56 protein-coding genes, 1 tRNA gene and 1 pseudogene (1 of these 58 running past the window's edge) are annotated in these 54,647 nt (G+C 68.8%); 22 read left to right on the top strand and 36 right to left on the bottom strand.

Going from position 1 to position 54,647, the window contains the following annotated elements:
- From LRP66_RS12020 to LRP66_RS12000, 5 genes are all read left to right on the top strand, one after another.
- Nucleotides 1–652, top strand: partial view of a COQ9 family protein gene (locus tag LRP66_RS12020; RefSeq protein ID WP_230482833.1) — the 3' portion only. Its footprint begins 8 nt before the window's first position; the window shows 652 of its 660 coding nt (coding positions 9–660); its start codon lies beyond the left edge, outside the window; its stop codon occupies nt 650–652.
- Between the two features lie 172 nt (nt 653–824).
- Nucleotides 825–1,076 carry a FeoA family protein gene (locus LRP66_RS12015; protein ID WP_373461701.1) on the top strand — a complete coding sequence of 84 codons (252 nt, stop codon included), beginning with the start codon at nt 825–827 and terminating at the stop codon, nt 1,074–1,076.
- Nucleotides 1,077–1,092: 16 nt separating this feature from the next.
- A complete protein-coding gene (feoB, locus tag LRP66_RS12010) occupies nt 1,093–2,952 on the top strand; it encodes a ferrous iron transporter B (protein WP_230482832.1) in 1,860 nt (619 codons plus the stop codon).
- Between the two features lie 20 nt (nt 2,953–2,972).
- The gene (gene ssb / locus LRP66_RS12005; RefSeq protein WP_230482831.1) at nt 2,973–3,554 is read left to right on the top strand and encodes a single-stranded DNA-binding protein; all 582 of its coding nucleotides are present in this window, start codon (nt 2,973–2,975) and stop codon (nt 3,552–3,554) included.
- Between the two features lie 87 nt (nt 3,555–3,641).
- Entirely contained in the window at nt 3,642–5,186 is a 1,545-nt protein-coding gene (locus tag LRP66_RS12000; RefSeq protein WP_230482830.1) for a sensor histidine kinase, read from the top strand.
- Nucleotides 5,187–5,225: 39 nt separating this feature from the next.
- Here the strand turns inward: LRP66_RS12000 and LRP66_RS11995 are convergent, their stop codons facing one another.
- The 3 genes from LRP66_RS11995 to metX form a co-directional block, all read right to left on the bottom strand.
- Nucleotides 5,226–5,627, bottom strand: coding sequence for a response regulator (locus tag LRP66_RS11995; RefSeq protein WP_230482829.1), 402 nt, complete (start codon nt 5,625–5,627; stop codon nt 5,226–5,228).
- Between the two features lie 67 nt (nt 5,628–5,694).
- Nucleotides 5,695–6,288: a methionine biosynthesis protein MetW gene (metW, locus tag LRP66_RS11990; protein WP_230482828.1), complete on the bottom strand. Its 594-nt coding sequence runs from the start codon at nt 6,286–6,288 to the stop codon at nt 5,695–5,697.
- Nucleotides 6,285–7,445: a homoserine O-acetyltransferase MetX gene (gene metX, locus LRP66_RS11985; RefSeq protein ID WP_230482827.1), complete on the bottom strand. Its 1,161-nt coding sequence runs from the start codon at nt 7,443–7,445 to the stop codon at nt 6,285–6,287. The genes metW and metX overlap by 4 nt, the downstream gene beginning before the upstream one ends.
- Before the next feature lie 64 nt (nt 7,446–7,509).
- On the opposite strand from metX, the gene hisC reads away from it, so the two are divergent.
- Entirely contained in the window at nt 7,510–8,616 is a 1,107-nt protein-coding gene (hisC, locus tag LRP66_RS11980) for a histidinol-phosphate transaminase (protein WP_230482826.1), read from the top strand.
- Nucleotides 8,616–9,527, top strand: coding sequence for a prephenate/arogenate dehydrogenase family protein (locus LRP66_RS11975; protein WP_230482825.1), 912 nt, complete (start codon nt 8,616–8,618; stop codon nt 9,525–9,527). The genes hisC and LRP66_RS11975 overlap by 1 nt, the downstream gene beginning before the upstream one ends.
- Nucleotides 9,528–9,659: 132 nt before the next feature.
- On the opposite strand, the gene LRP66_RS11970 is transcribed toward LRP66_RS11975, so the two are convergent.
- Genes LRP66_RS11970 through ftsE form a run of 4 tightly spaced genes read right to left on the bottom strand, consistent with a single transcriptional unit; the run spans nt 9,660 to nt 12,527 of the window.
- Nucleotides 9,660–10,355 (bottom strand): lysophospholipid acyltransferase family protein, encoded by a 696-nt coding sequence (locus LRP66_RS11970; protein WP_230482824.1) that lies wholly within the window; start codon nt 10,353–10,355, stop codon nt 9,660–9,662.
- Nucleotides 10,352–10,888 carry a YdcF family protein gene (locus LRP66_RS11965; RefSeq protein ID WP_230482863.1) on the bottom strand — a complete coding sequence of 179 codons (537 nt, stop codon included), beginning with the start codon at nt 10,886–10,888 and terminating at the stop codon, nt 10,352–10,354. Before LRP66_RS11965 ends, LRP66_RS11970 begins: the two co-directional genes overlap by 4 nt.
- Complete coding sequence (locus LRP66_RS11960; RefSeq protein WP_230482823.1) at nt 10,885–11,784, bottom strand: cell division protein FtsX; 900 nt, start codon at nt 11,782–11,784, stop codon at nt 10,885–10,887. Before LRP66_RS11960 ends, LRP66_RS11965 begins: the two co-directional genes overlap by 4 nt.
- On the bottom strand, nt 11,781–12,527 hold the full coding sequence (gene ftsE / locus LRP66_RS11955; RefSeq protein ID WP_230482822.1) for a cell division ATP-binding protein FtsE: 747 nt from the start codon (nt 12,525–12,527) through the stop codon (nt 11,781–11,783). Before ftsE ends, LRP66_RS11960 begins: the two co-directional genes overlap by 4 nt.
- A gap of 144 nt (nt 12,528–12,671) precedes the next feature.
- On the opposite strand from ftsE, the gene LRP66_RS11950 reads away from it, so the two are divergent.
- Nucleotides 12,672–13,397 (top strand): zinc-ribbon domain-containing protein, encoded by a 726-nt coding sequence (locus LRP66_RS11950; protein ID WP_230482821.1) that lies wholly within the window; start codon nt 12,672–12,674, stop codon nt 13,395–13,397.
- 60 nt (nt 13,398–13,457) lie between these two features.
- On the opposite strand, the gene LRP66_RS11945 is transcribed toward LRP66_RS11950, so the two are convergent.
- The gene (locus tag LRP66_RS11945; protein ID WP_230482820.1) at nt 13,458–14,813 is read right to left on the bottom strand and encodes an MATE family efflux transporter; all 1,356 of its coding nucleotides are present in this window, start codon (nt 14,811–14,813) and stop codon (nt 13,458–13,460) included.
- Nucleotides 14,814–14,963: 150 nt separating this feature from the next.
- Between LRP66_RS11945 and LRP66_RS11940 the strand changes: the two genes are divergently transcribed.
- Nucleotides 14,964–15,050, top strand: a tRNA-Leu gene (locus tag LRP66_RS11940).
- A 303-nt stretch (nt 15,051–15,353) separates the two neighbouring features.
- Here the strand turns inward: LRP66_RS11940 and LRP66_RS11935 are convergent.
- A complete protein-coding gene (locus LRP66_RS11935; RefSeq protein ID WP_230482819.1) occupies nt 15,354–15,944 on the bottom strand; it encodes a PilZ domain-containing protein in 591 nt (196 codons plus the stop codon).
- A gap of 187 nt (nt 15,945–16,131) precedes the next feature.
- Here LRP66_RS11935 and LRP66_RS11930 point away from each other — a divergent pair, with 187 nt between their 5' ends.
- A complete protein-coding gene (locus LRP66_RS11930; RefSeq protein ID WP_230482818.1) occupies nt 16,132–18,351 on the top strand; it encodes a transglycosylase domain-containing protein in 2,220 nt (739 codons plus the stop codon).
- Here the strand turns inward: LRP66_RS11930 and LRP66_RS11925 are convergent.
- From LRP66_RS11925 to LRP66_RS11915, 3 genes are read right to left on the bottom strand one after another with little or no spacing between them, the layout of a single operon-like run.
- Complete coding sequence (locus tag LRP66_RS11925) at nt 18,327–18,995, bottom strand: M48 family metallopeptidase (RefSeq protein ID WP_230482817.1); 669 nt, start codon at nt 18,993–18,995, stop codon at nt 18,327–18,329. The two genes, LRP66_RS11930 and LRP66_RS11925, sit on opposite strands and share 25 nt — an antisense overlap.
- A complete protein-coding gene (locus tag LRP66_RS11920; protein ID WP_230482816.1) occupies nt 18,992–19,420 on the bottom strand; it encodes a YcgN family cysteine cluster protein in 429 nt (142 codons plus the stop codon). Before LRP66_RS11920 ends, LRP66_RS11925 begins: the two co-directional genes overlap by 4 nt.
- Nucleotides 19,420–20,010 carry an SCO family protein gene (locus tag LRP66_RS11915; protein ID WP_230482815.1) on the bottom strand — a complete coding sequence of 197 codons (591 nt, stop codon included), beginning with the start codon at nt 20,008–20,010 and terminating at the stop codon, nt 19,420–19,422. The genes LRP66_RS11920 and LRP66_RS11915 overlap by 1 nt, the downstream gene beginning before the upstream one ends.
- 69 nt (nt 20,011–20,079) lie before the next feature.
- Between LRP66_RS11915 and LRP66_RS11910 the strand changes: the two genes are divergently transcribed.
- Nucleotides 20,080–20,679 (top strand): ankyrin repeat domain-containing protein, encoded by a 600-nt coding sequence (locus LRP66_RS11910; RefSeq protein WP_230482814.1) that lies wholly within the window; start codon nt 20,080–20,082, stop codon nt 20,677–20,679.
- Between the two features lie 83 nt (nt 20,680–20,762).
- On the opposite strand, the gene LRP66_RS11905 is transcribed toward LRP66_RS11910, so the two are convergent.
- From LRP66_RS11905 to rpmI, 3 genes are all read right to left on the bottom strand, one after another.
- Nucleotides 20,763–21,167 carry a DUF1489 family protein gene (locus LRP66_RS11905; RefSeq protein WP_230482813.1) on the bottom strand — a complete coding sequence of 135 codons (405 nt, stop codon included), beginning with the start codon at nt 21,165–21,167 and terminating at the stop codon, nt 20,763–20,765.
- Between the two features lie 140 nt (nt 21,168–21,307).
- On the bottom strand, nt 21,308–21,673 hold the full coding sequence (rplT, locus tag LRP66_RS11900) for a 50S ribosomal protein L20 (RefSeq protein WP_230482812.1): 366 nt from the start codon (nt 21,671–21,673) through the stop codon (nt 21,308–21,310).
- 21 nt (nt 21,674–21,694) lie between these two features.
- A complete protein-coding gene (rpmI, locus tag LRP66_RS11895; protein ID WP_007406658.1) occupies nt 21,695–21,898 on the bottom strand; it encodes a 50S ribosomal protein L35 in 204 nt (67 codons plus the stop codon).
- A 187-nt stretch (nt 21,899–22,085) separates the two neighbouring features.
- Here rpmI and LRP66_RS11890 point away from each other — a divergent pair, with 187 nt between their 5' ends.
- Entirely contained in the window at nt 22,086–24,203 is a 2,118-nt protein-coding gene (locus LRP66_RS11890; protein WP_230482811.1) for an AsmA family protein, read from the top strand.
- A 134-nt stretch (nt 24,204–24,337) separates the two neighbouring features.
- Here LRP66_RS11890 and LRP66_RS11885 read toward each other — a convergent pair whose 3' ends face one another.
- Entirely contained in the window at nt 24,338–25,159 is an 822-nt protein-coding gene (locus tag LRP66_RS11885; protein WP_230482810.1) for an inositol monophosphatase family protein, read from the bottom strand.
- A gap of 95 nt (nt 25,160–25,254) precedes the next feature.
- Between LRP66_RS11885 and LRP66_RS11880 the strand changes: the two genes are divergently transcribed.
- On the top strand, nt 25,255–25,791 hold the full coding sequence (locus LRP66_RS11880; RefSeq protein WP_230482809.1) for a peroxiredoxin: 537 nt from the start codon (nt 25,255–25,257) through the stop codon (nt 25,789–25,791).
- Between the two features lie 61 nt (nt 25,792–25,852).
- Nucleotides 25,853–26,890 (top strand): GGDEF domain-containing protein, encoded by a 1,038-nt coding sequence (locus LRP66_RS11875; RefSeq protein ID WP_230482808.1) that lies wholly within the window; start codon nt 25,853–25,855, stop codon nt 26,888–26,890.
- A 358-nt stretch (nt 26,891–27,248) separates the two neighbouring features.
- Here the strand turns inward: LRP66_RS11875 and LRP66_RS11870 are convergent, their stop codons facing one another.
- Both LRP66_RS11870 and LRP66_RS11865 read right to left on the bottom strand, forming a co-directional pair.
- Nucleotides 27,249–27,869 carry a YbhB/YbcL family Raf kinase inhibitor-like protein gene (locus LRP66_RS11870; protein ID WP_230482807.1) on the bottom strand — a complete coding sequence of 207 codons (621 nt, stop codon included), beginning with the start codon at nt 27,867–27,869 and terminating at the stop codon, nt 27,249–27,251.
- 11 nt (nt 27,870–27,880) lie between these two features.
- Nucleotides 27,881–28,921 (bottom strand): DUF1176 domain-containing protein, encoded by a 1,041-nt coding sequence (locus LRP66_RS11865; protein WP_230482806.1) that lies wholly within the window; start codon nt 28,919–28,921, stop codon nt 27,881–27,883.
- 77 nt (nt 28,922–28,998) lie between these two features.
- On the opposite strand from LRP66_RS11865, the gene LRP66_RS11860 reads away from it, so the two are divergent.
- Nucleotides 28,999–29,868, top strand: a complete 870-nt coding sequence (locus LRP66_RS11860; RefSeq protein WP_230482805.1) for a 3-hydroxyacyl-CoA dehydrogenase NAD-binding domain-containing protein — start codon at nt 28,999–29,001, stop codon at nt 29,866–29,868.
- Nucleotides 29,869–29,919: 51 nt separating this feature from the next.
- Here LRP66_RS11860 and LRP66_RS11855 read toward each other — a convergent pair whose 3' ends face one another.
- The 4 genes from LRP66_RS11855 to mgtE all read right to left on the bottom strand — a co-directional run bounded on the left by LRP66_RS11855 (nt 29,920) and on the right by mgtE (nt 34,470).
- Nucleotides 29,920–31,233 carry a carbohydrate porin gene (locus LRP66_RS11855; RefSeq protein ID WP_230482804.1) on the bottom strand — a complete coding sequence of 438 codons (1,314 nt, stop codon included), beginning with the start codon at nt 31,231–31,233 and terminating at the stop codon, nt 29,920–29,922.
- 16 nt (nt 31,234–31,249) lie between these two features.
- Nucleotides 31,250–31,396, bottom strand: coding sequence for a hypothetical protein (locus tag LRP66_RS11850; RefSeq protein WP_230482803.1), 147 nt, complete (start codon nt 31,394–31,396; stop codon nt 31,250–31,252).
- 258 nt (nt 31,397–31,654) lie between these two features.
- Complete coding sequence (locus LRP66_RS11845) at nt 31,655–32,914, bottom strand: NupC/NupG family nucleoside CNT transporter (RefSeq protein WP_230482802.1); 1,260 nt, start codon at nt 32,912–32,914, stop codon at nt 31,655–31,657.
- A 146-nt stretch (nt 32,915–33,060) separates the two neighbouring features.
- Nucleotides 33,061–34,470, bottom strand: a complete 1,410-nt coding sequence (gene mgtE, locus LRP66_RS11840) for a magnesium transporter (protein WP_230482862.1) — start codon at nt 34,468–34,470, stop codon at nt 33,061–33,063.
- A gap of 117 nt (nt 34,471–34,587) precedes the next feature.
- On the opposite strand from mgtE, the gene LRP66_RS11835 reads away from it, so the two are divergent.
- Complete coding sequence (locus LRP66_RS11835) at nt 34,588–35,043, top strand: peptidylprolyl isomerase (protein WP_056436311.1); 456 nt, start codon at nt 34,588–34,590, stop codon at nt 35,041–35,043.
- Between the two features lie 215 nt (nt 35,044–35,258).
- Here LRP66_RS11835 and LRP66_RS11830 read toward each other — a convergent pair whose 3' ends face one another.
- Nucleotides 35,259–36,041 (bottom strand): crotonase/enoyl-CoA hydratase family protein, encoded by a 783-nt coding sequence (locus LRP66_RS11830; protein ID WP_230482801.1) that lies wholly within the window; start codon nt 36,039–36,041, stop codon nt 35,259–35,261.
- 60 nt (nt 36,042–36,101) lie between these two features.
- Here LRP66_RS11830 and LRP66_RS11825 point away from each other — a divergent pair, with 60 nt between their 5' ends.
- The gene (locus tag LRP66_RS11825; RefSeq protein ID WP_230482800.1) at nt 36,102–36,512 is read left to right on the top strand and encodes a PaaI family thioesterase; all 411 of its coding nucleotides are present in this window, start codon (nt 36,102–36,104) and stop codon (nt 36,510–36,512) included.
- Nucleotides 36,513–36,541: 29 nt separating this feature from the next.
- A complete protein-coding gene (locus tag LRP66_RS11820) occupies nt 36,542–36,922 on the top strand; it encodes a PaaI family thioesterase (protein WP_230482861.1) in 381 nt (126 codons plus the stop codon).
- Here LRP66_RS11820 and LRP66_RS11815 read toward each other — a convergent pair.
- From LRP66_RS11815 to LRP66_RS11785, 7 genes are all read right to left on the bottom strand, one after another.
- Nucleotides 36,901–37,653 carry a GDSL-type esterase/lipase family protein gene (locus tag LRP66_RS11815; protein ID WP_230482799.1) on the bottom strand — a complete coding sequence of 251 codons (753 nt, stop codon included), beginning with the start codon at nt 37,651–37,653 and terminating at the stop codon, nt 36,901–36,903. The genes LRP66_RS11820 and LRP66_RS11815 overlap by 22 nt on opposite strands.
- A complete protein-coding gene (locus LRP66_RS11810; protein ID WP_230482798.1) occupies nt 37,650–41,105 on the bottom strand; it encodes a glycosyl hydrolase 2 galactose-binding domain-containing protein in 3,456 nt (1,151 codons plus the stop codon). The genes LRP66_RS11815 and LRP66_RS11810 overlap by 4 nt, the downstream gene beginning before the upstream one ends.
- Before the next feature lie 52 nt (nt 41,106–41,157).
- A complete protein-coding gene (locus LRP66_RS11805) occupies nt 41,158–42,420 on the bottom strand; it encodes an adenosylmethionine--8-amino-7-oxononanoate transaminase (RefSeq protein WP_230482797.1) in 1,263 nt (420 codons plus the stop codon).
- Nucleotides 42,417–43,037, bottom strand: a complete 621-nt coding sequence (gene bioD / locus LRP66_RS11800; RefSeq protein ID WP_230482796.1) for a dethiobiotin synthase — start codon at nt 43,035–43,037, stop codon at nt 42,417–42,419. The genes LRP66_RS11805 and bioD overlap by 4 nt, the downstream gene beginning before the upstream one ends.
- Nucleotides 43,034–44,143 (bottom strand): 8-amino-7-oxononanoate synthase, encoded by a 1,110-nt coding sequence (locus LRP66_RS11795; protein ID WP_230482795.1) that lies wholly within the window; start codon nt 44,141–44,143, stop codon nt 43,034–43,036. Before LRP66_RS11795 ends, bioD begins: the two co-directional genes overlap by 4 nt.
- A gap of 65 nt (nt 44,144–44,208) precedes the next feature.
- The gene (locus tag LRP66_RS11790) at nt 44,209–44,937 is read right to left on the bottom strand and encodes a class I SAM-dependent methyltransferase (RefSeq protein WP_230482794.1); all 729 of its coding nucleotides are present in this window, start codon (nt 44,935–44,937) and stop codon (nt 44,209–44,211) included.
- Between the two features lie 4 nt (nt 44,938–44,941).
- Nucleotides 44,942–45,325 carry a GtrA family protein gene (locus tag LRP66_RS11785; RefSeq protein WP_230482793.1) on the bottom strand — a complete coding sequence of 128 codons (384 nt, stop codon included), beginning with the start codon at nt 45,323–45,325 and terminating at the stop codon, nt 44,942–44,944.
- A gap of 122 nt (nt 45,326–45,447) precedes the next feature.
- Between LRP66_RS11785 and LRP66_RS11780 the strand changes: the two genes are divergently transcribed.
- The gene (locus LRP66_RS11780) at nt 45,448–47,217 is read left to right on the top strand and encodes an AcrB/AcrD/AcrF family protein (RefSeq protein ID WP_230482792.1); all 1,770 of its coding nucleotides are present in this window, start codon (nt 45,448–45,450) and stop codon (nt 47,215–47,217) included.
- A gap of 28 nt (nt 47,218–47,245) precedes the next feature.
- On the opposite strand, the gene LRP66_RS11775 is transcribed toward LRP66_RS11780, so the two are convergent.
- The 4 genes from LRP66_RS11775 to LRP66_RS11760 are packed head-to-tail and all read right to left on the bottom strand — an operon-like array spanning nt 47,246 to nt 49,383.
- Nucleotides 47,246–47,869, bottom strand: coding sequence for a MarC family protein (locus tag LRP66_RS11775; RefSeq protein WP_230482791.1), 624 nt, complete (start codon nt 47,867–47,869; stop codon nt 47,246–47,248).
- A 4-nt stretch (nt 47,870–47,873) separates the two neighbouring features.
- On the bottom strand, nt 47,874–48,770 hold the full coding sequence (gene folD, locus LRP66_RS11770) for a bifunctional methylenetetrahydrofolate dehydrogenase/methenyltetrahydrofolate cyclohydrolase FolD (protein ID WP_230482790.1): 897 nt from the start codon (nt 48,768–48,770) through the stop codon (nt 47,874–47,876).
- Nucleotides 48,767–49,069 carry a DUF167 domain-containing protein gene (locus tag LRP66_RS11765; protein ID WP_230482789.1) on the bottom strand — a complete coding sequence of 101 codons (303 nt, stop codon included), beginning with the start codon at nt 49,067–49,069 and terminating at the stop codon, nt 48,767–48,769. The genes folD and LRP66_RS11765 overlap by 4 nt, the downstream gene beginning before the upstream one ends.
- Nucleotides 49,070–49,071: 2 nt before the next feature.
- Complete coding sequence (locus LRP66_RS11760) at nt 49,072–49,383, bottom strand: YggT family protein (RefSeq protein ID WP_230482788.1); 312 nt, start codon at nt 49,381–49,383, stop codon at nt 49,072–49,074.
- Nucleotides 49,384–49,398: 15 nt separating this feature from the next.
- On the opposite strand from LRP66_RS11760, the gene LRP66_RS11755 reads away from it, so the two are divergent.
- A complete protein-coding gene (locus tag LRP66_RS11755) occupies nt 49,399–51,381 on the top strand; it encodes an AsmA family protein (RefSeq protein WP_230482787.1) in 1,983 nt (660 codons plus the stop codon).
- Nucleotides 51,382–51,432: 51 nt separating this feature from the next.
- Here LRP66_RS11755 and LRP66_RS11750 read toward each other — a convergent pair whose 3' ends face one another.
- Together LRP66_RS11750 and tsaD are read right to left on the bottom strand one after the other, a co-directional pair.
- Entirely contained in the window at nt 51,433–52,410 is a 978-nt protein-coding gene (locus tag LRP66_RS11750; RefSeq protein ID WP_230482786.1) for an NAD(P)H-dependent glycerol-3-phosphate dehydrogenase, read from the bottom strand.
- Nucleotides 52,407–53,432 carry a tRNA (adenosine(37)-N6)-threonylcarbamoyltransferase complex transferase subunit TsaD gene (gene tsaD / locus LRP66_RS11745; RefSeq protein WP_230482785.1) on the bottom strand — a complete coding sequence of 342 codons (1,026 nt, stop codon included), beginning with the start codon at nt 53,430–53,432 and terminating at the stop codon, nt 52,407–52,409. The genes LRP66_RS11750 and tsaD overlap by 4 nt, the downstream gene beginning before the upstream one ends.
- A gap of 66 nt (nt 53,433–53,498) precedes the next feature.
- Here tsaD and hemC point away from each other — a divergent pair, with 66 nt between their 5' ends.
- Nucleotides 53,499–54,410 carry a hydroxymethylbilane synthase gene (gene hemC, locus LRP66_RS11740; protein WP_230482784.1) on the top strand — a complete coding sequence of 304 codons (912 nt, stop codon included), beginning with the start codon at nt 53,499–53,501 and terminating at the stop codon, nt 54,408–54,410.
- A gap of 5 nt (nt 54,411–54,415) precedes the next feature.
- A pseudogene (locus LRP66_RS11735) lies at nt 54,416–54,647 on the top strand (uroporphyrinogen-III synthase); the annotation flags it as partial.

The raw sequence follows: 54,647 nt of genomic DNA, 5'->3' as shown, positions 1-54,647 counted from the left end.
TGTTCAGGACCTGACTCTCGACGAGGTGCGCGCGCTGCTGGCCGACGGGATCGCGTCCAACGCCGCGTTCGACGGCTGGGGCGACGATGCGCGTGACATGGCGGCGGACGCGGCGGGGGTCGACCGCGACATCGCGCGCCTCGCCTTCAAGGACGGCGCGGTTGCGATGATCGACGCCTGGTTCGCCGCGATCGACCGGGCGATGGTCGCGGCCGTGCCCGCCGAACAGGCCGCCGCGATGAAGATCCGCCAGCGCATCACCGCGCTGGTCGAGGCGCGACTGGCCGCCGTCGCCCCCAATCGCGAGGCGCTGCGTCGGGCGCTGACCATCCTGGCGATGCCGCAGAACGCGGCGACGGCTGCGCGGCTCGGCTGGCGGACGGTCGATGCGATCTGGGCTCAGGCGGGCGATACCGCGACGGACTATAACCACTATACCAAGCGCGCGACGCTGTTCGCGGTCTATGCCGCGACGATCGCGGCGTTCCTCAACGACGACAGCGAGGATCACGCCGACACCCGCGCCTTCCTGGCCCGCCGGATCGAGGGGATCATGCGGTTCGAGAAGTGGAAGGCCGGGGTGGTCAAGCGAAGCGAGAACAGGCCCAGCCTGTCGCGATTCGTGGGGCGGTTGCGCTATCCGGCGGTGTAACGCCCGTGGCCTTCGACGTCGCTCGGGCTGAACGGGGCGGGGGCGAATGGGGCTGGATACCGACCACCGTTCGCACTGGGCGAAGTCGAAATGCACACCCCAAAGGCAAACCCGACACCCATTTCATCAACGGGTAATTGATAATCAATCGCACCGGCGTTATGTAATCCGCATGGCGATGCTCAGCAGTCTCGAAACCCTTCCCCGGCGGCAACCGGCGACCGTGGCCGCGATCGACTGGGCGCAGCTCGCGGTGCCCGAGGCGCGTCGGCTTCGCGAACTGGGCTTCGATGAGGGTGTGGGGGTCGAGGTGCTCCACCGGGCGACGCTGGGCGGTGGCCCGATCGCCTGCCGGATCGGCCGCATGACCGTGGCGCTGCGTCGCCGGGTCGCGGCCTCGATCCGCGTCGCGACCGGCGCTTGAGGCTTACCCGAGGATAATGAACGCCGCACCGCTGGTCGCGCTCGTCGGCAATCCCAATGCCGGCAAAAGCGCCCTGTTCAACGCCCTGACCGGCGCGCGGCAGAAGGTCGGCAACTATCCCGGCGTCACCGTCGAGCGGCATTCCGGCCGCCTGGTGCTGGAGGATGGTCGCCCGGTCGAGCTGGTCGACCTGCCCGGCGCCTATAGCCTCGACCCCGGCAGCCTGGACGAACAGGTCACGCGCAACGTCGTGATGGGATCGCAGGCGGGCGAACGTCGTCCCGACGCGCTGGTCGTGGTGGTCGACGCCGCCAATCTCGACAATCACCTGCGCTTCACGCTCCAGCTCATCGCACTCGGCCTGCCGGTCGTGGTCGCGCTCAACATGGTCGACCTGGCCGAGCGCGACGGGCTGACGCTCGATGCCGATATCCTGGCGCGCGAGCTGGGGGTGACGGTCATCCCCACGGTCGCGGTGCGCCGTCGCGGCCTGGACGCGCTGAAGGCCGAGGTCGACCGGCTGGTCAGCCAGGAGCGCGCCCATCCCGTCGCGACCGCCGACCAGATCGACGACATCGTCACGCTGCAACGCCGCGCGCGGAAAATCGCGTCCGCCGCGACCGTGGCGGAGACGCCAACCCGCCGCTGGACCCACATGCTCGACTCGGTCGCGCTGCATCCCGTGGCGGGGCCGATCCTGCTGGTCGGGCTGCTTTTCATCATGTTCCAGGCGGTCTTCGCCTGGTCGCAGACACCGGTCGAATGGATCGAGGCCGGATTCAAATGGCTGGAGATGCAGGCCGGGCTATTGCTGCCCGAAGGCTGGTTCCGCAGCCTGATCACCGACGGCCTGATCGCGGGTGTCGGCGCGGTCGTCGTCTTCCTGCCGCAGATCCTGATCCTGTTCCTGTTCATCCTGATCCTGGAGGCGACCGGATACATGGTCCGCGCCGCCTTCCTGATGGACCGGTTGATGGCGCAGGTGGGCCTGTCGGGCCGCGCCTTCATCCCGCTGCTGTCGTCCTTCGCCTGCGCGGTGCCCGGCATCATGGCGACGCGGACGATCGATGACGAGAAGGACCGGCTGACCACCATCCTGATCGCACCGCTGATGACCTGTTCGGCGCGGCTGCCGGTCTATACCATCATCATCGGCGCGTTCATTCCGGACCGGCAGGTGGTGCCGTTCGTCGGCTTGCAGGGCCTGGTGCTGCTGGGTCTGTACCTCATGGGCATCGTCGGCGCGTTCGTCGCCGCGCTGCTGCTCCGCCGCACCGTCACCAAGGGGGCGTCGTCGGGCTTCATGATGGAGATGCCCAAATATCAGTGGCCGCATATCCGCGACGTGGTGCTGGGCCTGTGGAGCCGCGCGCTGATCTTCCTGAAGCGCGCCGGGACCACCATCGCGCTGACCACCATCATCCTGTGGGCGCTGCTGTCCTTCCCCAAGCCGCCCGAGGGGTCGGGAATCTCGCCGGTCAATTATTCGATCGCGGGCCGCATCGCCAACGGGATCGAGGTGGCTGTCCGCCCGATCGGCTTCAACCGCGACATCGCGCTGGCGCTCGTCCCGGCCATGGCGGCGCGCGAGGTGGCGGTGGCGGCGATCGGCACCGTCTATGCGATCGACGATACCGAGCATGAGGGCGGGCAGAAGGCGATGACCGACAAGCTCAAGCGCAACTGGTCGCTGCCCACCGCGCTCGCCTTCCTGATGTGGTTCGTCTTCGCGCCGCAATGCATTTCGACCATCGCGGTGACGCGCCGGGAAACGAACGGCTGGAAATGGCCCGCCTTCATGGTGGCGTACTTGTTCATCACGGCCTATGTCATGGCAGGCATCACATACTGGCTGGCCGTTTTCGCCGGCCTCTAGAACAAGCACGGGACGGATATATGGCGGGCAGCGTCAACAAGGTGATTCTCGTCGGCAATCTGGGACGCGATCCCGAGAGCCGCTCCTTCCAGAATGGCGGCAAGGTGGTCGAACTGCGCATCGCCACGTCGGAATCGTGGAAGGACCGCAACAGCGGCGAGCGCAAGGAAAAGACCGAATGGCACACGGTCAAGATCTTCAACGAAGGCCTGGCCAACGTCGCCGAGCGCTTCCTGCGCAAGGGCTCCAAGGTCTATATCGAGGGTGCGCTGACCACCCGCAAATGGCAGGACCAGCAGGGTAACGACCGTTACTCGACCGAGGTCACGCTGCAGGGCTTCAACTCGGTGCTGACCATGCTCGATGGCCCCGGTGGCGGCCAGGGCGGCGGCGGCGGTGGCCGTGGCGGCGGTGACTTCGGCGGCGGCGACGATTTCGGTGGCGGCGACTTCGGTGGCGGGTCGAGCGGCTATGGCGGCGGATCGTCGGGCGCTGGCAGTCGCGGCGGTTCTTCGACGAGCGGCGGGAACGGCGGCAATCGTGGCGGGTTCGGACAGGGCGGCGGCTTCGCCGATGATCTGGATGACGACGTCCCCTTCTGATCGGGGAATGGCTGCCACGGTGAGAGGATGGACCGGAAGGACGAAATAACAGGCCTGATTCAGGCTCATGGGGATGGGAATACGGACATGCTCGACCCATCACCCATGAGCGAGGAACGGCGCGCGGCGCTGATCCGGGCCTACGACCTGGCGGGCTATCGCGAGAGCGGATGCCTTGACGATCTGGCGGCGTTCGCGGCGGAACTGTGCCAGACGCCCGTCGCGCTGGTCAGCCTGGTCGAGGAGGAGACGCAGCGTTTCCTGGCCGCGATCGGCCTCGATGCCGACCAGTCGCCACGCGATACGTCGTTCTGCGCACATGCGATGGTGGGACGCGAGGCGACGATGATCGTGCCCGACGCGCGGACCGATCCGCGCTTCGCCGATTTCTCGCTGGTCACCGGCCCACCCCATATCCGCTTCTATGCCGGGGCGCGGCTCCTCTCGCATGAAGGCGTACCGCTCGGAGCGATCTGCGTGATCTCGCCGGAGCCCCGGCCGGAGGGGCTGACCCCGTTCCAGCAGCGCGGGCTCGAAATCCTCGCCACCGCGGTGATGGGCCGGTTGCAGGACCGCAGGGCACAGCGCGAGCATGAGGCGACGGTCGAGGCGTCCGAAGCCCGCGTGGCCGACAGCGAGCAACGCTTCCGCACGCTTGCCGATACGATGCCGCAAATGGTCTGGTCGACGCTGCCCGACGGCTTCCACGACTATTACAATGCGCGCTGGTACGAATTCACCGGCATGTCCGATGGGTCGACCGATGGCGAAGGCTGGAACGGCATGTTCCACAAGGACGACCAAGAACGCGCATGGGCGCGCTGGCGACACAGCCTGAAGACCGGCGAACCCTACCAGATCGAATATCGGTTGCGCCACCGCGACGGCACCTATCGCTGGGTTCTCGGACGGGCGCTGCCCATCCGCGACGGCGAGGGGCAGATCATTCGCTGGTTCGGCACCTGCACCGATATCCACGAACAGAAGCTGGCGCTCGAGGAACGCGAGATCGTCAGCCAGGAGCTGAGCCACCGGATCAAGAACATCTTCGCGGTGATCTCCGGCCTGATCGCGTTCGCGGCGCGCAGCCATCCGGGCTTTGCGGGGATCGCCAGCGACCTGCGCGACCGGATCACGGCGCTGGGCCGCGCGCACGACTTCGTCCGTCCGCACAGTGCGCAGTCGCGCCCCAAGGCACGGCAGGACTCGCTGCACGGTCTGCTCGGCGATCTGTTCGAGCCCTATCGCGACGATGACGATACGCGGATCCGGCTGGCGGGCGACGACGTGCCGGTGGACGACCGGTCGGCGACTCCGCTGGCGCTGCTCTTCCACGAACTGGCGACCAACGCGTCCAAATATGGCGCGCTGTCGGTGATGACCGGCCATGTCGACCTGACGGTGGAACGACGCGACGCGATGGTCTCGCTATGCTGGCAGGAACGGGGCGGCCCCCTGTTGTCCGCGCCGCCCGCCCAGACCGGGTTCGGATCGCAGCTGGTCGAGCTGTCCGCCGTGCGGCAGTTGGGCGGCACCGTCGCACGCGAATGGCGCTCGGAGGGTCTGGTCGTGTCGATCGACGTGCCGCTGGCCGCGTTCAGCCGCCCGGCGGGGACCGGCCCGTGCCGGTGATCGGGAAGGCTCCGCGGTCTGGCGGAGCGAGCTGGCCGATCAGTTCCCGATCGTAAGCTTCAACGGCATCAGCTCTTCGGGAATGTCGGCGGTCAGTTCGCCCGTCGCCATCGCCGCCGCCGCCAGGATCGCCCGTTCGCTGAACGGTTTGCGGATATAGCCCAATGCCTGGATATCGGTCGCGATCTGTGACGGGTTCGCGGTGACGAAGACGATCTTCAGGCCATATTCCTCGACCAGCCGCCGCGCGATGTCGGGCCCCGTCGCGCCGTCACGCAGGTTGACGTCGACAAAGGCGAAGGAGCAGCCCGGAGCGGATTCATAAGCGGTGCGGCTATCTGCCGCTATGCCAGCCACATTATAGCCTGCATCGGTCAGAATGCGCTCCAGATCGAGGGCCACGAATATCTCGTCTTCCACGATCAGGGCGGTTTGGCTCATGTCAAATTCCCGTCACTTTCCCGCTCAACAATCTTGATCGAGATAAAGTTCCGCTGCTGTAGTCGTTTCAACGACGTAATAGAAATACCGCATGTTCGGCCCGGAAATTCGCCGCCGCCGCGCTGGTCGGGCGGCCGCGCGACAGGAACCAGCTGCCCTCGACCGTGATCCGCCGCTGGCGGACGAAGGCGCGGAAATCGTCGATCGTCACATGGTGGATGTTGGGCGTGTCATACCATTGTTCGGGCAGCAGCGGCGTCACCGGCATCCGCCCGCCCCACAGGAGCGACAGCCGCACCCGCCAATGCGCGAAATTGGGGAAGGAGACGAAGGCGCGGCTCCCGATGCGGAGCAGGTGGTCGAGCACCTGGTCGGGCGCGCGCGCGGTCTGCAACGTCTGGCTCAGGATCGCATAGTCGAACCCCTTGTCGGGATAGCCCGCCAGGTCGACATCCGCGTCGCCCTGCACCACCGCCAGCCCGCGCGCGACGGCCGAGGCGACATTGGCGGGATCGATCTCCAGCCCGCGCGCGTCCACGCCCGCCTCGTCCCGCAGCGCGGCCATCAACTGTCCGTCGCCGCAGCCGATGTCGAGCACCCGCGCACCCGGCGCGACATGCGCGGCGATGATCGCCAGATCGGGACGCAGTGTCTCGCTCATGGCTCGGCCCGCAGGAAACCGTCGATCACCCGGTTCATCTCCGGCGCCTCGAGCAGGAAGGCGTCGTGACCATAGGGGCTCGACAGTTCGACGAAGCTCGCCGCCGCACCCGCCGCGTTCAGCGCCTGAACCACGGCGCGCGACTCGGACGTGGGATAGAGCCAGTCGGTGTCGAAGCTGACCAGGCAGAAGCGCGTGCTGGTCCCCCGGAACGCGTTGGCGAGCAGTCCGCCATGCTCCTCGGCCAGGTCGAAATAGTCGAGCGCGCGGGTGATGTAGAGATAGGAGTTGGCGTCGAACCGGTCGACGAAGCTCAATCCCTGATGGCGGAGATAGCTCTCCACCTGGAAATCGGCGTCGAAGCCGAAGCTCTTGGCCCCGTCCGGCCGGTCGGGCCGGGCTTGCAGCCGCCGCCCGAACTTCTCGGTCAGCCCCGCCTCGGACAGATAGGTGATGTGCGCCGCCATCCGCGCCACCGCCAGGCCCGCCGCAGGTGGATCGTTCGCCTCGTAATAGGCCCCGCTCCGCCATTTCGGATCGGCCATGATCGCCTGCCGCCCGACCTCGTGAAAGGCGATGTTCTGCGCCGAATGCCGCGCGGTCGAGGCGACCATGACGCAGGCGCGCACCCGCTCGGGGAAGGTGGCGGCCCAGCTCAGCGCCTGCATCCCCCCCATCGACCCGCCGACCACCGCCTTCAACTGGCCGACGCCCAGATGGTCGAGCAGCATCGCTTGCGCCCGCACCATGTCGCGGATGGTGATGACCGGGAAGCGCATGCCCCAGGGCTCGGACGTGGAGGGGTCGATGGTCGCCGGGCCCGACGATCCCATGCAGCTGCCGATGACGTTCGAACAGATGATGAAATGCCGCGTCGGGTCGATCGGCTTGCCCTCTCCCACCAGCCGCGTCCACCAGCCGGGTTTGCCGGTGCGCGGATGGGGCGAGGCGACATGCTGGTCGCCGGTCAGCGCGTGGCAGATCAGGATCGCGTTGGAGCCATCGGCGTTCAGCGTGCCATAGGTCTCATACCCGATCTCGACCGGGGACAGGAGCCCGCCGCCGTCGAGCCGGAGCGGCCCCGGCAGCACGACATGCCGCGACAGACCGAAACGCTGGTCGTCGCTGTGGGATAAAGCGGAAACGGAAGCGGCCATGGAGCGATATCAGCTAGGCCGCGATGCTTGGCAACGCAAGGGCGAGGCCGCTATGGCGGGTCGCATGACCGAGCTCAAAGCCCCCGAACCGATCTCCTGGGTCAAGGCCATCGCGCCCTATGTCCCCGGCCGCGCGACGACCGATGACGGGCGCAAGGTCGCCAAGCTGTCGTCCAACGAGAATCCGCTGGGGACGAGCGAGAAGGCGCGCGCCGCCTTCGCCGCCGCCGCCGCCAGGCTGGAACGCTACCCCGATGCGGGGGCGACGGAATTGCGCCACGCCATCGGCGAGGTGCATGGGCTCGACCCGGCGCGGATCATCTATGGCACGGGCTCGGACGAAATCCTCCATCTGGCGGCGGGCGCGTTCGCCGGGCCGGGGGACGAGATCATCCATGTCCGCTATGGCTTCGCGGTCTATGAGATCGCCACGCGGCGCGTCGGCGCAGAGCCGGTGGTGGTCGCCGATCACGACTATGCCACCGATGTCGACGCGATCCTGGCGGCGGTGACCGGGAAGACGAAGGTCGTCTTCGTCGCGAACCCCAACAATCCCACCGGCACCTATGCGGGCGCGGGCGAGATCGCGCGGCTCCATGCCGGGCTGCCGCCGCATGTCCTGCTGGTCCTCGACCAGGCCTATGCCGAATATCTGGAGCAAGGCGAGGATGACGGCGGACTGGCACTGGCCGAGTCCGCATCGAACGTGCTGGTGTCGCGCACCTTCTCCAAGATCCATGGCCTCGCCGCCGAGCGGATCGGCTGGGGCTATGCCGCCGCGCCGATCATCGACGCGCTGCACCGAATCCGCGCGCCGTTCAACGTCACGATCGCCGGGCAGAACGCCGCGATCGAGGCGATCCGCGACCGCGCCTTCGTCGCGGCGTCGCGCGCGCATAATGCGCAATGGCTCGGCTGGTTCGAGGAACAGGTTGCGGGTCTCGGCAATGCGGGGCTGCGCTGCGTGCCGTCCAAGGCCAATTTCTCGCTGGTGCTGTTCGAGGGCGCACTGACCGCCGAGCGCGCCTATCACGGGCTGATGGACGCCGGATATATCGTCCGCTGGCTGCCGAGCCAGGGGCTGGGCCATGGCCTGCGCATCACGATCGGCACCGAGGTTGAAGTGAGGGGCGTCGTGGCGGCGCTGCGTGCGATGGTAGACGCCGCGTAATGCTGCCTTTCGCGCGGATCACGATTATCGGGCTCGGCCTGATCGGCTCTTCGGTCGCGCGGGCGACGCGCAAGGCGATGCCGACCGCGCGCATCACCGCTTACGACGCCGACCCGCAGGTGCGCGAGACGGTACGCGCGCTCGACCTGGCCGACGATGTCGCGGACACGGCGGGCGCGAGCGTGATCGATGCCGACTTCGTGATCCTGTGCGTGCCCGTCGGCGCGATGGGTGCGGTCGCGGCCGAGTTCGCCGACGACCTGCCCGAGGACGCCATCGTTTCCGACGTGGGCAGTTGCAAGGCCGCCGTGCTCGCCGCGCTGACCGAGGCGCTGCCGGGCGCAACGATCATCCCCGCCCACCCCGTCGCTGGCACCGAGCGCAGCGGGCCGGAAGCGGGCTTCGCCACGCTGTTCCAGAAGCGCTGGTGCATCGTCACCCCGCCCGAGGGCGCGGACGCGCTCGGCGTGGAGCGGGTGGCCGAGTTCTGGCGACGGCTGGGCGCCGACGTCGAGTTGATGGCGCCCGACCATCACGACCGCGTGCTCGCCGTCACCAGCCATCTGCCCCACCTGATCGCCTATACCATCGTCGGCACCGCGAGCGACCTGGAGGAGGTGACCCAGTCCGAGGTCATCAAATATTCGGCCGGTGGCTTTCGCGACTTCACCCGCATCGCCGCATCCGACCCGACCATGTGGCGCGACGTGTTCCTGACCAATCGCGAGGCGGTACTGGAGATGCTCCAGCGATTCTCGGAGGATCTGAGCCAGCTTCAACGCGCAATCCGCTGGGGCAAGGGCGACGAGCTGTTCGACCTGTTCAGCCGCACCCGCACCATCCGCCGCTCGATCATCGACCAGGGCCAGGACGACGCGCGCGAGGATTTCGGACGGAGTCACGAAGGCTGATAGAATCCTTTCCAAGCTAGGCTTGGGGAGGGGGACCGCCTGGCGCAGCCGGGTGGTGGAGGGGCAGCGCCACAGGCGACGTCCCCAGCGGCACACCCCCTCCACCACCGCTTCGCGGCGGTCCCCCTCCCCTTACAGGGGAGGATTTTGCTCCAGCGCATTCATCGCGGCGTGAACCCGCGCCTCCGCCTCCGCGCGCGGCAGGCCCGGCGGGATCACCTCGCCGAAGCGAAGCGTGACCACCCCCGGCCGCTTCAGGCCCTTTCGCGGCCAGACCAGCCCCGAATCGGTCGCGACCGGCACCACCGGCAGGTTCAGCATCCGATAAAGCCCCGCGAAGCCGGGCTTCAGCGGCGGCATCTCGCCGGGTTTGACCCGCGTGCCTTCGGGAAAGATCATGATCGCGCGGCCCTGTTTCACCGCGACCTGGGCATCGCGCATCATCCCGCGCATAGCCTTCGCCGACGCCGAACGGTCGACGACGATCGCGCCATATTTGCGCACCGCCCAGCCCCAGAGCGGGATGTTGGCCAGTTCACGCTTCAGCACCATGGCGGGAGCGCCCAGGATGCGTTGCAGCTCCATCGTCTCGAACATCGCCTGATGCTTGGCGGGGTAAAGCGCGGGCGTCGTCGGCCGCGTCCCTTCGACCCGGACGCGGATGCCCAGGATCCAGCGGGTGCAGATCCGGTGGAAGCGCGTCCAGCTCGTCGCCCAATGGACCACCGCGCGCCGCCCCCCGACCGCGATCAGCGGCGACAGCAGCGCCATCACCGCCGACACCGGATAGAAGATCGCCACGAACATGATGTTGCGAAACAGGATCACGCCCCCACTCCCGTCCAAAGCGCGATCCGGCGCAGGATCAGCTTGTTATATTCGTTGACCAGCGTCCCGATCCGCGGGTCGGACGGAACCCCGTCGCCCAGCACCAGCACGTCGCGTCCCAATGCGGCGGTCAGTTCCATGCGCGCGCGCGGCAGATGCCAGTCGGAGGTGACCAGCCGCACGGTGCGATAGCCGTGCTGCCGTACCCAATTGGCCGTCTCCTCGGCGTTGGAGCGGGTGTCGACCGCCTCCGCGCCCAGGTCGATGCAACAGGCGAACAGCTTGGGCGACGTCCTGTAGGTTCGCGCCAGGTCGATCGGCCGTACGCCCGGCGCGACGCCGGTGACCAGCATCCGCTTGGCCTGATGCGCCTGGAGCAGGGCGATGCCGCGATCGATCCGCCCCGGTCCGCCGGTCGGGACCACGATCGCATCGGTGGTATTGTGCTCCAGCGGATGCGGCAGGGTCAGCATGAACGCCGCGAACCCCAGGCTCCAGACGAGCGCGACCAGGCCGAACAGCCGCAGCATCAGAGCATCCGCCGCATCTGCGCGAGCACCGCCAGTCGCGCCGCGACCACGGCCAGCGCGACGAAGGCGAAGGGCAGCGCGATCATCAGCGCGACATCCCCCGCCCCCAATTGCATCCCGCTCAGCAATTCCGAATCGAGGGCGCCGACCTGTCGCGCGACGAATGCGATCAGGACGCCCGCGACCAGGCTGCCGCCCGCCGCGCCGATACCGGCATCGAGCGCGATCCGCCGCTGGAACAGCCGGGCGACCTGCCGGTCGGTGGCGCCCAGCATGTGGATGACCTCGATCGTCGCGCGGTGCGCCTCCAGCCCGGCGCGCGCCGCCAGCATGACCACCGCCGTCGTCGCCCCCAGCATCAGCAGGATGATCGCCCCCGCCAGCCAGGCGGCGGTGTCGAGCAGCCGCCCGACCGGACCCAGCCAGGTCGCATGTGCATCGACGCGCGCCGCCGGGCTGGCACGCGCCACCGCCGCGCCGACGCGCGCGACGGTGGCCGCTTCGTCGGTCTTCAGGTCGACGTCGATCAGCGCGGGCACCGGCAGCCCGGCGGCGGCCGCATCCGCGCCCAGCCAGGGTTGCAACATGCGCGCGAGATCGGCCTGCGGCACCGGGGTCGCGCGGGCGACGTCGGGCAGGCCGCGCAGCACCGCCAGCACGCGCGCCGCCGCCGCGTCGCGGCGCTGCGCCTCGCCCTCGACGATCTGGACGGTCAGCCGCCCCGCCATCTGCCGATCGAGCGCCCCCGCCGCGCGCGCCGTGCCCAGTCCCGCCGCGCCCGCCAACAGCGTCAGGAACAGCATGATCGCGATCACCCAGCTCATGACGTGCGCGCCACCGACATCGTCGAGCGCCCGCGCCTCCGCTCCCGTCGCGCGTGGCTTGCCCCCCCGCGTCACAGCCCGCTCCGCACGATGGTCGAGGGACGCGGCTCCATCGGCGCCGACGCGGGGGGCAGGGTGGGATCGGGCAGATCGGGATCGACCAGCCGCCCATGGTCGAGGTGCAAATGGTACGCGCCGGGCACCCGGTCGATCAGATGCCAGTCATGCGTCGCCATCACCACCGTCGTACCCAGCCGGTGGAGCGACTGGAAGAGATGGAGCAGCCGCTCCGCCATCACCGGATCGACATTGCCGGTCGGCTCGTCGGCGACCAGCAGTTCGGGGCGCGCGATCACCGCGCGGGCGATCGCCACCCGCTGTTGCTCGCCGCCCGACAGCGTCGCGGGCCGCGCGCCTGCGCGCTCGGACAGGCCGATCCACGCCAGCATCTCGCGCACCGCCCGTGCGATCTCCGATTCGGCCATCCCGGCGACACGCAGCGGCAGCGCCATGTTGTCCGCCGCCGACAGATGCGGGATCAGGCGGAAATCCTGGAACACCACCCCGATCCTCCGCCGGAATCCGGGCAGGCGGTCGCGCGGCAGGATCACCGCATCCTCACCAAATAGCCGGATGATTCCCCGACTGGGACGCTGCGACAGATATAAAAGGCGCAGCAGCGACGTCTTGCCCGCGCCACTGGCCCCGGTCAGGAAATAGAATTGCCCCGAGCGCAGCGTAAAGCTGACGTCGCACAGGGTTTCCTCGCCCGCGCCGTAGCGCAGGCCGACATTTTCGAACTGGACGATGTTCGCCATGCTTGCAGGGCCTTGGCATGGCCCGCCCCGCGCTTCAAGCTTGCCACGCATATGGGCGGCGTGCTTACTGGACCTGTGGGGGGACATGAAGCCGATGGCCCGTCCGTCCGCCGCTCCGTCCTGTCCGTTGAAGTGCCCGCCCGCATGATCCTCGAATGCCCCGAGTGCCGCACCCGCTATCTGGTGCCCGACAGCGCGATCGGGCCAGAGGGTCGGACCGTGCGCTGCGCCAATTGCCGCCACAGCTGGTTCCAGTCCCCGCCCGAACCCGAATTGCCGTTGCCGCCGGTGGCGATGGCCGCCCCCGACGGCGCGTCGCCGGACGGCGGGGTCGAGGCGTCGGCCCCGCCGCCGGTCATCGTGCCGCCCCCCGCCCCGCCGATCCTGTCGCAGGACCAGGCCGGGTTCGACGCCTTCGCCCACCGCGCTCCCTTTCGCGCGCGTCGCAACCCGGTGCGTCGCTGGACGATCGGCGCGGTCGCGGCGGGGCTGTTGATGCTGATCGCGACGGCGGCGATCCTGTGGACGGGTATGCCGGGGATCGGCGGCTGGCTCGGCCTGGGCAGCACCGAGTCCGCGCTCGAACTCCGCTCCAACCCGATCGAGCGGCGCGAGCTGGAGAACGGGTCGGAACTGTTCGCCATTTCGGGCCAGATCATCAATCCCTCCTCGAATCAGCAGCGCGTGCCCGACCTTCGCGCCGAGCTGAAGGATGCCCAGGGCCGCGTCGTCTTCTCCTGGGCGATCGCGCCGCAGCAACGGACGCTGGGCCCCGGCGCGTCGATCGATTTCAACTCGGCCAAGCTCGACGTGCCGCCCAGCTCCAAGCGGCTGGACCTGAGCTTCGCGGGCGAGGGCGGCGGGAACTGACGGACAGGGGCGGGGAAATCCCGCCAGGCCCCTCTCGCTCCGTTCACGTCGAAGGCCACGCTACCCCCGCAGCCGCCGCGCGACGATCCCGAACCGCGCACCGTGGAGCAGCGCGGCGACGAGCATCCCCGCGCCCGAGGCCATGGCGAGCCCCTGCGCGCCCCATCCCTGCTCGACCAGCCACCAGCCCGCGCCGCCGGTGACGACGAAATAGGCGATGATGCTGTTGATCCCCGCCGCGACCTGATCGCCCAGCGAGCGCAAGGCATAGACCAGCACCACCTGCACCCCGTCGAACAGGATGAAGGGCAGCCAGATCATCAGCATCGCGACCGCAGCCACATGCGCTTCGGGCTGGGCGGGGAACAGCCGGACTACCGGCCCGGCCCCGGCGAGAAGCACGAGGCTGCACGTCCCCATCGCCAGCGCGGCGAGCGCGACCGCCAGCAGCGTGCGCGGCACGGCGGCGCTCGCCATGCCCTCGCCCACCGCGTTGCCCGCGCGCACCCCCGCCGCCGAGCCCAGGCCCAGCGCCAGTGCGAAGGTGACGTTGTGGATCGAGAAGACGATCTGGAAACCATGCGCGGTCGCATCGCCCAGCCGGGTCGACAGCGCGATCAGGATCGCAAACCCCGCCAGCTCCAGCCCCGAAGCGATGGCGGGGACCAGCCCGAATCGCGCCAGGCCCCAGGCACCGGCCAGAGTCGGCTTCCAGGCGGCGCGGTCGAGCCGCCGCACGCCGCGCAATCCGCCGCGCGGCAATGTCGTCGCGCTCGCCACCATCGCCACCGCGCCTAGCGCCGAGGCGATGACGGTGGCCCAGGCGGCACCCACCGCCCCCAGCGCGGGAAGCCCCATCTCGCCGCCAGCCAGCCCCCATGCAAGCAACGCGTTGATCGGCAGGATCGACAGGTTGACCATCGTCACCCGTCGCGGGCGGCTGATCCCCTCCAGGAAGAAGCTGGCGGCGACGAGCACGAGCTGGAAGGGATAGCCCAGCGCCATCACCGCGACCACGCGCGCGCCCGGCTCGACCAACGACGGGGTCACCCCGATCGCGCGCAACAGGAACGCGCCGCCCAGCCCCAGGATCAGCATCGCCGCGACCCCCAGCATCGCCCCCAGGACCAGCCCGTCGCGCAGCGCCTGCCCCGTTTCGGGCAGGTCCCCCGCCCCATCGGCGCGCGCGGCGCGGACGAGCACGCCCGACAGCCAGGACAGGCCGGTGACGATCGCGACATAGGTCAGCGATCGACTGGCGGAGAGCGCGGCGACCTCATGCTCGCCGACACGGCCCACCACGACGACATCGGTGACGTGCAGGATGGTCCAGTTGAGGCCGGTCAGCACCACCGGCCAGGCAAGCCCGAGCAGTCGGCGCGTCTCGGCCCGGTCGGGGCGAAGATGGGACGTCATGCGCTCCTCCTAGGCGGGATGCCCGGCCCGGGATAGCCATTCGCCCGGTGATGACGGACGATGCTCACGAAAGGCATTGCGCTGCCCGGATCGCTTTGCTAGGGGCACCCGCCTACCAGCCCTCCGGCTTGCCGGTGGTGACTATCGAGTGCGGTCGTGGCGGAATTGGTAGACGCGCAACGTTGAGGTCGTTGTGGCCGAAAGGCCGTGGAAGTTCGAGTCTTCTCGACCGCACCAGATATTTTCGGACATCGCTGACAAGGGACACTGGCCCAGCCAGCGATGGTCCCGGCGAGGGCGCGGGCAAACCGTCATTTCGAGATCCTTCACCCCCTCGCCCCTCTTCGAGGGGGAGAGGGTTGCGCAGACTTGGTCTTTGCGTAGCAAAGGCCCAGTCGGAGCTGGGTGAAGGGTGCTGCGCTCGCTGAGCGAGCGCGCGAGCCTTCGGCTCGCCCAACCCCTCACCCAGGCTATGCTAGCCAGCGAGTTGGCAAGCTCCGCCAACCCTCTCCCCTGTCCGGGGGCGAGGGTGGTGACAGATCACCGCGCCGCGACGATCGCGGCGAGGGTGTCGAGCGGCAGGGGGGAAACGAAGCGGAAGCCGAACCGGCCGTCCTTCACCCAGCAGATCGTGCCGAACAGCGACGTGTTCATCGGCCGGATGACGACATGCCCGGTCAGGCCCGGCCGGACCGTGTCGTCGCCGCGCAGCTTGGCGCCCCCCGCCGAGACGTCGAGCAGCTCGCTGGGGAACTTCCGGTCTCCCAGCCGCACCTCCGCCGACAGCGTCACCGGGAAGCGTGGCGGGCGCGGGATCGTGCCGTCCTCATTCTCCGACGAGAAGATGCGCTCATAGGGTTGCAGCGTGTCGAACTGCACGCCGGCCTTCTGGCCACGCACCCAGCGCACGGTGCCGGGAATGGGCGGCAGGCCGCGCACCTCGATACAGATGGCGTCGCCGACTGTCGGGACCGCGACGAATCGCGCCATCAGGCCGCTGCTCGAAATATTATGGACGAGGCAGACGCCGGGCGCGTCGCCGCAGACCTTGCCCAGCAGGAGGACCGCCGAATGCCGCTGGCCCGTCCGACGTTCCGCCGACGCGCTTTGCTGCTGTTCGACCTGTTCCATCCCTGTCCTTTCCGCCACTTACGCCCCCAGACGGAAGTAGGCGTTGCTCCTTTACTAGCGCATCCCCTCTAAAAAATTAACAACTTTGCGCTGCTTGCGCGATCTTTGGTTCATCGCCCCGAAACCCGCGCTCGGGCATCGCCCGCTTGTGGTCATGTTCAAAGCCCTGTAATTCGCGATCCGTCCCATGCCTCGCGCGTCGTCTTCCCGGTCACCCCGGCCCCGCTCCTCCAAGCCCCGCTCTCCCTGGCGGCGCCGGATCGTCGTAACCCTTCAGATCCTGATCGGCCTGGCCGTGCTGGCCGTCGGCGCGCTGGCGGTCGCGGTGTTCGTCGCCAAGTCGCAGCTGCCGAGCTTCGAGGAATTGAAGTCCTCGCCCAACGGCCAGATGATCCGCGTCCATGCCGCCGACGGCACGGTGATCGTCTCGCTCGGGCCGAGCTATGGCGAGTGGCTGCCCTATGACCGTATTCCGGTCGTCATGCGCGACGCCACCGTCGCGGTCGAGGATCGCCGGTTCCGCCAGCATCCCGGCGTCGATCCGATCGGCATCGCCCGCTCGGTCGAGGTACGCCTTGAAAAAGGGCGCTGGAAACAGGGTGGCTCGACCATCACCCAGCAGATCACGCGCACCATTTTCCTGAACAATCAAAAGAAGTTCGGGCGCAAGATCCGCGAGGCGATCCTGGCGCTGGCGATGGAGCTCAAATTCTCCAAGGACCAGATCCTCGAACTCTATCTGAACAAGGTCTATTATGGCGGCGGCGCCTATGGCATCGACGCCGCGAGCCGCAAATTCTTCGGCCATGGCGCCGATCATCTGAGCCTGTCCGAGGCGGCGGTGATCGCCGGACTGGTCAAGGCGCCGTCCAACTATTCGCCGACCGCCGATGCCGAGGCCGCGGTGGGTCGTGCGGGCGTGGTCATCAACCAGATGGAGCGAAACGGCTTCATCACCGCCGCCCAGGCCGCCGACGCCGATCCGCAAGGATTGAAGCTCGCGCCCGAACCCAAGCAGAATTCGGTCCGCTATTTCACCGACTGGGCGCTGCCCCAGCTTGACATGCTGATCGACGAGCAGAGCGCGCCGCTGGACGTGTGGACCACGCTCGATCTGACCATGCAGCGTGCCGCCGATTCGGCGATCCGCGCCGACGCGCCAGAGGGCACGCAGGGCGCGCTGGTCAGCCTGGACCGCGACGGTGCGGTACGGGCGATGGTCGGGGGCAAGGATTACGTCTCCACCAACTATAACCGCGCGGTGACGGCGGTCCGCCAGCCCGGCTCGGCGTTCAAGCTGTTCGTCTATCTCGCCGCGCTGGAGGCGGGGCACAAGCCCGAGGACCAGGTGGTCGACGAACCCGTCACCATCGACGGCTGGTCCCCGCGCAACGATTCGCGCCGCAATTCGGGCAGCGTCTCGCTGCGCACCGCCTTCGCCTATTCGCTCAACACCGTGGCGGCGAAGCTGGGCCAGGAGGTCGGGTTCCAGACGGTCGCCGACATGGCGCGCCGCTTCGGCATCACCACGCCGGTCAACACCCATCCCTCGATGGTGCTGGGCACGTCGGAGGTGCGGGTGATCGACATGACCAGCGCCTTCGCCAGCGTCGCCAACAAGGGGGTGAAGGTCACCCCCTATGGCATCACCAAGGTCGTCGCCAACGGCCAGACCATCTACACGCACGAGGTGGATCGTAGCCATGTGCTGGTCGCGCCCTTCGTCGCCGCCGAGATGACCGACCTGCTCCAGACCGCGGTCAACACCGGCACCGGCCGCGCCGCGCAGATCGGTCGTCCGGTCGCGGGCAAGACGGGCACGACCAGCAGCTCGAAGGACGGCTGGTTCCTGGGCTTCTCCAGCGGGATCACCACCGGCGTCTGGATGGGCCGCGACAACGGCAAGCCGGTGGCGGGGCTGCACGGCGGCACCGCGCCCGCCAAGGCATTCGCCGACTATATGCGCATCGCCACCGCGAACCGCCCGATCGAGCAGTTCGACACCCAGGTCACCCTGCCCGAATGGCAGCTCGAACCCGATGAGGAGAGCTATTTCGGCCAGCCCGACAATGGCTTCGCCGGGGTCGACGCCGACGGCAATCCCCTGCCCCAGCCGCTTCCGGGCGAGGCGCAGGAGGGTGACGAGACGATGGAGATTCCGACCCGTCGCGATCCCGCCGCGCCGGTGCCCCTGCAGCAGCCCTTGCCGCCGGGCGCGGCGGTGCCGTCACAGCCCTCCGGCCAGGCGCCAGCGCAGAACCCCGTTCCGCAACAGCGGCTGGATCAGGCATGGATCGACCGCGTGACCGGGCGCGGCAATGGCGGTGCGCCGCGCGATGGCCGGGCCAACCCCACCCCGCCGCGCGGCGCACCGCGTGATCGTCAGGACGATCGTCCGTACCAGTGAAGCCCCGCGCCGTGCCGCCGCAGCCATGCGGTGGCCGGTGCCGGATCGCTGCCCAGCAGCTCGGCGACCAGCGCGTGAAAGACCGGCGCGTGGTTCATATGCACACGGTGCGCGACCTCGTGCGCGACGGTGGCGCGGCGGACATGATCCGGCGCCAGGATCAGTCGCCAACTATAGCGGATCGCACCGGTCGAGGCGCAGCTCCCCCAGCGCGCCTTGGGATCGGCGACGCTGACCTTGGTCACGGTCACCCCCGCCGCCCGTGCGACCTCCGCCGTCTCGCGCGCCAGCACCTCCAGCGCCTGGCGCTTCAGCCAGGTCTCGACCCGGCGGCCGAGCGTCTCGATCGGGCCCGAGGCACACAGGCGATCCCCCTCGCGCTGGATGACGCGGGCCCGCCCCTCCCGCCATTCGAGCGTCAATAGCGCGTCGCCGAACGGAATCGCCGCGCCGGGAACGAAGGGGCGCGGTTGCGGCAGGCGGGCGCGTTGCTCGGCGATCCAGTCCTTCTTGTCTTCGGCCCAGGCCAGTGCGGATTTGAGCCCGGCGCGGCGCGGAACGATCAATCGCGCCGTCCCGGTGGCGGGATCGACGCTGAGGCGGATGGTCTTGGCGGTCGGGTGACGAACGACCTCGTCGATCACAGGATGCGGTCCACGATATGGTTCTCGAAATCCCCGGCATCATCCTCGCTGATCGTCCAGCCGCGTACCGACTGCCCGGCGCGGTGGACGGCATCACGGTCGCCCGAGATCAGATAATGCCATTCGGGCAAGGGCTCGTTCGCCGCGCGCAGCCGATAGGCGCAGGTCGTCGGCAGCCAGTCGATCGACCGGACATTGCCCATGGTCAGCCGCACGCACTCGCTGACATAGGCGCGGCGGTGGCGATAGTTGGAGCATTGCCCGCTGCGCCGGTCGAGCAGGCGACAGGCGACGTTGGTCGCGACCAGTTCGCCCGTCTCCTCGTCCTCCAGCTTGTGGATGCAGCATTTGCCGCAGCCATCGCACAGCGCCTCCCATTGCGCGCGGTCGAGGCTTTCGATCGGCTTTTCCCAGAAACGCTCCATCAGCGCACCCATTGCGCGAGCGTGTCGGCGACCGCCTTGGGCCCTTCGTCCGTCGGCACCAGCGCCATCGGCTTGCCATCGGGGTCCATCAGATAGACCTGGCGGCTATGGTTCACCAGATAGCCGCCGCCGGGCGACGGATCGCCCTTTTGCGACCAGACGGCATAGGCCTTCTTCGCCGCGTCGATCTGTGCCTGGGTGCCGGTCAGCCCGATGAAGCGCGGATGGAAGGTCGTGGCGAAGCGGCCCACCACCTCGCGCGTGTCGCGCGCCGGATCGACGGTGACGAAGATCGGCACGATCCGCGCCGCCCGGGCCGCATCGCTCGCCTCGAAAAGCTTCAGCCCCGCGCCGATCGCCTGCATGTCGGTCGGACAGACATCGGGGCAGAAGGTATAGCCGAAATACATGACCCGGTAGCGCCCGGCGAAGTCGCGATCGGTGACGGTCCGGCCATCGGCGGCGGTCAGGCGGAACGGACCGCCGATCGTCGCCCCCGCCAGCGGCGGCTGCGCCTCGGGCTGGGAGGAACCGCAACCGGCCAGCGCGATGGCCAGCGGCAGCAGGGCGGACAGATATAATCGGGTCATGACGACGACAGCCTTGCTGTGATAAATCGCCGGTTGCAAGACATGCTCCACTGCTCAGGATCACCTTTCATGCCCCTTCGCCCCCTGCTCGCCGCTGCGCTTCTCGGCGTCATCGCCATGCCCGCATCGGCGCAGATGATGCAGTCGGAAAGCTACAAGTTCCTCCAGGCCGTCCGGGACGCCAAGGGTAACGACGTCACCAATATGCTCGACCGTCCGGGGGCCAGCATCATCAACACCCGCGACGTGACCAGCGGCGAGGGCGCGCTGCACATCGTCATCAAGCGTGGCGACGAGACCTATCTGCGCTTCCTGCTCCAGAAGGGTGCCGACCCCAATCTGCGCGACGGGCGCGGCAATACCCCGTTGCTGCTCGCGGTCGGTGGCGGCCAGCTCGAGATGATCCGCATCCTGACAGCGGCCAAGGCCAATCCCAATATCGGCAACGCCTCGGGCGAGACCCCGCTGATCCGCGCGGTGCAGCGCCACGATATCAGCATGGTTCGCGAGCTGCTCGCCGCGGGTGCCGATCCCGACCAGGCCGACAATGTCGCCGGGCTGACCGCGCGCGAATATGCCTCGCAGGATGCGCGCAACACCGCGATCGCCAAGCTGTTCGTCGACACCCCGAAAAAGACCCGCGCAGCGGTGGCCGGGCCGAAACTCTGACCCGACACTCCTCCCCGAGCTTCGCTTGGGGAGGGTGACCATCGCGCCAGCGACGGTGGAGGGGCCGCGCCACCCGGCCCGCTTTAGATCAACCCCAACTCCACCAGCTTCCCGACCAGTACCGGCGGCATCCCCTCGATTCCCGTCGCGGCACCTCTCAGGTCGGGCGGCGCGTCCGCCGCCTCCAGATAGCGCCAGCCCTGATGCGCGCGGCGGGGCAGCGCCTGGACCAGCACCAGCGCCGGATCGATATGGATCGCACAGCGCCCCCCTTCCGCCTCACCGAACGACAGGATCGGCGAGCGCGCGACGAGCTGATGCTTGAGGATCCAGAACAGCGAGCCCTGCCCCGCCACGTCCTCATGCCGCTTGGGCAGATAGCGCGTCGTCAGAAAGACCGGCCCGTCCTGCGCCCGCATCTTCAGCCGTTCCGCCAGGTGGTCGATACTGGTCGCACCGAACGCGACCTTGGTCAGATGAAGCGCCATGTCGCTGGGGCATGTGGGGGCGGTGAGAGGCGAAGGCTAGAGCCGGATGAACGCGCCACCGAAAACCAAAGGAAAAGGGCGCCGGTGGTATCCCACCGACGCCCTTTTCCGATTTCCGGCGCTTAACCGTCAGTCGCTGTTCAAGCGGCCTGCGGCAGTGCGGCCTTCGCCTGCGCGATGATCGCCTTGAAGGCTTCACCCTCGTGCATCGCGATGTCGGCCAGGACCTTCCGGTCCAGTTCGACGCCCGCCAGCTTCAGGCCGTGCATGAACTGCGAATAGGTCAGGCCCTCGGCCCGGACACCGGCGTTGATGCGCTGGATCCACAGACCACGGAAGGTCCGCTTCTTAACCTTGCGGTCGCGATACGCATATTGACCGGCCTTTTCGACGGCCTGGCGCGCGATGCGGATGGTGTTCTTGCGACGGCCATAATAGCCCTTCGCCTGTTCCAAAATCCGCTTATGCTTCGCCTTGGTGGTCGTGCCCCGCTTGACGCGTGCCATATCTTTCTACCCTTCCAGAAATCAGTTCAGGCCGTAAGGCGCCCAGGCCTTCACGGTCTTGGTGTCGGCATCGGACAGGACCGAGGTGCCGCGGTTCTGGCGGATATACTTGCCGTTATGGCTGATCAGGCGGTGGCGCTTGCCGGCCACACCGTGCTTGAGCTTGCCGGTCGCGGTGAGCTTGAAGCGCTTCTTGACGCCGCTCTTGGTCTTGAGCTTGGGCATTTTTTTCCTTTCGCTTTGAGCAAGGCAGAAACGGCCGCGGCAGCCCTGATGGCCGGGCCGTTCGTGACACCTCGCTCGGGAAGCGCGCCGCTTAGCCCAAGCGGCGAGGGATTGCAACCGACTCGCCCCCCGCCCCCACGGACGCCGCAAAGGGAACCCTCGCCCCGCTGGCGCGCTTGGGGTTGCCATGGATCAGGTGCCCGCGGATGACATCCCCGCCAGCCCGACCGTCGCCCGCGCCGGGTGGCGGCGCTGGGCGTTGCGGATCGTCCTCGGGCTTCTCCTCGTCATCGCGGCGATCTGGCTGGTGCTGTTCGTCACCAAGGGACGCTTCCTCCGCCACCCCTTCGAATCGATCGTGGGCAAGCTGACCCACCGGAGGGTGAGCGTCGGCGGCGACTTCCAGCTCTATTTCGCGCCTTGGCGGATCAAGTTCGTCGCCGAGAAGATCGCCATCTCCAATCCCGACTGGGCGACCAGGCCGAACCTGTTCACCGCCGACCGGATCGATTCGCGGATCGCGCCGCTGTCGCTGCTGTTCGGCAAGCGCCGCTTCACCTGGCTGGCGCTGACGAACGGCGCGGTCGATCTGGAATGGACCTCCGACCACCGCACCAATAGCTGGACGTTCAGCGAGAAGAAGGGCGGCAAGCCGCTGGAGTTCCCGCGAATCGACACCGCCGTGGTGACCGGCACGACGGTGCGCTATCGCGATCCCCGGTTGCGCGTGACGGCCGAGCTGGCGCTCGACGACTTCCGGTCGCAGGATGCGCGGATCGGGCGCGCGGTGGGAGTGCGCGGCAAGGGCCTGCTTCGCGGCACGCCCTTCGTCGTGAACGCGCAGCTGCTGTCCCCCGACGCCACCGCCAATCGCGGCAAGAACGAACTGCTCGCCCGGATGCGGACGGCGGGGAATGTGATCGATGTGGCGGGCACACTGCCCTCGATCGCCGCGATCGAGAACGTCCCCTTGCAGACCCGCGCCCGCGGCAAGGACCTGTCGACGCTGCTGGAGGTGATCGGCGTCGTCATCCCGCGCACCCGCACCTATGACATCCACGCGCAACTGGTGAAGGATGGTGAGGTCTATCGCTTCACGAGGATGAAGGGGACGTTCGGCGACAGCGACCTGACCGGCAAGCTGACCGTGACCAACGGCAAGCGGCTGCATCTCGATTCGACGCTCGCCACCGACAAGCTCGACATCGTCGATGCCGCGCCGTTCATCGGCTACAACCCCGACATCGTCGCGACCCAGGGCGCACAGGCCGCCGCCGCCGCGACGGGCGCGGGGTCGCAGCGGCTGCTGCCCGACGCCGCGCTGCCGGTGGCGACGATGCAGCGGTTCGACGCGAACCTGAAATGGACGATCCGCACGGTGCGGTCGCGGCGGGTGCCGATCTCCGACGTGGACCTGACGCTGGCACTCGATCGCGGCAAGCTGACCCTGTCGCCGCTCAACTTCGCGATGGCGCGGGGCAATGTCTCGTCGGACGTGCTGTTCGATACGCGCGAGCGGCCGAGCCTCGTCCGCTACGACATCCGCCTGGCGCCGACCGCGCTCGGCCGGTTGCTGGCGGGCTGGGGCGTGGCGGAGGCGGGGACGACCGGCACCGTGAAGGGCCGCATCCAGTTGACCGGGCGCGGCGACACGATCCACGATTCGCTGGCGACATCGAACGGGCGCATGGCCTTCATCCTGCCCGCCGGTTCGCTATGGACGCGCAACGCGCAGCTCGCCGAGCTCGATATCGGCACCTTCGTCCAGAAGATGTTCGAAAAGGAACTGAAGGAACCGGTTCGGATCAATTGCGGGTTGATCGCCTTTACCGTGCGCGGCGGCGTGGCGGCGGCGGACCCGATCCTGATCGACACGACCAAGAATGTCGTGACGGGACGCGGCGGGTTCAGCTTCCGCAACGAGGCGCTCGACATGGCGATCCGTGCCGATGCCAAGACCTTCAGCCTGTTTTCGGGCCAGTCGCCGGTCGGCATCACCGGCACCTTCGCCAAGCCGGGGATCGATCCGATCAGCGGCGACCTGCTCGCGCGGGCGGGGGCGGGCCTGGGGCTGGCGGTGGTGGCGACGCCGCTGGCGGGGATCCTGGCCTTTGTCGATGTCGGCGATGCCAAGGCGGCGGCGTGCGGCCCGGTCCTGTCCGGCGCGCGCGCGGCGGCGCAGCGCACCACCAAGGGCAAGCCGCGCGACGATGTCGGGCGCGGCACCACCGCCAAGGACGAAAAGGGCCGCGGCAATCCCGGCGAGGTCAAGTCGCAGCGCAAGAAGTTCCTGGGCATATTCTGACCGCACGCCGGCTCGTGCCTGACCAAAATCCATCCGCGCGCCTGACACCATCTCGGCAAGCGCCGGGGCGGCAGCTGTTTTTGGACCGTGCGCCGATTTTCGCGGAGGAGTCCGTACAGGGGAGGACGGACCGATCAATGCTCGTGATCGTGATGTCCGTCCGGCACGTTGCGCAGCGCCTCCAGCACCTCTTCCGTCCGTGCGGGGTCGCCGATCGCCAGGACATGACCCGCGCTGTCGGCGGTCAGCGGGTCGCCGTTCCAGTCGCACATGCGACCGCCCGCCCCCTCCACCACCGGCACCAGCGCGGCGAAGTCGTGCAGCTTCAGGCCCGATTCGCACACGATGTCGATATGACCGCTCGCCAGCAGTCCGTAATTATAGCAGTCCCCGCCATAGACCGGTCCCTGGCGCGGACTGTTGCCGCTGATCGCCGCCACCAGCGCCATATAGTGCGGCACGTCGTCATCCTCGAACAGATGCGGGCTGGTCGTCGCGATCGTGGCCCCCGCCAGCTCGGGACAGGCGCGGGTGCGCGCGGGCTGGCCGTTGAACAGGGTCGGGCGGCCCGTGACTCCCAGCCAGCGCTCGCCCGCGATCGGCTGGTCGATGATGCCCAGCACCGGCCAGCCATTGTCGACCAGCGCGATCAGCGTGCCGAAGATCGGCCGCCCGACGGTAAAACTGCGTGTCCCGTCGATCGGATCGAGCACCCACTGCCGCCCGGTCACGCCCGCTTTGACGCCATATTCCTCGCCATGGATGCCGTCGCCCGAGCGCTCCGCCTCCAGGATGCGGCGCATCGCCGCCTCCGCCTCTCGATCGGCGATGGTGACCGGCGAGCGGTCCTCCTTGATCTCAAGCCCCATCTCGCGGCGAAAATAGGGGCGGATGGCGGCACCGGCGGCGTCGGCCAGCTTCAGTGCCAGGTCGATATCGGCAGAATGTACGGACATGGGGCATTTGGATAAGCCAGCTTGGATGCATCAGCAATGGACGCCACCGACGCGACACGGTAGGTTTAATCTAAGGTTATATGAGAGGTGGAGTGATGCGCGTAACGCTGGGCGTTCTGTTGGCGATGGCGGCGGCGGTTCCGGCTGCGGCGGCGCTGCGTCCGGGGGCGACCGCGCCCGACTTCACCACGCGCGGCGCGGTGGCGGGCAAGGTCTTCACGCTCAACCTCAAGGACCAGCTGCGCCACGGCCCGGTCGTGCTCTATTTCTTCCCCGCCGCCTTCACCAGCGGTTGCAGCGCGGAGGCGCGCGCCTTTGCCGAGAAGATCGACGCGTTCAAGGCGGCCGGTGCGCGGGTGATCGGCATGTCCGCCGATCCGGTCGACAAGCTCGCCGCCTTCTCCAAGGCCGAATGCGCGGGCAAGTTCCCGGTGGCGAGCGCGGGTCCGGCGATCGTCAAGGAATATGACGTCGCGCTGGGTCGCCAGCTCGAGGGCCGCGACATCACCTCGCGCACCAGCTACGTCATCGGCCGCGACGGCAAGATCGCCTTCGTCCATGACGACATGAACCCGGCCGAGCATGTCGCCGCCACCCTGGCGGCGGTGCGCGACCTCAGCACCCGCCGCTAAGACTGGGTGACGGGGGCGTCCGATGTCTTTGGGGGGTTATGTGGAAGCGAACGGGCGTAGCGTGACGCGCGCGCCCGACGACCTGTATCGTGAGATCGGTCGATTCCTGAGCGATCATCGCCTGTCGCCGGATCCGGCGCACTATGCGTTCGTGCACGCGATACTCAGCGAGCCCGACGGCGCGCTGGCGCGGGCGGCGGCGGCGTTGGTCGATGGCGGCGTGCGACTGCATCGCGACGATATCTCGCGGCTGGGCGGGCCCCAGGGCCTTTCGCAGCCCGTACCCGCTGCCGCCGCCCCGTCGCGCCCCGCCCCGACCCGGCTGGAAATCCCGCTCGCCGAGGCGCAGACCGACGCACTGGCCGAACAGACCCAGGACCAGGTCGAGGCCTTTGCCGCCGTCATCCGCGCGATCCAGGCCGATACCTCGTCCTTCGGGGTCGATCTGGCGCGCAACGCCGCGGAGTTGCAGCGCGGCGACCCGATCGGGCTGAACACGCTGGCCACCCTGACCGGTGAGATGCTGAAGCGGATTCACGCGTCCGACCATCGCCTGCAACAGGCGACCGCCGAAGCCGAGGTCCTGCGTGAGAAGCTGACCGAAGCGCGCGCGGTGGCGCGTCGCGATCCGCTGACCGGGCTGGCCAATCGGCTGGGCTTCAACGAGGCGCTGGCCCAGTGCTTCCAGGGGTCGCGATCCTGCCATCTCGCGCTTTGCGACGTCGATCGGTTCAAGCGGATCAACGACGAACAGGGTCACGGGGTCGGCGACCGGGTGCTGCTGGCGATCGGCAACATCCTGGCAGAGGAGTGCCAGGGGCATCTGGTCTGCCGTCATGGCGGCGAGGAATTCGCCATCCTGATCTCCGACCTGTCGGATGCGGAGGCGTTCGCGCTGGTCGAGCGCGCGCGCGACACGCTGCGCGGGCGGCAATTGCGGGTCCGCGAGACCGGCAAGCCGCTGGGGCCGATCACCTTCTCCGCAGGGATCACCGCCTTCCGCAGCGACGACACGCAGGAGACGCTGTTCGCGCGCGCCGACGCGCTGCTCTATCGCGCCAAGAACGAGGGCCGCGACCGCGCGTTCGCCGACACCTGATTTTTTCGCCACGACATGGCGTGAATTCCGGAACAACGTCGGCGAAATTCGCCAACATCCCGGGCGCTACATCAAAATCCGAGCAAAGTCAGTAACTTATAAAACTGGCACACTCTCTGCAAAGCTGTCGGCATCGGTCGCCAAATCGCTGGTCGACCGGAACAGCAAAGGGAGTTTCACCATGTTCACCTCGTTCCAGGCTCGCCAGATCCTTGTTTCCTTCGTCGGTGCGGTCCTCTTCGCCGGTCTCGCCATCACCAGCGCCGCGCCCATCTTCCCGATCGCCTGAGCGTGGGCGTCGCTTCGCCACGGCGCGGTCGGATCGTCGCATCCCGATAACCGACCGCCGCCGCCGCGATCAGGCCGTTGCCACCGCGCCGACCGGACCCACCGGCGCCTCCTCATCCCGCGAATAGGTGCCGGTCAGCACCCCGGCGGCCAGCACATGCCCCGCCATCGCCTCGACCAGCGCGCCACGCCCCGGCGTCGCGCCCCCGACATCGACCACGGCGTCGAGCGCGAAGAGCTGGAACACGTACCGATGCTCGCCATGCCCGCGCGGCGGATCGGGCGGCAGCCAGCCTTCGCTCAGATAGGAATTGCGTCCCACATCCCCGCCTTCGGGCGTACCAGCGCCATCCGCGACGATCGCGCCCTCGGCCAGGCTTCCGGCCCGCGGCGGCAGGTTCCAGACGATCGCATGGACCAGCGGCGACGGCGTCGGTGCGTCCGCATCCTCGACCAGCAGCGCCAGCATCGCGGTCCCGCTCGGCGGATCCACCCAGACGAGCGGCGGCGAGACGCCAGCGCCATCGGCGGTAAAACGTTCGGGCAATCGCGCCATGTCCCCGAAAGCCGGGCTGTTCAGCGACACCGCGCTGGCCGGGGCGAGTTCCTGTCGGACCACCGCGATCGATTCGACCCCGGCGCGCCAGCCGCTCATCGCCTTGCCCAGCCATGCGGGCAGATGTTCGAGCATAGTCCAGTCTCCTACCTTGCCGCGACGGTGGCGGCACGCGCCCGCCAGACGGTCAGCGTGTCGATCGCGCCGCGACATTCGGTCATGCTCGCCGCCTCCAGCAGGCGGAAGCGGGTGCCGTCCCAGCCGAATTGCTGGCGTGTGCCGCAATCGCCCAGCCCGCGGCCCTTGCTCCAGTCGGACAGCCGTCCGGCGGGGGACCATTCGCTGTTGACCAGAGTCACCCCGCCGCCCTTCTGCGAGTCGGCATCGAACGGATAGGCGAAGTCGAATTGCGCCGGGGCCAGCCGCCCGTCGCGCCAGACCAGCGGCTTGACCAGATAGTTATACGCCCCCGCACCGCAGGACATCAGGACCAGCGTCGATCGCCGGTCGAGCCGATAGGCTTCCGCGCTGACCGGGCTGCCCAGGCTGTTGCGGCAATCCAGCCGCCTGCGCATGTCGTTGATCGCGGCGGTCGGGACCGAGGGGGCCGCGCCCGGCAGTGGGGTCACCAGCTGGACGACGGGCAGCACGGGGGGCTTGCCGCGATACCGTGCCGCGCCCTTCGCGACCAGGGCGCTGCGGGTGCCCGCGCGCTTCTGGCGCGCGTCCATATAGCGGAAGGCGGCGGCCGCGCCTTTCAGCGATACCGCGACGGGCGACGGATCGAGGATCGCGGCGCGGCGGCCATTCGCCATCGCGGCGACCAGCGCATTGGCCGGCGCGCCGCGCAGCCACCCCTCCGAATCGCGGGGAAGCGGCACGGTCGCCAGGCTGCGGCCGTCGATCCGCACCGTCGCGCTGCGCGCCTTGCCGGTCATGTCCGCCACCTTGACGGCCAGCAGGCCGTCGGCGTCGCGGCGGACCAGCAGCCCGGCATCCTGCAACATGCCCTCGTCGGACGCGAGCGAGGCCGCCTCGCAGCCGCCGCCATTGTCGCAGGCGACGATCCAGTCGCGAAAGAGCTTGGGCTCGGCGGGAACCGGTGCGCCCGCCGGTGCCGCGAGCGCGGGACCGGCGGCTGGCATCGCGAGGCCGACGAGGATCGTGGAAGCGGCGATGCGAATCATGAAAGACGAACCCCTTTGCTGGCGGTGACGTTCCGAAACGGATAGGGCGACTGTCAAAGAATAAGGAGAGTGTCGCAATGAAATCCGTAGGCGTGATCGGTGCTGGTCAGATGGGCGCGGGCATCGCGCAAGTGTCGGCGGCGGCAGGCTATGCCGTCAAGCTGGCCGATGTCTCGACCGAACGGGCCGAGGCGGGCAAGGCGGGAATCGCCAAGGCGCTCGACCGGCTGGTGACCAAGGAGAAGATGACCCGCGCCGACGCCGATTCGCTGCTGTCGCGGATCGAGCCGGTGGGCAGTCTGTCGGCCATGGCCGGATGCGAGCTGGTGATCGAGGCCGCGACCGAGCGCGAGGCGATCAAGCGCGCGATCTTCGACGAGGTCGGCAAGCTGCTGTCCGACACCGCGATCCTGGCGACCAACACCTCCTCCATTCCGATCACCCGGCTGGCCCAGGCCGCGCCCGATGCGGGCCGGTTCGTCGGCGTGCATTTCTTCAATCCCGTGCCCGTCATGGGCCTGATCGAGCTGATCCGTGGCCTTGCCACCTCCGACGAGACGGTCGCCACGGTCGAGGCGTTCGCGCAGGAGCTTGGAAAGCGCGTGGTCCATGCCAATGACGCGCCGGGCTTCATCGTCAACCGCGTGCTGATGCCGATGATCAACGAGGCGATCTTCGCGCTGGGCGAAGGCGTGGCGACGATCCCCGATATCGACGCGGCGTGCCAGTTGGGGCTCAACCATCCGATGGGGCCGCTGACGCTTGCGGATTTCATCGGGCTCGACACCTGCCTGGAGATCACGCGCGTGCTGTTCGAGGGCACCGGCGATCCCAAATTCCGCCCCGCCCCGCTGCTGATCAAATATGTCGAGGCGGGATGGTACGGCCGCAAGACCAGGCGCGGCTTCTATGATTACACCGGCGCCGAACCCGTTCCGACCCGATAAATGCCCTGACGGAGGGGCCTCGCCGCAGGCGGGGATGCCCCTCCCAGGCCCTTAAAAGGCGCCGTGCACCCTGAGCGCGAACACCTCGGCCGGTCCGCGATCGCGGTTATAGCCGGGGTTCTCGATATATTGCGCATCCAGCGTCACCGCGAGCGCGCGGAACAGCGAGACGTCGTAATAGGCCTCGGCGATCGCCTCCGCGCCCGCATCGGGCAGCTTGCCGTCGCCGACCAGCACCCCCAACCCGCCCGCCGCGAGATAGCGGCGATGCTCGGGCGAGATGCCGTTGGCGACCAGCGCCAGCCCGATCCGGTCCTGCGCCCGGCCCCAGCCCTTGCCCGAGAGCGACCCGCCGATCTGCGCGGTCCGGTCGATATCGGTGAAGTCATAGGGCTCGATCGATCCGTCGCTGACCCCCACGCGCGCGAACAGGCCAAGCGTATCGGTCAGCGCCTGGTCCATGTTCACATAGCCGCCGATCCGCGTCATCCGCCGCCGGGTCAGCGACGGATCGATCGCGCCACCGGTCGCCGCGGCATAGGCGAGCGCGTCGTCGAAGCGGCTGAAGCGGCCCCTGTTCCGGAAGACCCCGACCCGCACCGATCCCGGCCGCCCGGCGACCAGATGGCGATGCTCGACCTCGGCATCGATCTGATACTGGCCGAAGCCATGCTCCAGCCTTTCGCCATTGGGGATGGTCGACAGGTTGAACAGCCCGGTCCTGAGCGTCCAGGCACCATGATACAGCTCGCCCGCGACACCGGTCGAATAGCCCCATGCATCGGCGGCATAGTCGAAGCTGCCCGTATCGACGACCGACCAGTTGAGAAAGTCGCCGCGCGGGTCATGGGCATAGGGATTGGTGTCGAACACGTCGCCCACCCCGAACTTGCCGATGGTCAGGACGATTCGGTCGACATCACGCGACCCGCCGAGCTGGTTGGCGACACCCGCCACCGTCTCTTGCGCGCCGCCCAGTCCGAATGTCTGGCGGAGGAAACCGCGTTGCAGCCGGAAATAGGGCTCCGCCTTGCCGACCTTATAGGCCTCCGCGCTCGGAAAGCCCGCCACGCCCAGCGTGTTGGAAAGGCCGAAGCCCTGGTCGATCTCGGGATTTACCCAGAGTTCCGCCCCCCGCCACGGCCGCGCGCCGATAAAGGCGGTGACGTCGGCGGTCTCCTTGAGCTGGCGCGGCGTCAGGCTGTTCGCGCCGACATAGGGCGAGGCGAAATCGCCGACGCTCTGCGCGACGAAGGTCGCCTGGCCATGGACGGCGAAGGTTTCCGGCGCGGCATCCTGCGCAAGCGCCGGGCACGCGGCAAGGAACAGGCCGCCCAGCGCGGCCCGCGACACGTTTCTGATCATCGGTCCTCCCCCTGGTTCAGGCCGAGGGCCGCTCGCGGCGAATGGCCTGCGGCCGGGTGGACGCGACGGCGCGGAGCAATCGCGCGCGCTGGAGCGGGACGCTCGCCATCACGGTGGCGAGGCTATGCGCGCGGACATGCGCGCGGAACAGGCTACGGGTCATGACAGACCTCCTTCGGGTTCGTGTGGTCGAGCCCGGCGGAGGTCGGCGAGAACGGCTCTAGCGGGCCGCCATCGGCGACCCCGTCAGGCCCGTCAGACGGTCGGCAAGAACGTGGACGCGGGTGCGTCTACTGTCCTCGTCGCCGGACAAGGGACTAGATCGGGGCATTGTGTTCCTGTTGTGTTGGTCGGCCACGCACGCGGCCGACGGGGCGCCCATAACGCGCCTGCGATCTGGATCAACCCCGAAAAGCCTGAGTCAGGCGATCAGCAGACCCGCCAGCGCCGCCGACATGAGATTGGCGAGGCTCCCCGCGACCAGGGCGCGAATGCCCAGCCGCGCGATCGTCGGACGCTGATTGGGGGCAAGGCTGCCCGTCACCGCCATCTGGATCGCGATCGAGGAGAAATTGGCGAAGCCGCACAGCGAGAAGGTGACCACCGCGATCGTGCGCGGCGAGAGCTGCGCGGTCTGCTTGCTCAGGTCGATATAGGCGACGAATTCGTTGAGCACGATCTTCTCGCCGAACAGCCCGCCCGCGATACCCGCCTCGTTCCACGGCACGTTGAGCAGCGCCATGATCGGCTGGAACACATAGCCGAGCAGCGCCTGGAAGCTGAGCCCCGGCAGGCCGACCAGATTGCCCAGCCCGCCGAGCAGCCCGTTGGCCAGCGCGACCAGCGCGACGAAGGCCAGCACCATCGCGCCGACCGCGACCGCCAGCTTCACGCCGGTCTGCGCGCCCTGCGCCGCCGCCATGATGATGTTGGCGGGCTTTTCCTCGTCATGCGTGGCCTCGGCCAGCGCGATCTTCTCGTCCTCGATCACGTCGCCCAGCGGCAACTGGCCCGCGGGCGGCTCGATCCGGTCGGGCATGATGATCTTGGCCATCAGGATGCCGCCGGGCGCCGCCATGAAGCTGGCCGCGAGCAGATATTCGATCGAGATGCCCATCGATGCATAGGCGGCCAGGATCGTCCCCGCCACGCCCGCCATGCCGCTGGTCATCACGGTGAAGAGCTGCGCCGGGGTCAGGCTCGCCAGATAGGGGCGGATGACCAGCGGCGATTCGGACTGACCGACGAAGACGTTGGCGGCGGCGCACAGCGACTCCACCTTCGACACGCCGATCACCTTCTCGATCGCGCCGCCCAGCCAGCGCACGACCAGCTGCATGATCCCCAGATAATAGAGGATCGACACCAGCGCGGCGAAGAAGATGATGACGGGCAACGCCTGGATCGCGAAGTTGCGGCCCAGCGGATCGGAGGCGAGCGCCCCGAACAGGAACTTGGTCCCCTCGTTCGCATAGCCGAGCAGCCCCGCGACCCCGCCCGACAGCCATTGCAGCACCTTCTTGCCCCAGGGCACGTAGAGCACGAGGACCGCGATCCCCGCCTGGAGCGCGAAGGCCGCGCCGACGACCCGGAGGCGGATCGCGCGCCGGTCGGTCGACAGGGCCACCGCGATGCCCAGAATGACAAGAATTCCCGCGATACCAATGGCAAAACGATTCATGCGCGCTGCTTAACTAGGCCGCTTGGGGCGGTGGTGGAAACGACGCGGCCCCCCGGCTGCGCGGGACAGGACCATAAGCATGGTAGCGCACGACCGCCATAGTTTTGATCGGGGCCAGATATTGCTCCCTGGCACGGGGAGGATCGTTACCCCGTCAATCCCGACGCCGTGGCCAGCCCGAGAAACGCCAGGAACCCGATGGAATCGGTCGTCATCGTCACGAATACCGACGAGGCCACCGCCGGGTCGGCGTCGAACCGGTCGAGCGTCACGGGCACCAGCACGCCCGCCAGCCCCGCGATCAGGATGTTGGTCATCATCGCCGCCGCGATCACCATGCCCAGCGCGGGATTGGCGAAGACCAGGCTGACCCCGACCCCGATCACCGCCGCGACCGTCACGCCGTTCATCATCGCCACGCGGATCTCGCGCATGATCGCGCGCGCCGTATTCGACTGGGTGAGCTGGTTGGTCGCAAGGGCGCGCACCGTCACCGCCAGCGTCTGCGTCCCCGCATTGCCGCCGACGCCCGCGACGATGGGCATCAGCGTGGCGAGCGCCACCATCCGCGCGATCGTCCCCTCGAACGCCGCGATGACCGAGGAGGCGACCATCGCCGTCACCAGATTGGCGAGCAGCCAGCGGACCCGGCTCTTGTAGCTGTCGAGGACCGGCTCGTTGATGTCGCCCTCGCCCGCGCCCGACAGGCGCAGCACGTCCTCGCCCGCCTCCTGCTGGATGATGTGGACGATGTCGTCGACGGTGATCATGCCGACCAGCCGCCCGCTACCATCGACCACGGCGGCGGAGATCAGCGCATATTTCTGGAAGCGCAGCGCGACCTCTTCCTGGTCCATGTCGACCGGGATCAGCGTCTGTTCGCGCTTCATCACGTCGCCGATGACGATCTGCCCCGGCGCGCGCAATATCCAGCTCAGCTGGCAGGTGCCGATCGGCCGATGGCCGGGATCGACGACGAAGATTTCCCAGAAGTCGGTGGTCAGTTCCTCATCGTCGCGCAGGAACTGGATCGTGTCGGCCACCGTCCAGTGCTCGGGCACCGCGATCAGCTCGCGCTGCATCAGGCGGCCGGCGGATTCCTCGGGGAAGGACAGCGCTTCCTCGATCGCGGCGCGGTCGTCGGGGTCGAGTGCGCGCAACACCGCGCGCTGCTCGTCCTCGTCCATGTCCTCGATGATCGCCACCGCGTCGTCGGTGTCGAGTTCCGACGCGATATCCGCGACTTCGTGCGGCTCGAGCGCCTGGATGAGCTGCTCGCGCACATAATCGTTCATTTCGGCGAACACGTCGCCGTTGAGCAAATCGGCGACCGCGCGTGCCAGATTGACACGCTCCTCGTCGCCCACCAGCTCGAACAGATCGGCGATGTCGGCGGGATGGAGCGGCTCGACCAGCGCGCGCGCGCCCTCGTCGTCGCCCGCCTCCAGCGCGTCGAGCACCGCGGTCACATATTCCGGCTTCAGCCGGTCGTCCTCGTCCAGCTGGGTTTCGTGCTGGCTCTCGGTTTCGAGTTCGGGGAGTTCGGTGTCGCTGATCTCGGCCTCCCTCGATCGATCATGAACGCTGTGTCACGCCTCTAAACTGCGACGGCGGCATTTGCCAGCAGGCTCGGGAATGCCTACCTGCGGGGCATCAACCAAGGAAGACCCCTTATGGCCGAGACTTTTTCCAAGCTGACCCTGACGCTCGAGAGCGGCGATGTCGTGATCACGCTGCGCCCCGACCTGGCGCCCGAGCATGTCGCGCGCATCGGCGGGCTCGCCAATGAAGGCTTTTACGACGGCGTGGTGTTCCACCGCGTGATCCCGGGCTTCATGGCGCAGGGCGGCGATCCGACGGGCACCGGCATGTCGGGCTCGGACAAGCCGAATTTGAAGCAGGAATTCAACGCAGAGCCGCACGTGCGCGGCACCTGCTCGATGGCGCGGACCAACGATCCGAACTCGGCCAATTCGCAGTTCTTCATCTGCTTCGACGATGCGCGTTTCCTGGACCGTCAGTACACGGTGTGGGGCCAGGTCGAGAGCGGCATGGAACATGTCGACGCGCTCCCCAAGGGCGAGCCGCCGCGCAATCCGGGCAAGATCCTGAAGGCGACGGCGGAGTAATCTTCCGCGACGGCTGGATCGAAGGGGGGAGTCTCGCGAGAGGCTCCCCTTTTTGTATGGCCATGCTCCAAGCCACGCAGCACGCCCCTCCCGCCTGCGGGAGGGGATGGGGGAGGGAAGGCCACGGGCAACAGGCTCGGTGAGACCCCATGCCCTCCCCAACCCCTCCCGCCTGCGGGAGGGGCTATCGCTCGGGGATAGCGAGCAACTCCCTCTCAACCGTCCCGAAACTCCGGCCGCCGCCGCGCCATGTTCGCCTGCACCGCCTCGCGGTGGTTCTCCCCCCGCATCAGCGCCACCTGCTCGGCGCTTTCCGTCGCCAGCATGACCTCGGACGCACTTCCCATCGTCCCGAACAACCGCTTCGCGCTGCGAACCGCATCCGGACTCCGCCCGGCGATGTTCCTCGCCAAAGCCAGCGCCTCACCCCTCGGATCCTCGACCAACCGCGTGACCAATCCCGCCGCCTGCGCCTCGGCCGCGTCGAACTCGCGCGCGGTATACACCCATTCGCGAAGCACATCCTGACGCACCCCGCCCCATAGCGCGAAGCCGCCCATATCGGGCACGATCCCCCAATGCACCTCGCGAATCGCGAAGCGGGTGGCAGGATGGGCCAGCCGGATATCCGCCCCCGCCATGATCTGTGTGCCGCCGCCGAATGCCACGCCGTGAACGCCTGCGATCACCGGCACCGGCAGCGTGCGCCAGCCCCACGCCACCTGCTGTACCCGGTTGGCCGGTCCATGGCTGCGCGCCGACAAGTCCAGCCCCGCCAGCTCGCCCCCCGCCATCGCCGCCATGTCGAGCCCGGAGCAGAAGCCGTCCCCCTCCCCCGACAGCACCACCGCGCGCACATCCGTCCGCGCCGCCAGCGTGTCGATCGCCTCGACCAGCGCGTCGAACATCCGCCCATCGATCGCGTTCAGCTTTTCGCGACGCGACAGGCGGACATCGGCCACGCCGTCATCCACGGCGATCGTCACCCGGTCCTGCATGTCGCTCTCCTTTTGCGCTGGCTTTCCACTCGTGTAGACCATCGTCCCATGGGGTTCGATATGGAACGCTTCGTCGCGATGGGCGGCCTGGGCGGCGGGCATGGACGGCATCTGGGCATCGGCTACCAGGCGCACGGGCCCGACTGGGCCGAGCTGACGCTGCCCTATGACGCCCGGCTGATCGGCGACCGGGCGAGCGGGGTCATCGCCTCCGGCCCGATCGTCGCGATGATGGACATGGCGACCAGCGTCGCGGTCTGGTTGAAGCGCGGCCATTTCGAGGCGCATGTGACGCTCGACCTGCGCGTCGACTATCTGCGCCCGGCGGTGCCCGAACGCACCGTGATCGGGCGCGGCGAATGCTATCGGATCACGCGCAGCGTCGCCTTCGTCCGGGGGATCGCGCATGACGGCGATGCCGGTGATCCGATCGCACATGTCGCGGGCACCTTCATGGCGATGAAGTCGTGAGCCCGCCCCGCACCGCCATCGGCCAGGCGATGGTCCTGCCGCCCTATGCCGAGCTGCTCGGCTGTTCGATCGACTGGGTCGCGGGCGTGCCCGAGCTGGTCATGCCGTTCGGCGACCATGTCATGGGCTGGCCCGGCCTGTTGCAGGGCGGCGCGATCGCGGGATTGCTGGAGGTGGCGGGGATCGCCGCGCTGACCCACCGCCTGTCGCAGGAGGGGGCTGCGCGGATCAAGCCGGTGACGGTGACGACCGATTATCTGCGCACCGGGCGCGATTACCCGACCCGCGCGGTCGGCATCATCCTTCGCCTCGGCCAGCGGGTCGCCAATGTCGAGGCGACCGCCTGGCAGGACGATCGCGACCGCCCGATCGCGACCGCCCGGATGAACTACCGCATTCTGCGCGGCTGAGGGCGGCCGAGCGCCTGTTCGATCGCGGCATCGGCGACCGGCGCCATCGCGGCATAGCCCGCGGGATTGGGATGGACGCCGTCCGTGCCATAGGCCGGGTTCAGCGCGTCGCCGACATGCAGGACCGACCAGTAATCGGCATAGGTCGCGCCGACCTGCGCCGCATAGCGCTTCGACCAGGCGTTCATCGCCGCGATCCGGGCGGCGGGCTTCACGCCCGGTTTCCACTCGAAATGATCGGCGGGCGGGATCGAGGCCAGGATCACGCGGATGCCATGCGCCCGTGCCAGCTCGACCATCGACATGATGTTGCCCTGCACCTGCGCATCGGTGGTCGCCCCGGTATTGCCCGCAATGTCGTTGGTGCCCGCCATGATCTGCACGACCGCCGGGTGGAGGTCGATCACATCCTGGCGAAAGCGAAGCAGCATCTGCGACGTCGTCTGGCCGCTGATCCCGCGCCCGATCCGCCCGGTCGTGAAGAAGCCCGGCGCGCGGTCCGCCCAATTCTGGGTGATCGAATCGCCCATCAGGACGATGCGGGGATGGCCCGGCGTCGGCGTCAGCCTGGCATTGTCGTCGCGATAGCGCGCGAGATAGCCGAAGTCGTTGTGCAACCGCTCTTCCCATTCGCGGGCCCAGCGCTGGCTGTCGCTTTCCTTCTGCTGCGCCAGGACGGGCCCGGCGAGCGTCAGCGCCACCGCGACGGCGAGGAAGGCGCGGCGGCTCACGGACGCAGGTCCACCTGGCCCGCCGCGACGTTCCAGCCGCGCAGGGTCACGCCGGGCTTGTCCGCCTTCGCGGTCGGATAGCGTATTTCGATCACGCGCGATTCTCCCGGCAGCAGGGTGACGTAATTGTCGCTGAAATAGGCGGGCAGCACCTGGGTGCCGTCGGCGTTCATCACGGTCAGCTTGGTCTCGATCGCGGGCACCTGGCCGGTATTGGTCAGCGTGACGTTGGCCAGCGTCTCCTCGCCCTCGCCCTGGAGGCTGGTCGTAGCGGTCACCGTCGCCGCCGCCATGCCGGTCAGCGCGCGATAGCCCGCATCGTCCTGCGCCTGCCAATAGCTGTTGGTCGACAGGACCTGCCCGCCCGCGTCGGTCGCCTCCAGTCGGACGAGCACCGGACCGCGCTTCATCGCGGAGGCGAGGTCGAGGGCCAGGACCGGCGTCACCCCCTCGGCATTGGCGACGACCTTCGCCTCCTGCTCGCCCTCCGACCGGCCGTCGAGCCCGACGATCTTCGCACGCACCTGCACGCCCTTCAGCGCGTCGCGCGTGTTGTTGATGAGGACGACGCGGTGGTCGGGCAAGTTCATCTGGACGTGGATCGGCTCGGCGGCCTTCTTGACCCCGTAGAAGGCGGCATGGGTGTCATAGTCGGACGAGAAGATCTGCCACGCCGAGGACGGCCAGGCGGGTTGCGTCATCCACAGCATCCGTCCCGAATTCTCGGTCCACAGACCCGCGTTCATCCCCTCGAAAATGGCGCGATAGGATTCATACTCCATCATCTGCGCCTTGCGCTCGAAATCGGCCAGGCCGGTCGACGGGCCGAACCGGCGCTCGAGCGCGTCCATATAGGTCTTCACCGCGCCGTTCCCGGTCTGGTGCCAGTCGTGATAGGCCCAGACATCGCCGATCGGCCAGCGATCCGCCTCGGCCGGAATGGCGCGCTTCCAGGATTCGAGCGTGGGGAGCGACGGGGTGCCGACCTCGACCGAGAAGCCCTTGGCGTGGTCGGTGAAATATTCGACCGGCGGCCGCCAGTTATACGGCCCCGACCCCTGCAAATTCACCGCGTTGGAGGACGGCATGTAGAGCCGCGTGCCGTCCTCGGCGCGCAGCAGCGTGTCCAGCCCGGTATTCAGGATCGGCTGCGGCACGCCCTCGTTGCGCCCGAACCAGGCGACGATCGAGGGGTGGTTGCGATAGCGGCGGACGACATCGGCCGCGTTGGCGAGGAAGAATTGGGGATCCTCCGCCTCCATATTGTAATCCTGGGTCGACTCCCAGAAATCGGACAGCACCATCAGGCCATATTCGTCGGCCAGGTCGAAGAAGCTCTCCTCGGTATTCTGGCCCACCCAGTTGCGGACGATGTTGAGATGCGCGTCGCGGTGGAGGCGGAAGAACGGCTCCAGATGCGCGCGGTCGACGCGCTTCATGAAGTCGTCCATGCCGATATTGCCGCCGCGCGCCGCGATCCGCACCCCGTTGACGCGCAGCACGAGATAGGGGGCGAGCCGGGGGTCGTCCTGCGGCTTGCTGACCGCCGCCGACTGGTCGCCGCCGGGGCTGAAGCTCATCGCCCAGCCATTGGCGGTCGTGCGGATCGCCGCATGGCTGGTGTCGACCACCCGCTGGCCGCCACGCACGCGATTGAGATCGAGCGTCACCCGCTCCAGATCGCCGTCATTGTCGAACAGCGACAGGTCATAGGTCACCTGCCGCATACCGAAGCGGAGCGATTTGGAGTCCGACAGCGCGCCGTCGACCGCCGCGGTGATCGCAAGCCCGTGCAGGGCCGGGTCGCCATAGCCATTGGGCCACCAGAGCCGGGGGTTCTTGACCGAAAGCTGCGGGAACTCGGCGGGCGACAGGAGCGCGCGGATCGTCTGGCCGGGGGCGACCGTCACCGGCTTTTCCACGACGACATCGTCGAACACCGCGCGCACCGTCGCCGTCACGGGCGCCTGGCCGTTATTGGTGACGGGCACCGCGATCTCGACATCGGCGACCGAATTGTCGGGCTTGGGCAAAGTGGTGACGACCTGCGGGTCGCCGATCACCGCCGGGCCGGTCGCGGCCAGCGTCACGCCCTGCCACAGCCCGGTATTGCGGTCGCGGACGCTCGGGATCCAGTCCCACCCCTCGGTCGCGACGAAGGTCGGACCGTCGAGCATCTGGACGCCGCCATTCTCGCCGACACCCGCCGTCATCGATTCCTCGTGCGCGATGCCCGGATGTGGCGGCGGCGAGACCCGCACCGCGATCGCATTGCGCCCGGCGGCCAGCGTCACGGGGAAGCGGCCACGGATGAAGGCGCCCTTCATCGTGCCCACCGACCGGCCGTTGACCCACACCTCGGCCGAATAATTCACGCCGTTGAAGGTCAGCCACATGGTCCGCCCGGCCGCCTCCGCGGGCGTGTCGAACTCGGTGCGATACCAGTAATCCTGTCGCGCCAGCGTCTCGGGGATGGCGAGGTTGTTGAGCCCCACCGAGGGATCGGGATAGACGCCGCGATCGACGAGGGTGGTCAGCACCGTGCCCGGCACGGTCGCGGCATACCATTTGCTCGAGTCGAAATTCCCCTGCGACAGGTCCGCGCCGCCGGGGCCGACCTTCGCCGCCTCGATCAGTCGCCAGCCATTCACCGCCCACTGGCCCGTGGCGGTGGAGACGAGCGCGGGATCCTTTGGCTCGGGCCTGGCCGTGCCGCTGGTCGGGATCGGCGCCTTGGACTGGGGCAGCGTCCAGGCGTCCTGCGGGGTGGTCTGCCCCTGCATCTGGCGGGTCTGGAACGGCCAGCTCGGGCTGCCGGTCTGCAGCGCCATCTTCGCCGGATCGGGCGCCCGCCGGGCGGCGACGCGGATGGTCAGCGGATCGACGACCTCGCGCACCATGCGGAAGTCGATGATCTTGCCCGCGAACACCGGCTGATAGTCGCGCGGTGCCAGCGTCGCGACGCCGGTGACCGGTTCGAGGGTCAGCGCGCGTTGCACCACCTGTCGGCCGCCGACGAACAGCCGCACCACCTTTCCGTCATAGCTGGCGGCGATATTGACCCATTTGTTGCGATCGGCGGTGCCGCCGCCCTGCACCACGCCCGCCTCGGTGACGAGCGCGGGCTGGCCATCGACCAGCGCGAGATAGCGGCGCGGCCCCGATGCCGGGTTGCCGAAGCCACCGATCAGCATCGTCGTGCCCTTGCCGTCGACGCCGCGCGGCTGGACCCAGGCGGACAGCGTCCAGTTGGGGGCGGCGACCGGCGTCGCGACGATCGCCCGGCGATAGCTGTCGCCCCCCGGCGGCAGGTCGGCGTTGATCGGCCCCAGCGGCGTCGACGGCGCGGCGGCGGGCGACGCGGGCACCGTCTGCGCGGAGGCGGCGAGGCTCCAGACCAGCGCCGTCATCGATGCCAGAGCCCCGATCGCTCTTGCCGTCGCCACGCTCATGCCTGCTCCTCTTCTGATCGCCGCCGGATAAAGCAAATGAATGGTTGAAAAGTCAAAGCTTCCCGGCGGAATCCCCGAAGCGATCGATTGCCTCGCCGATGCCGGCCCAGACCGCACCGAGCTGGTCGGGCGTGATCGAATAGGGCGGCATGACGTAGATGCCGTTGCCCATCGGCCGTACCAGCAGGTTCCGCTCGCGGAAATGCGCGAGCAGACGGGGTGCTAGGTCGGAGAGATAATCCTGCCCCGCGCCCAGTTCGAACGCGGCGATGGTGCCGAAGCGGCGGGGGTTGCGGACCGCCGCCATGCCGTCGACCGCCGCCAGATGCCGGGCCTGCGCCGCCGCCAGCGCATCGATCCGCGCCTGCACCGGCTCGTCGCGCCAGATCGCCAGATTGGCCGCCGCCGCCGCGCAGGCGATGGGGTTGGCGGTATAGCTGGACGAGTGGAAGAACTGTTTCGACCGGTCGGTTTCCGACCAGTGCGCCTCGAAGATCGCGTCGGTCGCCAGCGTCACCGCCAGCGGCACCGCCCCGCCGGTCAGCCCCTTGGACAGGCAGAGGATATCGGGCACCACCCCCGCCTGCTCGCAGGCGAAGAGCGTGCCGGTGCGGCCCCAGCCGGTCATCACCTCGTCGGCGATGAACAGCACGCCGTGCGCGGCGCAAATCCCGCGCATCGCCGCCAGCGTCTCGGGCGCGTAGAACAACATGCCGCCCGCCCCCAGCACCAGGGGCTCGACGATGAACGCCGCCGCGCCCGCGCGACACGCCGCCTCCAGCGCGTCGAGTGTCGCCTGCACGTCGCCGGGAAAGGGGATGGTGCCGACATCGAAGAGCAGCGGCGCATAGGCGCGGTTGTAGACCCCGCGCGCACCGACCGACATCGCGCCGATCGTATCGCCATGATAGCTGTGTTCGAGGACCAGGATCCGGTCGCGCGGCTCGCCCCGGTTCAGCCAGTAACCCAGCGCCATCTTCAGCGCGACCTCGACCGCGGTCGACCCCGAATCGGAGAAGAAGACGCGGGTCAGCGCGGCCGGGGTGATCCGCACCAGCTCGGCGGCGACCTCTTCGGCGGGTTCGTGGGTCCAGCCCGCGAAGATGATCTGGTCCAGCCTGCCCGCCTGCGCGGCGATCGCGGCGCTGATTCGCGGATGGTTGTGCCCGTGCGTCGTCACCCACCAGCTCGAGATCGCATCGATCACCTCGCGCCCGTCGACCGTGGTCAGCACCGCGCCCGACGCCGTGGCGACGCTGGGAATCGGCTCACCCAGGCCGTGCTGGGTGAAGGGATGCCAGACAGGCGAGGTCACCGGAAATCGCCGACGTCGAAATGCGCGGCGAACGCCGCCGCCAGCGTGGCGCGATCGAGCGTCGCCAGGCGCGGCAGGCGCCCGAGCCGCTTCACCCCGCCGATCGCGGCGATCGTCGCCTCGCTGTCCTCGACCGCCTCGCCGACGAACGCGACGCCCAGGATCGGCACCCCGCGCGAGCGCAGCGCCTCGATCGACAACAGGCTGTGGTTGATCGTCCCCAGACCGGTCCGCGCGACCAGCACGACCGGTCGTCCCCAATGCGCGAACAGATCGGCGAACAGCATCTCCCGCGTGACGGGCACCAGCACGCCCCCCGCCCCCTCGGCGACCAGCGGACCGTCGACCTGCGGCAGCGCCAGCCGCTCGCGCGCGATCGTCAGCCCGTCGATCTCGGCGGCGCGGTGCGGCGAACAGGGGGTCCTGAGCCGGTAGGCGGAGGGCAGGACGGGCCGCCCGCTGAGCGCGGCGACGGTCTCCGCATCGCCATGACCCTGCTCGTCGGTGCCAGCCTGGACCGGTTTCCAATAGCTTGCGCCAAGCGCGCCGGTCAGCGCGGCGGCGAAGACGGTCTTGCCGATCTCGGTATCGGTGCCGGTGACGATGACCGTGCTCATGCCAGAACCTCGCTGAGTGCCTGGTCGAGCGCGAGGATATCCGCCGCCTCGACGTTCAGGGTGATCGACAGCCGCAACCGTGCCGAGCCCACCGGCACGGTCGGCGGGCGGATGCCGCGTATGTCATAGCCCTGTTCCTGCAACGCCTCCGCCGCGCGCATGGTGCGGCCATTGTCGCGCAGGATCAGCGGCAGGATCGGCGTACCCTGCACCAGCGCGCCGTGCCTGGCCAGATGCGCCCCGGCCAGCGCCGTCCGCTCGCGCAGCGCGGTGCGCCGCTCGGGCTCGTCGGCCAGGATGCGCAGGCTCTCGCGCACGCCGCGCGCCATCAGTGGCGAGGGCGCGGTCGAGAAGACGAAACCCCGTCCGCGATTGACCAGGTAGTCGCGAACGATCGCGGGCCCCGCGACCAGTGCCCCCTCGCACCCCATCGCCTTGCCACAGGTATGGAGCGTGATGACGCGCTCGCCCGCGCGGGCCAGCCCCTGCCCGCGCTCGCCGAAGACACCGGTCGCATGCGCCTCGTCGACGATCAGCATCGCGTCATGCCGCTCGGCCACGGCGTATAGTTCCGCCAGCGGCGCGGTGTCGCCGTCCATCGAATAGAGGCTCTCCCCCGCGATCCACGCCGTGCCCTTGCCGCCCTGCGCCCGCCAATCGCGGATCGCACGGTCGAAGGCGTCGGCATCGTTGTGCGCCGCCGCCACCGACTGCGCGCGCGACAGCGTCATTCCCTCGCGCATACTGGCATGGACCAGCGCATCATGGACGATCAGATCGCCCCGCTGTGGCAGGGTCGCCAGGATCGCGACATTCGCGGCATAGCCCGAGGAGAAATAGAGGCTCGCCTCGCTGCCGAAAAAGGCGGCGGCTTCGGCCTCCAGCGCCTCATGCTCGGGGTGATTGCCGCGCAGCAGGCGTGAGCCGCCCGATCCGACGGGGACGCCCTGTTCGATCGCCCCGGTGATCGCGGCGGCGAGACGGGGATGGCTTGCCAGGCCGAGATAATCGTTGGAAGCGAAGTCCTTGCCCCGCTGCGGGGCCAGCACCCGCAAACGGTCCCGCGCGGCCAGTCGGGCCAGATCGGCGCGATGAAAGTCCAGCATGGGGCTTCCCTAGGCGGCTCGACGGGGGAGCGGAACCGGAATTCGTCGGGGGGATTCCCTTGGCCTCAGACAGGCTCCGCCAACGTCACGATCGAAACCCCCGGCGTCATCGGGACGCGCCCGACCAGATGCCGCTCCAGCCGGAAGATCGCCTCGAACGCCTTGTTGAGCGGTGCGGGCGGGGGCGAATCGTCGCTGTCGTCGCGACCGCTCAGCCGACCCGCGATCCGCGCGGCGGCGGCGAGCGGGAACAGCAGCGAGTTGAAATAGCCGAGCTTGCGTGGCTTGAGCCCCGCCTTTTCGATCGCCGATACCAGCGTGGTCTTGGAATAGCGGCGATGGTGATGGTTCACCACGTCATGCGCCGACCACATCCATTGATGCGCGGGCACCGCGATCAGGATCTTGCCGCCGGGCTTCAGGCACGCCTTCATCGCGGCGAGCGCGGCGACGTCGTCCTCGATATGCTCGACCACGTCGAGCACCGCGATCAGGTCATATGCGCCGCGTTCGATCCCCGGCAGTTCGGGGAGCGGCGCGGCGTCGACCGGCTTGCCCAGCCGCTCCGATGCGATCGCGCGCGCCGCCGGATCGATCTCGATCGCGTCGACCGTGCCGAATCCCGCCAGCATCGGCAGGTTGTGCCCGGTGCCGCAACCGATCTCCAGGATGCGCGCTTCGCCCGGCAGCTTGCCGTAGCGGGTCAGGTAATCGGCCAGGATGTCGCGGCGGGCGCGATACCACCAATGGGTGGAATCATGCGCGGCCATGCGGTCGTAAACGATACGGTCCATGAACTTATCCGAAGACCCATTGGCGGTTGAGCGCGAAGGTCGCGATCGGCGTGATCGTGACCACCGGGATCAACGCGACCCAGGGTTGTTGATGCAGAAGCCCGGTCGCAATCCAGGTGAAGATCGCGTTCAATGTAAGGCCAAAGCCCTGGACCACCAGGAATTTGAGATGCTGCCTTCCGCTCGAGTCGCGGCTGCCATGACCGCGAAAGCTCCATGCGCTGTGCAGGAAGAAGCCGAAGATCACCGCGACCAGAAAGGCCGGCGGCACCGCCAGCACGGCGCGGTCGTGCGGCAACACCCAATAGGTCAGCGGCAGATAGACCGCCGAATAGACGACCGTCGACAGGCCGCCCGCGATGCCGAAGCGGATGAGCTGGCCCAGCATTCCGCTGTCCCGCCACTGTCCGATCCGATTCCGTAGAATAGCCAATCCGCGCCCAACCTTGCCCTTTGCGCCGCTCGCGATAGAGCGGACTCCGTGTCCTGCGCCTTAAGCCGCAGGCGGGTATGAGGGAAGCGTCTTTGGAACGTCTGCAGGGCGAGTTGGATCGGCACTGGCGACGCTGGGTGCTGATCGCCTGGGTCGCGATCGCCGCCTGGTACATGTACGACCGCTGGGGCCAGATACGCTGGTGTTCGCTGGGCGACACCGACGACAATATGCGGCTGATGCAGGTGCGCGCCTGGATGGACGGACAGGGCTGGTACGATCTGCGCCAGTACCGGATGAATCCGCCCCGGGGCTTCGACATCCACTGGAGCCGCATCGTCGACCTGCCGATCGCCGGGCTGATCCTCTTCTTCCGCCTGTTCACCAGCCCCGCCTGGGCCGAGCGACTCGCCTGCGGCCTGGCGCCGATCATCCCACTGTCGATCACCATGGTGGCGATCGCGGCGACGATCCGGCGGCTGATCGCGCCCTTCATCTGGCCGCTGGGGATCATCCTGCTGCTCTGCGCCAGCTCGACCATGCTGATGTACATGCCGATGCGCATCGACCATCACGGATGGCAGCTCGCGATGCTGGCGGTCACCGTCGCGGGGCTGTGCGACCCGCAGGCGCGGCGCGGCGGCGCGATGGTCGGGCTGGGCAGCGCGGTGTCGCTCGCCATCGGGCTGGAGATGCTGCCCTATGCCGCGATGGCGGGGGCGATCCTGACGCTGCGCTGGGTCTGGGACCGTGACGAGGCGCCCCGGCTCGCGGTCTATGCGCTGACGCTTGGCGGCGGCAGCGCGGCGGGATTCGCCGCCTTCGCCTCCAACGCCAATTACGCGATGCGCTGCGACGCGCTGACCCCCGTCTGGCTGTCGGTGACGGTGGTCGCGGGCGCGCTGCTGTTCCTGCTCGCGCGGATCAATCCCGCGTCGCGGGGCGCGCGGCTGGGGCTGGCGGTGGTCGCCGGTGCGGTCATCGCGGGTGGCTTTGCCAGCCTGTTCCCGCAATGCCTGACCCGCCCCGAACAGGTCAGCCCGGAATTACAGCGCAACTGGCTCAACAATGTCCGCGAGGCCAAGCCGATCTACAAGCATCCGCTGCGCGTCGCGCTGCCGATGGCGATCATGCCGGTGATCGGCCTGATCGGCGCAGCGCTGGCGGCGTGGCGGCGGCGGACGATCGGGTGGAGCGCGGTCGCGCTGTTCACCGCCTTCGCCTGCGCGATGCTGTTGTGGCAGGCGCGTGCGGCCCCGGCGGCGCAGATGCTGGCGGTGCCCGGCGTCGCGGCGCTCATCTGGATGCTCCTGCCGCTGGTCAACCGGTTGCGTTCGCCGCTACTGCGGGTGCCGCTGGTGGTCGCTCTGATCCTGGTGCCGACCGGGCTCGTGGCCGCGCTGGTGCTGAAATACCTGCCCGCCGCGCAACCCTCGGGCTATGCCGCGCGGGTCAACCGGGCGACGGGCCAGTGCGTCCGCACCTCGGTGCTGACGCGGGTCAACGCCTATCCCAGGGCGACGGTCTTCACCTTCGTCGATCTGGGCCCGCGGCTGATCGTCACGACCCACCATGATGCGATCGCGGGGCCCTATCACCGCAATGGCGACGCGATCCTCGACGTGCAGCACGCCTTCCAGGGCAATGAGGCACAGGCGCGCGCGATCATGAAGCGGCACGGCGCGACCTTGCTGCTGATCTGTCCGGACATGGCCGAGTCGACCAATTACCGCGCGCGGGCGCCTGGTGGCTTCTACGACCGGATGGCGCATGGCTGGGTGCCGAACTGGCTGACCCCGCTGCCGCTGCCCAAGGGTTCGCCGCTGAGGCTGTACCGGATCGACTGAACGGAAAATCCTCCCCGAAAGGGGAGGATCACTTCAGGCTGGCGGTCACCCCGTCGATCACGAACTGCACCGCCAGCGCGGCGAGCAATACGCCGAGCACGCGGGTGATCACCGCTTCGATCTTGGCGCCGAGCAGTCGCATCAGCGGCCCCGCCGCCAGCAGCGCGACCAGCGTCAGCAGCAGGATCGAGACCATCGCGGCCAGCACCACCAGCGAGCCTTCCAGCCCCTGGTTGCGGCTCATCAACAGCATCACCGTCGCGATCGAACCCGGCCCGGCGATCATCGGCATCGCCATCGGGAAGATCGACACGTCCTCCGCCTCGTGCGGATCGTCGGCGACCTTGGCGGCACGGTCCTCGCGCCGCTGCGTCCGCTTCTCGAACACCATCTCCAGCGCGATCAGGAACAGCATGATGCCGCCCGCGATGCGGAAGGCAGGCATCTCGATGCCCAGCCCATGGAGCAACGCCTCGCCGAACAGCGCGAAGACGAACAGGATGGCGGAGGCGACCATGACCGCGCGGATCGCCATCGCCCGGCGATGCTGCGGCGTCGCGCCCGCCGAAAGCCCCGCATAGATCGGTGCGCAACCCGGCGGATCGATCACCACGAAGAAGGTGATCAGCGAGGAGATATAGAGCTCGAGCACGACCTTACAGCGCCGCCTGGTCGATCGCGACGCCCGCGCGCCGTCCCGCCGACACCAGCGTGTTGCGCAACAGCACCGCGATCGTCATCGGCCCGACGCCGCCCGGCACCGGGGTGATCGCCCCCGCGCGCGCCGCCGCCGTGTCATATTCGACATCGCCGACAAGCCCCGTCTCGGTCCGGTTGATCCCGACATCGATGACGCTGGCGCCGGGCTTGATCCACGCGCCCTTGACGAGTCCGGGCACGCCCACCGCCGCCACGACGATATCGGCGCGACCGACGACCTCGGGCAGATCGCGGGTGCGGCTATGCGCCACGGTCACGGTGCAGCTTTCGCCCAGCAGCAACTGCGCCATCGGCTTGCCGACGATGTTCGAGCGCCCGACGACGACCGCGTCCATCCCCGACAGGTTGGCGTGAATGCTCTTGAGCAGCATCAGGCAACCGAGCGGGGTACAGGGCACGAAGCCCTCGACACCCGTCGCCAGCCGTCCGGCATTGACCGGGTGAAAGCCGTCGACGTCCTTGTCGGGGTCGATCGCCTGGATCACCGCCTGCGCGTCGATCTGGCGTGGCAGCGGCAGCTGGACGAGGATGCCGTCGACGGTCGGATCCTGGTTGAGGCGCTCGACCAGCGCCAGCAGCGTCGCCTGGTCGGTGTCGATGGGCAGGCGATGCTCGAAACTTTCCATCCCCGCCTCGCGCGTCGCCTTGCCCTTGGAGCGGACATAGACGCTGGAGGCCGGGTCCTCGCCGACCAGCACGACCGCGAGGCCGGGTGCGCGGCCCGCCTGTTCGCGGAAGCGCGCGACCTGGGTGGCGATGCGGGAGCGGAGGCCGGCGGCGAACGCCTTGCCGTCGATGATCGTGGCGCCGGTCACGGGGGTATCTGGGGTCATGGCTGATCGCCATAAAGCGCCTGCGCGATACGCGCCAGTGTATGTGGGTCGCCCGCCACGTGCAGCCGCTTCAATCGCGCCGTTTCACCCGCGATGATCGTCACCGCGCGCCTGGGCACGCCGAAATGCCCGGCGACGAGCGGGACCAGCGCCGCGTTGGCCGCGCCGTCGACCGGTGGGGCGGAGAGGCGCGCGGCGAAATGCTCGTCGGTCCCGGCGGTCAGCGCATCGCGCCCGCCGCGCGGGGTGACGCGCACCGCGATCTGGATGCCGTCCGCCCGAAGCGTCCAGGCGGGCACCGCTATCCGGCGACGACCGCGCCGCCGTACATTTGCTGCAGGATGGCGGCGTCGAGGATCTTGCCCAGGATGATGACCGCGAGCAGCACGACCATCGGCGACAGGTCGAGCGCGCCGAAATCGGGAAGGATGCGGCGGATCGGACGATAGAGCGGATCGGTCATCCGCTGCAGCGCGTACCAGACCGAACGGATGAAGTCGTTCGAGGTGTTGATCACGTTGAAGGCGATCAGCCAGGACAGGATCGCCTGCACGATGATCACCCACCAGACGACGTTGAGCAGAATCTTGAGGATCTGAAGGATGAGGATCAACGCGGGGAGCTCCTGATGGCCGTTCCCGCATATCTAGGGTGCGGCGGGGCTCGGGGCAATCTTCCGCGCGTCGGGTTCCTGACGCAGCCGGAACGAACCCCCGTGTCGCGCGTCCGGCTTGCTATGGAACAGGCGAAGGATCGCCCGGCGACGGGGCGGCGAACATGGGGGCGGCGAAAATGGGGGCGGATCGCCGTCGGCGCATTGGTGACGGTGCCGCTGATCCTGCTGCTGGTCCTGGCGGTCTTTCCCTGGGGCGTGCTGCGCGGCGCGGTCACGCGCGCGGCGACCGAGCGGTTCGGGCGGCCGGTGACGATCGGATCGGTCCACCGCGTCGACCGGTTCGGCTTCCATCCCGTCATCGCGGTCGAGGATCTGCGCATCCCGCAGGCGATCTGGGCCGGACGGGGCGATTTCGCACGCGTCGGGCGGGCGGAGATCCGCTTCTCGGTCTGGCCGCTGCTGAAGGGCCGCTTCGTGCCCGAGGATATCAGCGTCTCGGGCCTTCGCCTGGCGCTCGTCCGTGACAAGGGGGGCCGCACCAACTGGTCGCGTCCCGGCGAGCCGGAGGAGGGCGGCAGCTCGACCGATCTGCAGGGGCTGACCATCACCGACGGGGTGGTCAGCTACCGCGACGCCAGGCAGGACCGCGACGCCATTTTGCGGATCGCCGCCGATCCCGACAAGGGCATCCGCGCCGAGGGAACCGGCTCGGTCCGGGGCGCACCGGTTCGGGTCAGCGTCACCGGCGCGGCGGTGAAGCCCGGACGATGGCCGTTCGAGGCGCGGATCGCGGGGCAGGCGCTGGCGATGACCGCGCGCGGTACGATGGACCGGCCTTTCGATACCGATGCGATGACGCTGGACCTGACCGCGCGCGCCGACGATCTCAAGCGGATCGACGCGGTGATCGAGGCCGGACTGTTCCAGACGCGTGCCGTCCAACTGACCGCGCATGTCCGCCATGATCGTCCGCGCTGGACGATCACCGATCTGAAGGGGCGGATCGGCCGGTCCGACCTGACCGGGTCGTTGACCGTCGACAAGAAGGACGGCCGCACCCTGCTCGACGGGGCGGTGGTCGCGCGGCAGCTTGATTTCGACGATTTGTCCTCGGCGCAAGGTCGCGCGGAGGCGGCCGCGCTCGAACGTCGCATCGGGCCGCGACTGGTGCCGAACACCCGGATCGACATCGCGAAGATCGACACGACCGACGGCACGATCCGCTTCCGCGTCGGGCGCGTCGTCAGCGCGCAGGGCCCTTCGTCGATTACCGGGCTGGCGGGACGGATGACGATGGATCACCAGCGTCTGACGATCGGCGATATCCGCCTCGGCTTGCGCGAAGGCGTGGTGACGGGCCAGGCGGTGGTCGACCAGCGCAACGGGCGCCGGGTTCCCAGCCTCTCGCTCGACCTCCGCCTGACCGGAGCGAGTGTGTTGTCGCTGTCGGGCCAGACCGCGATCACCGGCCGGGTCGCCGCGCGCGCCAGGCTGGCGGGCAGCGGCGAGACGATACGCGCGGCGGTCGGGCGATCGGACGGGCGGATCGGACTGGTCGTCGCCAACGGCTCGCTCCCCGATCGCTATGCGGCGGCGCTGGGCTTCGACGCGGGTGCCGCCTTCATGGGCGACAACGCGCGGGCGAGCCTGCGCTGCCTGATCGTGGGTGTCGACATGCGGGGTGGCACGGGTCGCGCCGATCCGCTGATCGTCGATACCTCGCGCAGCAGGCTGGACGGCACCGGGACGGTGAGCTTCCCCGACGAGCGTCTGGCATTGCGCCTGACCGGTGCGCCGAAACAGGGCGCGACGCTGAGGCTCGACGGGACGGCGACGGTGACCGGGACGCTGGAAAAGCCGGATCTGGTCATCCCGAAGGAGGTCAAGTCGGTCGGCAATATCTTCAAGTCGATCGGCCGTGCGATCACCGGACACACCGGCCCTCATGCGCAAAGCGCGGATTGCGCAGCGCTGGCGAGGCGGGTGCTGCGGTAATGCCCCGCCCGTTCCCTCCCCCCGTTCAGCCTGAGCGATGGAGGACGGGCCCTACGCCCCTTCCGCCTTCAGCGGCCGCGCCAGCAGGGCCCCGATCACCTCCCCCACCTTGGCGCCTTCAAGCAACCGGCACACCGCGTCGCACACCGGCATGTCGACCCCCGCCTCCGCCGCCGCCTGGCGCAGCACCGGCGCGGTGAAGGCCCCCTCCGCCACGGTCCGCCGATCCGCGAGCAATTCCGCCGCCGAACGCCCCTGACCCAGACCGACACCCAGCGAGAAGTTGCGCGATGCGGTCGACGAACAGGTCAGCACCAGGTCGCCCAGCCCCGACAGTCCCGCCAGCGTCTCCGCACGTCCGCCGCGCGCCAGCCCGAAACGGGTCATCTCGGCAAAGCCGCGCGCGATCAACGCGGCGCGCGCATTCTGGCCCAGCCCCGCGCCCTCGACCACGCCGCAGCCGATGGCGAGGACGTTCTTGATCGCCCCGCCGATCTCCGCGCCGGTCACGTCGTCGGTGGCATAGGGCCGGAAATGCGGTGCCGCGATGCGGGCGGAGAGGCGTTCGCGCACGTCCGCCTGCTCGCACGCCAGCGTCACCGCCGTGGGCAGCCCGGCCGCCACCTCGTGCGCGAAGGTCGGCCCCGACAGCACCGCGATCGGCGCATGGGGATGAAGCGCCCGCGCGACCTGTCCGACCAGCCGCCGCGTCCCCGCCTCGATCCCCTTCGAGCAGAGGACCAGCGGCTTCGATCCCACCGGCATGGTGGCCAGCACCGCGCCCACGGCCTGAGCGGGCGTCACGACCAGCAGCGCCTCCATCTCCGCCATCGCCGCCGGATCGCTGACCGCCTCGATGCTCGGCGACAGCGCGATGCCGGGCAGATACAGCGGGTTGGCATGGGTCGCGTTGATCGCGTCGGCCACCGCCGGATCGCGTGCCCAGATCCGCACCGGCCGACCGCCATGCGCCGCCACCTGCGCGAGCGCGGTGCCCCAGGCACCCGCGCCGATCACCCCGATCCTCATGCCTTCACTCCCGCGCCACGCACCGCCTCCGCCGCCGGATCGAGCGGCCAGCGCGCCCGCGCCGGGCTGTCGAGCGGATCGGTCAGCCCTTCGTGAAACCGCTCGACCCCCGCCCAGGCGATCATCGCGGCATTGTCGGTGCACAGCCAGAGCGGCGGTGCGACGAAGCGCAGGCCATGCTCGGCGGCGAGCCCCTCCAGCGCGCCCCGGATGACGGTGTTCGCCGCCACGCCGCCCGCGACGACCAAGGCCGTCACCGGCGGCACATCGGCCAGGGCGCGGCGGGTGCGGTCGAGCAGGCAGTCGACAACCGCCTGCTGGAACGAGGCGGCGATGTCCTCGGGCGGGTAATGCCCGACCGCGCGCGCCACCGCGCTCTTCAACCCCGCGAAGGAGAAATGCGGCTCGGCCGCGCCCTTCAGCGGACGGGGCAGCGGCACCGCATGAGGATTGCCCTCGCGCGCCGTCGCCTCGACACGCGGCCCGCCGGGATAGCCCAGGCCGAGCAGCTTGGCGGTCTTGTCGAACGCCTCCCCCGCCGCATCGTCGATCGTCGTCGCCATCCGGCGGTAGCGCCCCACGCCCTCGACCAGCAGCAACTGGCAATGCCCGCCCGAGACGAGCAGCAGCAGATAGGGATAGGCCAGCGTGCGATCCGACAGGCGCGGCGACAGGGCATGGCCCTCCAGATGGTTGACCGCGATCAGCGGCTTGCCCGCCGCATGGGCGAGCGCCTTGCCGGTGACGAGCCCGACCATCACCCCGCCGATCAGCCCCGGTCCCGCCGTCGCGGCGATCGCGTCGACGTCGGACAGGCTGACGCCCGCATCGGCGAAGGCGGCGGCGACCAGCGGCTCCATCGCCTCGACATGCGCGCGCGCGGCGATTTCGGGGACGACGCCGCCGAACGGGGCATGCGCCGCCTCCTGCCCCAATAGCCGGTGCGCCAGCACGCGGCCGTCATCGGTGACGAGTGCGGCGGCCGTCTCGTCGCATGAGGATTCCAGTCCCAGGATCAGCATGGCCCATCCCATAGTCCCTCGCAGGACGGTTGTCGAAGGGGGGCCTGATGCGGCAAAGGCTTGCTCATGGTTCGTTTCCGGCTCGGTACGCGCGGTTCGCCGCTGGCCCTCACCCAGGCGCATATGGTGCGCACCGCGCTCGCCGCCGCGCAGGGGTGGGACGCCGACGCCGTCGAGATCGTGCCGATCAAGACCACCGGCGACCGGGTACAGGACCGCGCGCTGGCCGAGATCGGCGGCAAGGCACTGTGGACCAAGGAACTGGACCGCGCGCTGCTGGACGGGGAGATCGACGCCTCGGTCCATTCGATGAAGGATGTCGAGACGATCCGCCCCGACTGGCTGCGCATCGCCGCGATGCTGCCGCGTGCCGATGTCCGCGACCGGCTGATCGGCGTGGCGACGATCGCCGACCTGCCCCCCGGCGCGGTGGTCGGGACGAGCAGCCCGCGTCGGCGCGCGCAGCTCCTGTCGCATCGCCCGGACCTGACCATCACGCTGCTTCGCGGCAATGTCGACACCCGGCTCGCCAAGCTGGCGAGCGGCGAGATGGACGCGACGCTGCTCGCCGCCGCCGGGCTCGACCGGCTGGGGCGCGATGTCGGTCGCGCGGTGCCGACCGACCAGATGCTGCCCGCCCCGGCCCAGGGCGCGGTGGGGATCGAGACGCGCGCCGACGACGCGGCGGCGACGATGCTGATCGCCTCGATCGACCATGCCGAGACCCATGGCTGCGTCATGGCCGAGCGCGCGCTGCTCGCCGCACTCGCCGCCGATTGCCACAGCCCGGTGGCGGCGCTCGCCTCGCTGTCGGGGGAGATGCTGACGCTGCGGGCCGAACTCTTGTCGGAGGACGGGGGGGCACGGGTGAGCGGCTGGATCGAAGGCGCGCTGGACGAGGATCTTGGCCCCCGGCTGGCGATCGACCTGCTCGACCGCGCGCCGCCCGAGGTGCGCCGCCTGTTCGCCGGGGGCTGAACCCGGTGGCGGTCGTCGTCGTCCGGCCCGAACCCGGCCATGCCGCGACGATCGCCGCCCTGCACGCGGCCGGACTGGAGGCGCGGTCGCTGCCCTTCTTCGCGACTCGCGCGATCGACTGGACCCCGCCCGAACCCGAGACGGTCGACGCGCTGCTCTTCACCAGCGCGCAGGGGGTGGCCTGGGCCGGACCGGGGCTGGACGCGCTGAAGCATCGCCCGGTCGTCGCGGTCGGCC

Source organism: Sphingomonas sp. Leaf21 (assembly GCF_916858675.1).
Taxonomy (GTDB): domain Bacteria; phylum Pseudomonadota; class Alphaproteobacteria; order Sphingomonadales; family Sphingomonadaceae; genus Sphingomonas.
The sequence above is the reverse complement of the archived record's forward strand: the minus strand, read 5'-3'. Positions and strand labels throughout refer to the sequence as shown.

Excerpts from the sequence above, each read along its gene's own strand:
- LRP66_RS11755 (WP_230482787.1), top strand. The coding sequence starts at position 49,399 with ATGGCCGTTCCCGCATATCTAGGGTGCGGCGGGGCTCGGGGCAATCTT.
- LRP66_RS11785 (WP_230482793.1), bottom strand. The coding sequence starts at position 45,325 with ATGCTGGGCCAGCTCATCCGCTTCGGCATCGCGGGCGGCCTGTCGACG.
- LRP66_RS11750 (WP_230482786.1), bottom strand. The coding sequence starts at position 52,410 with ATGAGGATCGGGGTGATCGGCGCGGGTGCCTGGGGCACCGCGCTCGCG.
- feoB (WP_230482832.1), top strand. The coding sequence starts at position 1,093 with ATGAACGCCGCACCGCTGGTCGCGCTCGTCGGCAATCCCAATGCCGGC.
- LRP66_RS11830 (WP_230482801.1), bottom strand. The coding sequence starts at position 36,041 with ATGCAGGACCGGGTGACGATCGCCGTGGATGACGGCGTGGCCGATGTC.
- LRP66_RS11910 (WP_230482814.1), top strand. The coding sequence starts at position 20,080 with ATGCCCCTTCGCCCCCTGCTCGCCGCTGCGCTTCTCGGCGTCATCGCC.
- LRP66_RS11810 (WP_230482798.1), bottom strand. The coding sequence starts at position 41,105 with ATGAGCGTGGCGACGGCAAGAGCGATCGGGGCTCTGGCATCGATGACG.
- metX (WP_230482827.1), bottom strand. The coding sequence starts at position 7,445 with ATGGCCGCTTCCGTTTCCGCTTTATCCCACAGCGACGACCAGCGTTTC.
- LRP66_RS11930 (WP_230482818.1), top strand. The coding sequence starts at position 16,132 with ATGCCTCGCGCGTCGTCTTCCCGGTCACCCCGGCCCCGCTCCTCCAAG.
- LRP66_RS11780 (WP_230482792.1), top strand. The coding sequence starts at position 45,448 with ATGAGGGAAGCGTCTTTGGAACGTCTGCAGGGCGAGTTGGATCGGCAC.
- LRP66_RS11950 (WP_230482821.1), top strand. The coding sequence starts at position 12,672 with ATGATCCTCGAATGCCCCGAGTGCCGCACCCGCTATCTGGTGCCCGAC.
- LRP66_RS11995 (WP_230482829.1), bottom strand. The coding sequence starts at position 5,627 with ATGAGCCAAACCGCCCTGATCGTGGAAGACGAGATATTCGTGGCCCTC.
- folD (WP_230482790.1), bottom strand. The coding sequence starts at position 48,770 with ATGACCCCAGATACCCCCGTGACCGGCGCCACGATCATCGACGGCAAG.
- LRP66_RS11855 (WP_230482804.1), bottom strand. The coding sequence starts at position 31,233 with ATGATCAGAAACGTGTCGCGGGCCGCGCTGGGCGGCCTGTTCCTTGCC.
- metW (WP_230482828.1), bottom strand. The coding sequence starts at position 6,288 with ATGAGCGAGACACTGCGTCCCGATCTGGCGATCATCGCCGCGCATGTC.
- LRP66_RS11915 (WP_230482815.1), bottom strand. The coding sequence starts at position 20,010 with ATGACCCGATTATATCTGTCCGCCCTGCTGCCGCTGGCCATCGCGCTG.
- LRP66_RS12000 (WP_230482830.1), top strand. The coding sequence starts at position 3,642 with ATGCTCGACCCATCACCCATGAGCGAGGAACGGCGCGCGGCGCTGATC.
- LRP66_RS11890 (WP_230482811.1), top strand. The coding sequence starts at position 22,086 with ATGGATCAGGTGCCCGCGGATGACATCCCCGCCAGCCCGACCGTCGCC.
- LRP66_RS11820 (WP_230482861.1), top strand. The coding sequence starts at position 36,542 with ATGGTCCTGCCGCCCTATGCCGAGCTGCTCGGCTGTTCGATCGACTGG.
- LRP66_RS11795 (WP_230482795.1), bottom strand. The coding sequence starts at position 44,143 with ATGCTGGACTTTCATCGCGCCGATCTGGCCCGACTGGCCGCGCGGGAC.
- LRP66_RS11975 (WP_230482825.1), top strand. The coding sequence starts at position 8,616 with ATGCTGCCTTTCGCGCGGATCACGATTATCGGGCTCGGCCTGATCGGC.
- LRP66_RS11870 (WP_230482807.1), bottom strand. The coding sequence starts at position 27,869 with ATGCTCGAACATCTGCCCGCATGGCTGGGCAAGGCGATGAGCGGCTGG.
- LRP66_RS11845 (WP_230482802.1), bottom strand. The coding sequence starts at position 32,914 with ATGAATCGTTTTGCCATTGGTATCGCGGGAATTCTTGTCATTCTGGGC.
- LRP66_RS12015 (WP_373461701.1), top strand. The coding sequence starts at position 825 with ATGGCGATGCTCAGCAGTCTCGAAACCCTTCCCCGGCGGCAACCGGCG.
- LRP66_RS11790 (WP_230482794.1), bottom strand. The coding sequence starts at position 44,937 with ATGGACCGTATCGTTTACGACCGCATGGCCGCGCATGATTCCACCCAT.
- LRP66_RS11850 (WP_230482803.1), bottom strand. The coding sequence starts at position 31,396 with ATGACCCGTAGCCTGTTCCGCGCGCATGTCCGCGCGCATAGCCTCGCC.
- LRP66_RS11835 (WP_056436311.1), top strand. The coding sequence starts at position 34,588 with ATGGCCGAGACTTTTTCCAAGCTGACCCTGACGCTCGAGAGCGGCGAT.
- LRP66_RS11865 (WP_230482806.1), bottom strand. The coding sequence starts at position 28,921 with ATGATTCGCATCGCCGCTTCCACGATCCTCGTCGGCCTCGCGATGCCA.
- hemC (WP_230482784.1), top strand. The coding sequence starts at position 53,499 with ATGGTTCGTTTCCGGCTCGGTACGCGCGGTTCGCCGCTGGCCCTCACC.
- LRP66_RS11825 (WP_230482800.1), top strand. The coding sequence starts at position 36,102 with ATGGAACGCTTCGTCGCGATGGGCGGCCTGGGCGGCGGGCATGGACGG.
- tsaD (WP_230482785.1), bottom strand. The coding sequence starts at position 53,432 with ATGCTGATCCTGGGACTGGAATCCTCATGCGACGAGACGGCCGCCGCA.
- LRP66_RS11860 (WP_230482805.1), top strand. The coding sequence starts at position 28,999 with ATGAAATCCGTAGGCGTGATCGGTGCTGGTCAGATGGGCGCGGGCATC.
- bioD (WP_230482796.1), bottom strand. The coding sequence starts at position 43,037 with ATGAGCACGGTCATCGTCACCGGCACCGATACCGAGATCGGCAAGACC.
- rpmI (WP_007406658.1), bottom strand. The coding sequence starts at position 21,898 with ATGCCCAAGCTCAAGACCAAGAGCGGCGTCAAGAAGCGCTTCAAGCTC.
- LRP66_RS11945 (WP_230482820.1), bottom strand. The coding sequence starts at position 14,813 with ATGACGTCCCATCTTCGCCCCGACCGGGCCGAGACGCGCCGACTGCTC.
- LRP66_RS11935 (WP_230482819.1), bottom strand. The coding sequence starts at position 15,944 with ATGGAACAGGTCGAACAGCAGCAAAGCGCGTCGGCGGAACGTCGGACG.
- ssb (WP_230482831.1), top strand. The coding sequence starts at position 2,973 with ATGGCGGGCAGCGTCAACAAGGTGATTCTCGTCGGCAATCTGGGACGC.
- LRP66_RS11905 (WP_230482813.1), bottom strand. The coding sequence starts at position 21,167 with ATGGCGCTTCATCTGACCAAGGTCGCGTTCGGTGCGACCAGTATCGAC.
- LRP66_RS11880 (WP_230482809.1), top strand. The coding sequence starts at position 25,255 with ATGCGCGTAACGCTGGGCGTTCTGTTGGCGATGGCGGCGGCGGTTCCG.
- hisC (WP_230482826.1), top strand. The coding sequence starts at position 7,510 with ATGACCGAGCTCAAAGCCCCCGAACCGATCTCCTGGGTCAAGGCCATC.
- ftsE (WP_230482822.1), bottom strand. The coding sequence starts at position 12,527 with ATGGCGAACATCGTCCAGTTCGAAAATGTCGGCCTGCGCTACGGCGCG.
- LRP66_RS11920 (WP_230482816.1), bottom strand. The coding sequence starts at position 19,420 with ATGGAGCGTTTCTGGGAAAAGCCGATCGAAAGCCTCGACCGCGCGCAA.
- LRP66_RS11885 (WP_230482810.1), bottom strand. The coding sequence starts at position 25,159 with ATGTCCGTACATTCTGCCGATATCGACCTGGCACTGAAGCTGGCCGAC.
- rplT (WP_230482812.1), bottom strand. The coding sequence starts at position 21,673 with ATGGCACGCGTCAAGCGGGGCACGACCACCAAGGCGAAGCATAAGCGG.